This window comes from Schaedlerella sp. (genome assembly GCF_056796775.1).
On sequence record NZ_JBQIKP010000040.1, the window covers coordinates 1 to 41,082 of the forward strand.

Genomic DNA, 41,082 nt, shown 5'->3' on the forward strand with positions numbered 1-41,082 from the left:
CAGTGTTTTAGCGACTTTCTAAATAGAAATTTTCTTGTTATGTTTGTACTCAAAATTTCTAGTGGATAAGCCTTTGGTTTAAATCAACTGTGAATAGTAACGAAAAATTATTCAGATTCTGCGATTCTGCTTGACATTATCCCCAGAAATGGTACTATTAAAAATGAAATATTATCTCAAAAAACGACAGAGGAGGAGTAAAAGAACCATGAAGAAACAAAAATACGGATTCAGGCAGAAGCTGGGAATCGTTCTGGCGGCAGGAATGATTATCAGTAATGTGAATTTTGCTGTGTTGTCTGTGTCCGCAACGGATTTAGCGGATGACCCGAATGGTCCAGCGCAGGAAAATACTATGCCCATAGATCCTGAAGTACAGGAAGTATTGAATGCGGTTAACAGCTTGCCTTCACTTGAAGTGGTTAAAGGCAAGTCATTCGAAGATCAGATTACCATTCGGGACGAAGTAGAAATTATCGCTACAGCAGTAGCGGACTTGAATGCAAAAAAGAAATATTTGCCTGAAAGTGCTAGAGAGACAGTAGATACATTGCAGGAGTATTTTACTACATTAGCAGAAACAGGCATAAATCCTATTGAAGACGATGGACAGCCAGCAGAGTTAGTTGCAGATAAAAAAACTTCTATTGTAAATACTGTATCTGATTATCTGGCAGAAGAAATCAAAAAAATTGCCGCAGGAACTCGTACAAGCACTGAGATTGATGTGTTTAATCTTATCTATACCGGTTCCAATGCTGATGATGTGTCTCTCCTTTTTGAGGAAATAAAAGCCAAAAGTAATGAAATGTTTCAATCGTTGTTGATCACATATCAAAACGATTTATACTGGTTTGACAAGTCGTATAAGGACGCTACTACTCAGGGGGGATTTTCCTTTTCTGGTAACTATAGTATAACTGATACAGCAGTAACAGGATCTGCGGTTTTCAGGTTTGTAGTTTCACCGGAGTATCGAGTAAGCGCTGACAATCTTTACACTTTAGATACTACAAAAATCAATTCCGCTAACACCGCTTTAGCAAAAGCGCAGGCGATTGTAGATGCCAATGCCGGCAAGTCAGACTATGAAAAGCTGCTTGCATATAAGAATGCAATCTGCGAAATGACAAGTTATAATCATGATGCCGCCTCAGACAGTTACAGCGGTACAAACGAACCATGGCAGATGGTTTCTGTATTTGAAGGCAAACCAGTCGTCTGCGAAGGTTATTCCAAAGCGTTCCAGTACCTTTGTGACCTGTCTACTTTTAAGAATGCAAAATGCTATACTGTCACAGGCCAAATGGCTGGCGGAACTGGCGCAGGTGGACATATGTGGAATATTGTTTCCATCGGCAGCAACAATTATCTGGTTGATGTGACCAACTGTGATGAAGGTTCGATCGGTGCTCCGGACAAACTGTTCATGGCAATTCCTTCCAGCGGCGCCTGGAATGGAACATATGCATTTGCTTTGTCTCGTACTATCAGCTATGTATATGATCCCAGTCAGATCTCATACTACGGTGAAAGCATCTTAAAGCTGTCAACCACTCCTTACGATCCCACCAAGGACCCGGTTGTAGATGATCCCACCGATAAGCCCGGTACGGACAATCCTGACGATAACAAGCCCAACAAGCCAAATCGGCCGAGCAAACCAACCACGCCGAGTAAGCCCAGCAGCAAGCCCGGAAGCAGCAGTTCCGGCAGCGCCTCAGGCAATCAGACCGGAACTAATACAAGCACTCAGACAACGCCGACAACAGTCTGGGCAGTTGAGACAAGCCCCTCCGACCAGAACAATTACCGTCTGGAGGTGCGCAGCGCGATTGAAGTTCCTGCCGAGCTTGCAGGCAACGATACGCTGAATACGCCGCAGAAAATTGAAAGTCAGATTCGGAGCAGCCTCACAGCCAAAGGCATTTCCAATGACAATATCAGGGTTTATGATGTTGCTCTGCAGGTTTATGCAAATGGCACATGGCAGGATGTAAGCGCGGAGAATTTCCCGGCAGAGGGTGTTACGGTTACCGTACCTTATCCGTCAGGAACCGACAGTACATATAACTTTGTTGCAAGCCATTTGTTCACAAAGAGTATGAACGGCTTCCCCGCAGGACATATTGAGACATTCCCGGAAAGCGGTGTGATCACGAAATCATCCGCAGGTATTTCCTTTACCGTACACGGGCTGTCACCTATTTCTGTTGGATGGAGCAAGGCAGCTGCCGGCACATCCACGAATGTAAGCCCGAAAACCGGGGATCAGAGTACGATCCTGCTGTATATGGTTTTGATGATCTTTGCTGCCGCAGTGATTGGAACTGTATATGTAAAACAGATTCGTGTGAAAAAGAAATAAATATATAATTTAGAATCGTAAGAAGATGAAAAAGCAGCCTGGACAAGTCGAATTGTCAGAGGCTGCTTTTTTATATTGTTATTGGCTAAACCACATATAAAGTCTTAACCTTCCGAATCGTGGCATAGACACTGTATTAACTTATATTTTGTCAAACCCCAGCACAAATTCAAGGTAGTCCTCAAACTCACCTTTTTTCAAGTTAGAATAGCTTTCTTTTATCCGTTGCCAGATATCTGTAACTGCTTTATCCGCAAGAAGTCTTTCCAATCCGCTTTTGACATGCATTGTCAAAAATACTACCAGTGGTTCCAGTATATAGTAATCTTCATAATCTTTCAGTTTCTTCAGAATCGGCAGAATTCTATCCGCGTCACACATATCATAAAGCCCATGAAAATAATGATCTATCTGCTTGTAATTATCAGGGTCTATTCGTGTCAAGGCCACACTCACTGCCATAATCCTGGAAACATTTTCTTGGGGAAGGCTTTCCATATCCATATTCAGCCGCTGAAAATATGCCGCCTGAATTGTTAAATATTCATTCAGCTTTTTAATATCCAAAACCAGGAGCATAAACATATCAGCAATCGCTTCTTGATATATCCTCTTCACTCCGCTGGTAATCTGTTCTACATCACTAAAAAGATCACGTGCCTTGTTATATGGGATCTGAAATTCAAGGCTGTAATCTATGCTATATTGATAAATCACTACCTGAAAATCAGCGGAAATTTTTCCAGCGCTTTATTAGGCAGCAAAAATTCGTCCTTATGTTCAAGCCTGTATAAAAAAAGCTTTTGACGGCTTGCATATATTTCTCTGGATCTTACCGCAGACAGATCAACAGAATTATTGTACTCCTGAAAATCATGAATCCCAACTATATCCATGCAGTCAAAATTCATCCATGTCATAAACATAGATTCTTTTATAATCGCCTGCTCCGAAACATTTGCCACTCTTTTATAAAGCTTTACTATATATCCTTTCGGAAGCTCCGTCTTTTCTGGCCACGGCATTTTTTCACTTCCCTTTCTTTGATGTATTAAAACAGGGGAATCGTACTAAAAAAATTGCGCCAATATTATCTCTTCCATGATTGCGTCATAGCTCCTGGCTTCCTCACGGGTTACTTTTCCGCCGGGTCTCTCCGTCTGCTCATTCCTATCCCAAAAGGCGCTTTTGGGTGTTTCAGCAAAACAAAAAGATTTTCGATACTCCCGTGTAGTCTTGTCAGCCTTTGAGAATAGTATTCCTTGCTCCATCTTCATTATCACTCCTTTTTTATTTTCAAAACACTTGTCTAAATGCATATCAGCGCAATGATAGAAATCGCCCACAGCACTATCGATCCACACCATAGCAGCATTGATTTCTTAGGAAAACCGCATTCATTCTGCGGGCGACATAAAACAATGTCCAATAATGCGCCCAATGTAGTCATAGACGCTACCAGAAACAGGTTAATTCCTAGAAAATCCTTTATCGTACGTCCTTCCAGTCCGTTGAGGTTCACATTTACAAGAGCAAACACGGCTATAAATATTGCCATATACTGTATAAAATCCCTCTGGATATCCTGGAGGAACGAACCGTTAATCCTTACATCGCAGGTTCTTCCATCTGGATACCTAAAATATATATCCCCTATATCTGCCATATTATTTAAAACAGTATATACCTCTTCCTTCGTGTATTCTTTGTCTCCTAACCCGGACAAGCCGGAACCAAAATTTTGCCAAAATGCGCAAGATTTCGTTGTTAAGCGCCTAACTGCTGCAGATAATGAAGTAGTATAAATTCGTCATTCTTATTTTTTCCAAAAAAATCGTATATATCATGTAAAATCTTTACATAATACACATTCTTTCCAAAATCAAACTTCTTTTCGCTCTGGCCATCCTCTGTGTCAGATAATTCCAGCTCTTCTCTTAATTCTCTTTCGGCTTCCTGATTCATCATCTTTTGTTTACCCTTCTGGTTATATCCTATTCAAGGCGGACAGCATCCTTGCCTATCCGCCTTTATATAGTGTCCAATTTCCATAACTTATCTTCCACTATCACCTTATTAATCTTTGCCGTCGTGATTGAAATGATTTTGGCGTGATGCCACTGATGCCATTAAAGAAGCCACTAATTATGGTTTTTACACTAACACTCTTTCGCTGCTTTGTCAATACACCGCCCGGATTTTAAGGGCCTTTTTTTATTTTTACGTAACCATACAGCGCAGTGCACGATCCAGAAGCGAACAGTAACATTTTTGCTCTTTACCACAATACCTTATGGCCGCTCCGCTTCCAAAGCGACAGCTTCTACCGCCCCCGCCTGCTCTTCCGGCTGCTTCCAGGCGCCATATAAAAATACGGCCGGGACGACGATCCCCAGCAGATAGGAGATGTTAAAACCTGTTCTTACTATATTATATAGGATACCCACCACACAGACTGCCATGACGATTATGCCTGCGGTCAGCAACGTTTTGCGGGTTCTTGCCAGTAGGCCAAACGCCCCGATGACTACATAGAGCAGCGCGCCGAAGATTGCGGTCAGATACATGCTGACAGGTACGCCTTCGATGCCGAGCGCGGCTGCCTTTGCGTTTAAGTCGGCGCTCCCCGCAAACATAAGTAGAGCCGTGACCAGTGATATTCCGTTTATTATGAGCATCACGATTGCCGCAATCCTTAATACAATATTTTTTTCTTTTATTCTGTCTATCATCACTTTCCCTCCTCATTTACTGGTCCATCTTTCCGAAATAGAACAGCACCTTTCCTTTGATCTCTTCTGTTTTGACTGCTCCGAAGTGTCTGGAATCTTCTGAATTTTCCCGGTTGTCGCCGATGACAAATACTTCCTTGTCCCCCAGCCGCAGAGGGTACTCGATGCCGCTGTCCGGGACAATGGTCTTGCCTGCCGCAGATTCGATGACGCATTCCCGGCCGTTCACATAGAGACTGCCGTCCTGGATGCTGACCGTGTCCCCGGCTACCGCAGCCACACGCTTGATAAAGATCCCGTCCTCCTGTCTGTCGAGAACGACCACATCCCCTTTTGCAATGTCCTTTTCCAGCCGGTAGTAAACTGCCCTGTCTCCATCATGCAGCGTCGGATACATGGACATGCCGTCCACCGTTCCGATTCCCCATATGAATTGGAACGCAAGAAAAATGACCGCAATAATAGAAATAAATTCTATCAGCGTCTGAATCATCACGCGGATGATTCTTTTGCGTTTTTTCTTTCGTGAAGGCGGATCCACGTCCTCGAGTACCCTCTGTTTGATTTCATCCATATCCATGACCAATACCTCTTCCGATGGATTTTATACACAGAAAACCTGCCATCGGCAGGTTTCCGCTATCATTCATTTTCAGGCATAAAATGCCGTTCCATCATTTTCACCTCTGTTCGAAATAGCAGGCTGTCCGCTGTTGTTCCGAAGGATCATCCATTTCTCTCTGCTTCTACCGCCGCGTCTGCATACAGATCAGACAGCTGGTCTTCCAGATCCTTTTCTTCTTCCTTCCGTTTACGGTTTTTCATGAAGAAATAAACTGCAACGCCGGCTAATACAAGCAGCGCTGGGAGATCCCACCAGCAAAAGCCAAGTATTGTATGTTCTAAAATATATGACATTTCCGTTTCCTCCTTCTGCTGTCAGCCTTTTCATACCCCTGCGGCTTTTTCAGCCGCAGAGTTTAATCCGTCTATTTCTTTTTCCAGATCTTTTTCAAAATCTTTATCACGTTTCTTCTGGTTGTGCCCATGCACAAGGCCCATGACTACCATAAGCAGCGCAGTAATGGCTGCAGGAGCGGTCCAGAAGCATACACCAAACGTATCGTGTACAAAACTGTATAACTGCATATAATTGTCTCCTTTTATAAAATGCCCCTCTTTGTCTTTTCAACTTCCAGTTCTTCCCGCAGCGCGAAAATCTTCTTCTGACGTTTTTTCGCATTGCTCGTGTAGCAGATCATCAGAATGCCCGCCAGGAACATTTCCAGGAAATGGAAGATACAGCAAATGTGCTCATTTTCCAGCAGGTTGTTTGCCAAAGGTACGTCCGGGTCAGCAGCGTCTACCATCTCCTGAACCTCTGCTACCGTGTCCGTAAGATCCTGTACTGTCGGCGCCGCAAGCGGGGTGACCGGAGTCACTACGTTTGTCAATGCCGGCGGCGGTGTAACCGGTGCTGGCGGCGCCATAAAAGGTGTCGGAGCGGCTACCGGGACCGGAGTTGCCGGGGTCGGGGTGTCAGGGGTTGCAGGGGTATCCGGCGTATCCGGCGTGTCTGGTGTATCCGGCGTGTCTGGGGTATCTGGTGTATCCGGGGTATCTGGTGTATCCGGAGTATCGGGGGTGTCCGGCGTATCTGGAGTGTCCGGCGTGTCCGGGGTATCTGGTGTATCCGGAGTGTCCGGGGTATCTGGTGTATCCGGAGTATCTGGGTCATCCTCGGGCTCTGCATTTACAACCAGTGTTCCTAATATTCCGGTTACTACATTATAGTTGCTTTCTTTTGCGGTTCCGTCCCATGCAATTTCATAGGTATTGGTAGCGCTTCCTACCTCGGTGATGGTTCCTGTATTTCTTACTGTAATGGTTTCCCCGTTTACAAGCCCTGCTACTGTATTACGTTCATTCGTCAGCGGTGTTCCATCGTAGGTCTTGCTTCCGCCTTCGGTAGAAACCGTAATGGTTGCAGGCGTGATCACTACTGTCTGAGAACCTGTAATGTCCTCATAATTTGGGCGTGTAATTCGATAATTTACTGTTACAGTACCAGATGTAACATCGGTATATGCATTGTCTGTATCGTAGGTTACTGTTGCATCGTCGGGAACGTCTACTGTAATTCCGTGCGGACGTCCATCGTATGCTCCTGTATATCCTCTTGACTCTACGGAATATGGTGCCGCAACTACCGTCAGTTTTCCTAATGTTTCATTTACCACCTTATAGTTGTTTGCCTTTGCAGTTCCGTCCCATGCTATTTTATAAGTGTTATCTGTTTCACCTACATCTGTAATGGAACCTGTCGTGTTAACTGTCGCTGTTTCGTCATTTACCAATCCTGTCAGCACTGTGCCCTCTGAATAAGTAAGCGCTTCACCGTCATAAGCCTTTGACATGCTTCCGGTTACAACCGTAAGCCGAGCCGGAGTAATCGTCAGAAAGCCATCTTCGACAATTACAAATTCATAATCGTAATTCTTTTCATCAGGCCCTGATACACTGAAATTTTCAGAGTTCAGATTCATCAGATATGTTCCTGTGTCTGTACCGCTCGAAGCATATTTCTCCGCCGGATATTCTATGAACACATTGGGCTGAATTTCAGCGCCATTTAGGGAGAAGCTATACTCAAAATCCGTTTCAGACTGTGGGAGTCCAGTATAAGTTCTGGTGTCCTGTTTCCCTTTTATCTCTACAATTACTTTGCCTTGTGGTTTCGTTACTTCTAACTCTCCCAAAGTCTCTTCCAGCTTATAATTATCTTTATTTACTCCTCCCCAATCAATGGTGTAGCTATTGGTGGTTATACCGACATTCGTAATCGTTCCGGCGGTCTTAATCTTTACTTTTTTATCCTCTCCGTTTACGAATCCGCTGACAACATAATTCTCATTCGTGAGTGGAGTACCGTCATATACCTTGGATTTTCCCTCTGTCTTAATTTTGAGTGGTGCCGGTGTAATTTTTAACCAGCCATCCTCAGCTATTTCAAATTCAAAATCGTAATTATTTTCATCTAACCCTGACACTTTAAATTCACGAGCATCCAAATTCATAGAATATGTTCCAACATCACTTCCTCTTGCGATATATTCTTTTATCGGATACTCTATCTGAACCTTTGGATTAATTTGCTTATCTCCCAAGAAGAATTTATACTCGACATCTTTTTCTACTTGCGATTCACCATTATAAACTTTTGTAGCTTTTTTTCCAAACACCTTTACTGTTACAGATTGTTCCGGTTTTGTAACTTCCAGTGTTCCCAGTTCATTCACAATTTGATAATTGTTTTCCTTTACGCCATTCCAATTAATGGTATAGTCGTTTAAGACATTCCCTACGTCTGTGATGCTTCCTATCGGAGTGACTTTAACCTTCTGCCCATCGCTTTCTACAAAGCCTGTTGCTTCACAGCCATTTTCCGTAAGCGGGGTTCCGTCATAGGACTTTTTTGCGCCCTTTGTTTTTATCGTTACAGGCCTTGGACTGATTGTTAAAGTACCGGGTGTAAATTCTTTTACCTCAAACTCATAGTTGCTTGCTTCAATAGATTCAATCTGAAATTTACTCGTATCTATTGAGGGCTGCGGATATGTTCCGGCATCTATCCCAGTAACTGTTACCAGTTCTTCACCATTTTTTAACACGACCCCGATTGAACCAGTAATTTCTTTTCCGTCTAAATACAAGCGGAGGTGTGCTACATCCTTGGCAGTATGTGGTTCACCATCATACACAACCGTTTCATCTTTTCCTATAATTTCTACCTGAACTTTTCCTTTCGTGATTGTCACTGTGCCTTTTTCTGTCACAGGCTTATATCCTTCAACAGTTGCTTTTACGTATACGGATTTTCCCTCTACTACATCCTTATACTCAATTATTTGATCGCTCCATTTTTCTCCGTCTGTAGAAAATTTATATTTTACTTTTTCAGAGTCTAATTTCTCTCCACCCGTAGAGCTCACCTGATATTCTACAGTATGATACTCACCATCATACGTCCCGGTGTATGACTTAACATTCAATTGGAGGCTGTCTTTTTCTTCTATTGTAAATTTACCGGCTTCGAATTTAAGCTCATAGTTTTTAGTCTTAAATTTGTCGTTTTCTTCAAGTTCAAGGTTACCTTGTCCAATCGGGTATGTTCCAACCTGCTCTCCGCCTTCACGAGAAAGCTTTCCTTTAACCTTTGCCGTCTCGCCATTTACAGCTTTTCCGACTTCATATTTTAACTCTGGATCTTGTTCTCCATATTTCTTAGAAATGTCCTTCGCTTTTACTAAAATCTCTCTTGGTGTTACTTCTAAATAAAGCTGTTCTATATCGACCTCAACATCATATTTCTCGCAATCAGAATCAGTAAAGTTTATGTCAAAATCATCTTCTGTCCATTTTGTATCTATTCTTCCAACATCAGTAATCTCCATTCTCCTACTAGAATCCTTAGGTGAAACATGAATTCCCAAACTGCTTAAGTCCTTATTTTCTCCATTAAGAATACACTGTGTTGTATCAACTTGAGCTGAATTTGTAGATAATGGCGTTCCATCATAAACCTTACTTTCGGACTTACCTCTAATCTTTATAACTAGTTCATCTTTTTCGTTTGCCTTTCCTTTTTTTGCACTCTTCATAAGCGCAGGCTTATCTTCTTCTCCATCTTCACTGATATTCTCTTTTTCAGTATTTTTCGGCTCTCCCTCTGTCTCATTCACGTCTGAGCTTTCCGTCTCTTCTGCTTTCGACTTCGCCTCTTCTTTCTCTACCGGCGTCTCTATCTTCTCCGGCACTTCCGGCTTCACTGCTTCCTCCGGCTTCGTCTCTTCTATCCCCGGAGCATCCGCCTTATTCTCCTCAACTGCAGGTGTTTCAACCGGCGCTTCAACTGGTTTTGCATAGAATGACACATTCACCGTCGTATTAGAGTTGATATTCCCCAACGTATACTGTGTACTGTTTTCATCTCCAAAGTCAGCACTGAGATTCCCATCCGTTGCCGTTACACTCCCGATTGCAAATCCCTCATATGCCGTTACTGTAAATGACAGATAGCCTCCCTTTTTTACTGTGCCGTCTCCAAATCCACTCACACTTCCCTGCGAACCATCCCAGTTAAATGCCACTCCGTAAATCTCTTCCTGATTTACATTTTCTTCAACCAAAGGATTCTGATCCGGATTCTCTCCCGCCGCCCCATTCACGTCAGCCTGAGTCGTTTCCTCAACTGTAGGATCCGGTGTCGTTGTTGTTTCTGCCGGAGTCACATCCTCAACTTCTTCAACCATAACACCCCCATCGCCTTCAACAGGCATCGCATCATCCACATTCACCGAAGCCGTTCCTTCCCCGGAAGCGGAACCCAACCCGCCGGGGGCCCCATCCTGAGATGCTCCATCCATTGCCATCTCCTCAACTGCCCCTGCTTCATTCGCGTACAGTGATGTACTCAGCGAATAAACTGCATTCGAGGCAACCAGTGTAACTGCAAGCAGCAGCGCCAGCCATTGTTTTGATCTTCTCATATTACTCTTTCCTTCCTTTCCGCATCGACCAAGCTCTGTTTTGTAGCTGTGAACCTAAGAGTTTCTTATATGAAAAACGCATGTGATTTTTAGCGTGTTATTTATAAAGACGGCAGAAATTGGAAAAAAGGCTCACCTTTTTTCCAATTTTTTGAAAAAATTTTTTACTATCCGATAATTCTGTGTTATACTTTTGCACTAAGTAAAAGTGATATCATTTTTCCGTACGGAAATTTACAGAAGCAGTCCCCATTGCCGAAGGGGTTGTTCATGTAAATGCGGATATTTCTTTAAACTTTATAAGGGAGGTTTGTTTACCATGAAAAAATTGAGCAGCCTGAAAATCGTTCAACTGTCAGTGTTTACGGTACTTACGCTGGCGTGCATTTACTTTTTGACGCAGGATGAAGTGAAGCAATTCGTATTTTCCTCCGGCCCGGCTACGGTTCTGTTTGCTCTGATCTGGGTTCTGCTGGTGCTGGACTACCTGTTCCTGCTGCTGGATTTTGACTATCTCAAGTCCAGCAAGCAAAGCTACCACGGGCTTTATGAAGCTGCTTACGCCGACTCCGTATCTGGTCTCCCCAACCGTTTCAGCTGTGATGTTCTGATTGAAAAATATGTAGATTCCAAGCTGCCGGAACACATCGGATGCATGATGATTGACCTGACAAACCTGTCGGACGTCAACTCCAGCTACGGCCACGCCCAGGGAAATGAACTTTTAAAGCAGTTTTCCATTATCCTGACTTCCTCCGCACATTCGACCGGATTTGTCGGCAGGAACGGAGGAAATAAATTTCTTGCTTTGTTTGAGGAATGCGGCCCCGAGAAACTAAATCATTTCCTGGATGATGTCACCAGAAAGGCAGAAGAGCATAACTGCAGGCTGAACGCCGCCCCTTTGAAGTTCCGTGCCGGATCCGCCCTGAACAGTGAGGAACATCTGGACAGTATCACGGATCTGATCTCGCTTGCCAACCAACGGATTTATCAGAATACGGATCGCCGGTAGGAGGAACATTTTATGGCTGAGTTAGATTATGATTACCTCTCCTCCCTGGTGAAGAAGATCCAGGATGGAGATACCGATGCGTTTGCGGAGCTTTATACAGCTACATACCAGAAGCAGTACTGGTTTGCCTGCCGGTTTGTAAAGGACCAATACCTGGCCCAGGACATCCTGCAGGAACTTTATATCCTTGTATTGAAGCACATTAAGCTACTTAAGAATCCGGAGCTTTTTACCTCCTGGCTAAACCAGATCAATTTCCGCCTGTGCTTTGACATGAACGAGAAGAACAGCCGCAATCGAAATGAGCTGTGTCTGGATGAGGCTTCCCAGGCGCTTTCGGGCTCTTCGGCAGAATCAGAAAGCCCTCTGGATACTTACAGCCAGAACCTGGAGCTCTTTGAGCAGGTCAAGGCCCTGCCGAAGCGGGAATCACAGGCTATTTTGATGAAATATTATCACAGTATGAGCCTTGACGAGATCGCATTTGCCATGGACTGCAGCAAAAGCTCCGTCAAGCGCTATCTCACCAAGGGCTATGAAAAGCTCCGCAGATTTCTTGGAGATTTTGAGGGAGGAGGTGTTCATCAATGAAAAAGAGGAATACAAGTCCTGATCCGATGCATACGCTCGACCATCATGCCGCAAACGGACTGCTCAACAACATCTATGCAGCATGTGATCTGTCGCCCAGTACGGTTCCTGTGGAAGTGCTGGAAGGGTGGTCCAATTATAAAAAGTCAAAGTTCCGGATCGTCCGCATGATCACCTATGTGATCCTGGTGATATTGATCCTGCTCCCGGTCATGTTCTTTCAGCCGGCTGTTTCTGTTGAGAGAACCGATGTAGATTATACCGCAAGCGCCTCCTATCAGGTGGAAGTCAAAGGCTTCCTTCCTACAAGAGATATTTCCGCCCGGATCAACGGAAATTCGATTCCCATGAGCCGATCGGAGACGGGAGGTTATCTGCTGCATGTATCGGAAAACGGAACCCTGACCGTGGAAGTGACTTCCGTAAATGGGCAGATCGTCTCGAAGGAATATGAGGTGGCTTACATTGATACGGAAAAGCCTGCGCTTGTGCGCTCTTACAGTGAGAACGGCATCGTGTATCTGGTGCTGAGAGATCCTTATTCGGGGATTGATTATGAAGGGATCACCGCAGTCGGTTCCGATGGGAAGGAAATCGAGACGGAGTCGGCGGATGAGAAGGAGGGGATCATTTCCTACACGATCCCAAAGGATCCCATCACCGTTTCCATTCCTGATAAGGCGGGAAATGTACTGAGCCTTCTGGTATCTCCGGTAGAATCTTAAAGGAAAAAAGCTGCCTCTCGGCAGCTTTTTTCCCCTATATCCTTTATTCTTTATTCTTCCACTGTCACTTTTACCTTTTTCAGCTTCCAGATATCCTTCACATACTCTTCGATCGTCCTGTCGGATGTAAACTTGCCGCAGCACGCAGTGTTCATCATGGCCATGCGTGACCATCTGTGCTCGTCGCGGTATGCTTCCTCCACACGCTTCTGCGCTTCCGCATATGCCCGGAAATCCTTCAGAATGAAGTACATATCCGCCCGCGGTGTGCACTGCGTATTGAGCAGTGAGTTGTACAGGTTCTTGTACATGTTGTGGTCGCCGTGAGCGTAGGTGCCGTCCATGAGCTGGTCGATCACGCGCTTTAATTCCCAATCACTGAAATAGATATCAATCGGGTTGTAGCCGCCGTGGTTCTCGTAACGGATGACCTCTTCGGACCGCATACCGAAGATAAACGCATTCTCGATGCCCACTTCTTCCACGATCTCTACGTTGGCTCCGTCCATGGTTCCCAGAGTCGGAGCGCCGTTGAGCATGAACTTCATGTTTCCGGTACCGGACGCTTCCTTGGATGCAGTGGAGATCTGTTCGCTGACATCCGCTGCCGCAAAGATCATCTCCGCATTGGATACCCGGTAATCCTCAATGAATACCACCTTGATCTTGCCGTTGATGCTCCGGTCATTGTTGATGACCTCTGCCACGGAGTTGATCAGTTTGATCGTTTCCTTTGCGCGCTCATATCCTGCCGCCGCCTTTGCGCCGAAGATAAATGTCCTTGGATAGAAAGACATCTCCGGATGCTCCTTGATCTGGTTATACAGGTACATCACATGGAGGATGTTCAGAAGCTGGCGTTTATACTCATGCAGCCGCTTCACCTGCACGTCGAAGATAGAGTGCGGATCCACGTCGATCCCGTTGTGCTCTTTGATATATTTTGCCAGACGGACCTTGTTCTGGTACTTGATATTCATAAATTCCCGTCTTGCCTGTTCGTCGTTGATCAATGGCTTCAGCCTTGCGATCTGAGACAGATCCGTAATCCAGCTGTCCCCGATCCGGCCGGTGATCCAGTCCGCAAGGAGCGGATTGCCGTGAGCCAGGAAACGTCTCTGGGTGATTCCGTTGGTCTTGTTGTTGAACTTCTCCGGCATCATCTCGTAAAAATCCTTCAGCTCCTGGTTCTTCAGGATATCGGTATGGAGCTCTGCCACACCATTTACAGAGAATCCGGAAATAATAGCCATGTTCGCCATGCGTACCTGGCCGTCCCAGAGAATCGCCATCTTTTTCAATTTCTCATCATTTCCCGGATATTTTGCGCGTACTTCCTCTACGAAGCGGCGGTCGATCTCCTGGATGATCTGGTAAATACGCGGAAGCAGTCTGGAAAACAGGTCAATGGGCCATTTTTCCAACGCTTCTGCCATGATCGTGTGGTTGGTATACGCACAGGTCTTGCTTGTGATCTCCCATGCCTCTTCCCAGTTCAGGTGCTCCTCGTCGATCAAAAGGTGCATCAGCTCCGGAACCGCGATGGTCGGATGGGTATCGTTCATCTGGATGACCACCTTCTCCGGAAGCTTGCTCAGGTCGTCGCCGTGCTCTCTCTTGAACTTCGCGATCAAAGCCTGCAGACTTGCGGAAATGAAGAAATACTGCTGTTTCAGACGCAGTTCTTTTCCCGCATAATGGTTGTCGTTGGGGTACAGGACCTCCACGATATTCTTTGCCAGGTTCTCCTGCTCTACCGCCTTGTGATAATCGCCCCGGTCAAAGGAAGCAAGCTGGAAATCTGTGATCGCCTCCGCATCCCAGATGCGCAGGGTATTGACTACGTGGTTGCCATAACCGACGATGGGCATATCATAAGGCACGGCGCGTACAGACTCAAATCCCTCCTGGATAAATTTGTCCCTTCCGGTCTGGGGATCCTTCTCAAAACGGACGGTTCCGCCGAAACGGACTTCCTTCGCGTATTCCGGACGGCGCAGTTCAAATGGATAGCCTTCCTTGAGCCAGTTGTCCGGCGCCTCTACCTGGTAGCCGTCGCGGATCTTCTGCTTGAACATACCGTAGCGGTAACGGATACCGCACCCATAAGCGGGATAATTCAAGGTTGCCAGAGAATCCAGGAAGCATGCCGCCAGCCTTCCGAGTCCGCCGTTTCCAAGCGCCGGATCCGGCTCCTGGTCTTCGATAACGTTGAGATCCAGGCCCATTTCCTCCAGCGCTTCCTTCACCTCCGGATAGGAAGTCAGATTGATCAGGTTATTGCCCAGGGCACGCCCCATCAGAAACTCCATGGACATATAATACACCGTTTTTGCATCCTTGTTTGTCGCATATGCGTCCTGGGTCGCCAGCCAGTCGTCGATGACCTCTTCCTTCACCGCATAGCTGACCGCCTGGAAGATCTGCTGCTGGGATGCCTCCTCGATCTTCTTCCTGTAAAGTGTTTTTACATTATCCTTTACTGCTTCCTTAAATGCTTCCTTGTCAAATCTTTTTCTGCTCATTGGTCTGTTGTTACCTCCCTTATCAGTCTCTCTGATTTTCGTTTCTCTGTCTGCATTCTCCTTCTCACTTTTTCCGAATACCCATTCCAACATGGTCTGTCACCACCCTTTCTGAGTGCTCTGTCCGTATAAAAATATACCCGTGTACGCCAGGAACCGTAATACCCGGTGTACATCTCGCCAGGGCTGCCCTCTTGTGGCTTAGAATCTGCAGAACATTTTCCTGCTGATCCTTACATTTTCCGGACGCCGATTGTAACGTCCTCCCCGTTAATCTTCCAGGCCTTGACATATCCTTCCGGAGCCGCCTTCGAGACATCGTCCGCAAGTACGTCACTGCCGATAGATTCTGCGTGTTTTGCAAATATTGCTTCTGCTTTTTCACTTCCTTCGTAGGTCACCCGGATCTTATCCATCACCTCAAAGTCCGCTTCTTTTCTCATGGTCTGAAGCTTACTGATGATCTCCCGGACGAATCCTTCCTCCAACAGCTCTTCCGTCAGGTTGGTATCCAGTACGACCGTGATCCCGCTGTCATTTTCCGATACGAAGCCCGGCACCTGCGCGGTCTCGATCAGCAGGTCTTCCCGGAACAGGGTGATCTCCTGTCCGTCCACATCCAGCTTTAAGGATCCCTCGGCATTGATCTCATCCATAGCGGTATTACCGTCCAGATTGTCCAGCGCCTTCCGGATGCCTCCTAACATTTTACCATACTTTGGCCCGATTGTCTTTAATTGGGGCTTAAAATTATAAGAAGTAAAGTCCCTTACATCCTGGGTAAACTTTATGTTCTTTACATTGAGCTCATCCGCCGCGATCTCCTGATAGTATTCCGGCAGCTCAAATTCCGCCTTTACAAACATCTGACCGATGGGCTGGCGGTTCTTGATATTGGAAGTATTGCGGCACGCGCGCCCCATAACAACCAGCTTCAGCACATGCTCCATGTTGCTTTCCAGTTCGGAATCGATCAATGCCTCATCCGCCTTCGGGAAATCACACAGATGCACGCTCTCCGGCGCCTCCGGATTGATGCCGCATACCAGGTTTTGGTAGATCTGCTCCGTCATGAAGGGGATCAGCGGCGCGGCTGCCTTTGCCACGGTCACGAGCGCGGTATACAATGTCATATAAGCATTGACCTTATCCTGCTCCATGCCCTTTGCCCAGAAACGTTCCCGGCTCCTGCGCACATACCAGTTGCTCATATCATCTACAAATTCCTGCAGCGCGCGGGCGCTTTCCGGAATCCGGTAATTCTCCAGATCATGATCCACCGTCTTCACAAGCGTATTCAGCTTGGAGAGAAGCCATTTGTCCATCACCGCAAGCGTGTCATAGCCCGGAACGCTGATCTCCCCGGTCACTTCCCGGGACAGGCCGTGCTCATAGGGATTGAAGCCGTCGATGTTGGCATACAATACATAAAACGCGTAGGTGTTCCAAAGGGTTCCCATGAACTTGCGCTGCCCTTCCATGACAGCCTTTCCATGGAAACGGTTGGGCAGCCAGGGCGCGCTGTTCACGTAGAAATACCAGCGGATCGCGTCAGCGCCGTACTTCTCCAGAGCGTCAAACGGGTCTACCGCATTTCCCTTGGACTTGCTCATCTTCTGGCCCTTTTCATCCTGAACGTGGCCCAGGACGATGACATTTTCATAAGGCGCTTTGTTGAAGATCAGCGTGGAGATCGCCAGCAGGGAATAGAACCACCCGCGGGTCTGGTCCACGGCCTCGGAAATGAACTGGGCCGGGAACTGCTGCTCGAAGATCTCTTTATTTTCAAATGGATAGTGGTGCTGCGCAAACGGCATGGACCCGCTGTCGAACCAGCAGTCGATCACCTCCGGCACACGATGCATCTCTTTGCCGCAGCGCGGACATTTTATCGTAACCTCGTCGATATACGGGCGGTGCAGCTCGATGTCGTCCGGACAATGATCGGACATCGATTTCAGCTCTTCGATGCTTCCGATCGAATGCATGTGTCCGCATTCGCACTCCCAGATGTTTAAGGGAGTCCCCCAGTAACGGTTGCGGCTGATGCCCCAGTCCTGGACATTTTCCAGCCAGTCCCCGAAGCGGCCCTTTCCGATGCTCTCCGGGATCCAGTTGATGGTATTGTTGTTGGCGATCAGGTCGTCCTTGACCGCTGTCATTTTGATGAACCAGGATTCCCGCGCGTAGTAGATCAGCGGGGTGTCGCAGCGCCAGCAGTGGGGATAGCTGTGCTCAAACTTGGGCGCGTCGAACAGAAGCCCTCTTGCGTCCAGCTCCTTGAGCACCTCCGGGTCTGCCTTTTTCACAAATAATCCGGCAAACGGGGTGGATTCCGCCATATTTCCCTTTTCGTCTACAAGCTGCACGAACGGCATGTCATACTTCCGGCAGACATTGGCATCGTCCTCGCCGAAGGCGGGAGCGATATGCACCACGCCGGTACCGTCTGTCAGCGTCACATATTCGTCGCAGGTGACATAAAATGCTTTCTTATGCTGGCCTTTGATGCCGTCCGCCGCGCACTGGTAGAGCGGCTCGTACTCTTTGTATTCCAGATCCTTTCCCACATAGGTCTCCAGCATCTCATAGGCCGGCTTTCCGTCCTTTGCCAGCGGTCCTAATACCGTATCCAGCAGGGCCTCCGCCATATAATAGGTATAGCCGTCCACGCAGGATACCTTTGCGTAAGTCTCCTTGGGATTGATACAGAGTCCCAGGTTGGAGGGCAGGGTCCACGGCGTGGTGGTCCATGCCAGGAAATAAGCGTCCTCGTCCTTCACCTTAAAGCGGACGATGGCGGAGCGCTCCTTGATATCCTTGTAGCCCTGGGCTACCTCCTGCGCGGAGAGCGGGGTTCCGCAGCGGGGACAGTAGGGCACAATCTTGAAGCCCTTGTACAGAAGGCCCTTGTCCCAGATCTGCTTTAGCGCCCACCATTCGGACTCGATAAAGTCATTGTGATAGGTCACATAGGGATCATCCATATCCGCCCAGAATCCGACGGTGCCGGAGAAATCCTCCCACATACCTTTGTATTTCCAGACGCTTTCTTTACATTTGTCAATAAATGGCTCCAGACCGTATTCCTCAATCTGGTCCTTGCCGTCCAGGCCCAAAGCCCGCTCCACCTCCAGCTCCACCGGAAGGCCGTGGGTGTCCCAGCCCGCCTTCCTCGGAACCTCATATCCCTTCATAGTACGGTAGCGGGGGATCATATCCTTGATAACACGTGTCAGCACGTGCCCAATGTGGGGCTTGCCGTTGGCCGTCGGCGGCCCGTCATAAAACGTATACATGGGCTTGCCTTCCCGCCCCTTCATGCTCTTGCGGAAAATATCATTGTCAGCCCAAAACTTCTCGACTTCTTTTTCACGCTCTACGAAATTCATATCCGTAGAAACTTTCTTATACATTGCTTCCCTTCCTTTCTCTCATTATATAAATGAGTTTCGCCTGCGAAACTCGCGCCTGCGGCGGCCGCGTCGCGGCATCTGTCCTGTATGACGCACAGCACTCTCTCCGGAGGTCTTTGTTCTATCGGAAAATTCATAGAAACTGCCTATAGAACAAAAATGCTCCCGTCCTGTAATAGGACGGAAGCGTATGCTCCGTTGATACCACCTGTTACAACATCTGTTCAGATCCGGTGTCCTTTTTGACGGGGAAAACAGTGAAAATGCTGTTTCCTGTAAAACACGGTGTTCTGACCTCTTTGTCATTTATACCCAAAGGGCATCCCTTAATACATGCCCCTGTGGGGCAGGCGGACTTCGTCCGGTAAGGTATGGATTCCGGTAACGGCGGATACCGTCAGCACCTACTGTCCGGCGGGGTTCGTATACCGACTGGGAACTATGCCGGGGTTCGGTTGCTGCAACTCGGGAGTGATCTTCAGAAAGACCTTACTTGTACCGGGCTCTCACCATCTCCGGCTCGCTTGAAGCTTCAGAGTTCTTCCTACTGTCTCCGTCATGGTCTTTTTGTATTCTCAGTTTTTTACCACAGAGATATTATAAGTAGAAGAGGCGGATTAGTCAAGAGGTTTTCTTATTTTTCCGGTTCCGTCTTTTTCTCTCCTGTGTCCTCTTCCGTCTGCTCATGCCTGCACACACGATCACAACCAGCAGCACTGCCACTCCGCCCGCAATGATCATCTGTCTTGTGGAAAGCCCGCCCAGTTTTTTCGGGGCAGTTTCTTTGCTTTTCCTCTTGCTGCCGTCCGCAGGCGTCCACTCTATTTCCGATCCCTCTCCAAAATAGGACTGATTCAAAACCACTGCCGCATGCCCGGCCTCCTGGCCTGCATAGGTATAAACGATCGTTCCGGCCCTTTCGCTGCCGGACCCGGCATCATTCTCTTTGTTCCCGGCTGTTCCTGACGCCGGATCTTCTCCGTCCTGACCGGAGGATACATCGTCCGGATTCTCCCCGGTTCCGGATAAGCCCTGATTGCCGGAGGCATCTCCGCTCTCTCCTGCTTCCGGCCGCGTCCCGTCTGTCCCTGGCTGTGCGCCATCCGCGCCGGCCGGAGCAACTCCGTCCGTTCCCGGCCGCACGCCTTCCGCAGAAGCCGGAACCGCTCCGTCTGCCGAAGCCGGTGCTCCCTCTGCGCCTGGCTGAGAACCATCTGCCGTTCCCTCGGCCCCAGGCTGAGAACCATCCGCTGCTCCCTCGGCTCCCGGCTGCGCTCCATCCGCCGGCGCGCCTGCCGGAGTCCCGTCCGTTCCTTCCTGCCCCGGCTGCTCTCCCTCTGCCGGAGTCTCCGCCGGAGGAGCCGGCGGCGCGGTCAGCACCTCGATCCACCGGTCAAAGGAAACCTCTTCTGTCTCCGCCTCTCCTTCTGCCGTGGAAATCTGACATTCCAGCTGCGTAAAATCAACCCCCGCGGGGAGGACCACATATGCCCCCTCATCCTGAAAGGTCTCAATATCACCGGACGTCTCCTTGTCCGCAATGGTCACCTTGGTAAAATTGCCGAACGCGTAATCCAGCATAGCCCGGGTGTCCTCATAGGCCTGTACCCCGTAATCTGCCATCACCACCGCCGCCAGGCGCATCTGCCCGTTATCGGCCATGGTCACCAGCGTTGTTCCCGACTGGTCCGTATATCCGGTCTTCCCGCCCCGGCAAAATTCGTAATAATATTCATTCTCCGGCCAGAGCATCTTGTGATTCTGCCAGCAGGTCCGGGGCTCATTTTTCAGACTGGTGGGCGCAATGGTATATTCCAGCGAACCCATCAGATGCTGGAACGGTTCATACTGATAAACTGCCGCTGCAATCCGCGCCATATCATGAGCCGTTGTAAAATGCTGATCGTCATGCAGACCGTTGGCATTGACCCAATGAGAACCCGTACATCCCAGTTCGACAGCCCGCTCATTCATCCGGTCAATGAAGGTCTGGTAAGTCCCGCCCATCTTGATCCCCATATTCTCCGCCACCGCGTAGGAGACTTCATTTGCCGAAGCAAGCAGGACCGCATGCAGCGCGTCATTGAGGCTGAGCTGCTCACCCACAAGCATTCCGACACTGGCATCCCCCGGCTCCAGAAAGCTGATGCTGTCCTCCGAGAACGTCACCGTATCGTCGGGTTCCCCCGTCTCCAGCGCTACCAGCGTAGTCAAAAGCTTCGTGATGCTGGCAGGAAAATGCTGTTCCTCCGCCGCCTTTGCGTAGAGAACCGCACCGCTCTCCATATCCATTACAATGGCCGACGCCGCATGGACCTTCGGCCCTTCCGGCCATCCGGGCAGATTATTGGAGTCAGGTACGATCTCATAAATCGCGTTTTTTCTGGCTTCTTCCTCCGCAGCCAGCTCCTCGGGCGTCTTTTCCGGCTGGGGTGCTTCCGCGCCTTCCGCCGCGGGAGTCTCCTGCCCTTCCTCTGCACAACTCTCTAATCCGGGACATGCCGCAAGAAGTAATGCCGCCATTGCCCCTGCCAGGATCTTTTTTCCTATCATACAGAACCTCCATACTTCATGTAAGAAAAGCCTGCTGTCGGCTGCTTTTCCGCATACGATGATACACAACGATATCCAGCCCCTTTTCGATTACCTCCGGCAAAGGGCTGGATATTTTCTCCAACTGCTGCACTGATTCCCGCCGGGTACAGGCCATTCCATACCGAGCAGCATTTTATTTTTCTCTCATCATACTCTGTATCTCAATCTCAGTCTCGCCCATCCCGATGATGTCGTCCCTCTGGAGCAGTACGGGCTGGGTCACCCGCTTGCCGTTGAGGTAGGTTCCGTTCCGGGACCCCATGTCCTTCAGGTAGAGCTTACCCTCCTTCTGGATGATTGCGCAGTGCAGCTTTGACACCCTCGGGTCGTCTCCAATGGACAGAAACTTTTCAAGCTGCGGGACACTGTGTCCCCTTCCAATCCCGAGATTTTCATAAAAAATAAACGTGAATTTCTGCCAGGTGGTCAGATTCTCCAAAGCCAGCTTCCAGAGCTTCTTCTCGGAAGACCGCCTCCCTCCCGGCTCTTCGCCCGGCCGGTTCCGGCCTTCCTCCGCATGAGCGCCTTCCCGTGGCCGCCTGCCCTGTCCTACAATGAGCGGGCCTTCTTCCTGTTCCGGCTCCCTCTGCTCATCATACTCCTCACTCATATGGCGGGGCGCTTCCTCAGCTTCCTCATCGTATCCGTCATCATAGTCATCTTCTTCATCGTCGTCCTCATACTTCTCCCCGTCGTCCTGACGGCTCTTCACCAGAGCTGTGATGATGATAATAATCAAAATCACCGCGACAGCGATCAATATTCCCATTATAACCAGATACTGCATATGTATTCACTCCTTTGTATATCGACAGCCTTCAAACAGTGCCACTGCCTAAAATACATTTTTTCATTTGTATTTTCTATAATTACAGGCCGCGCCCTTATCAGGCGTGACATGTAACTCTATGGTACTATATTTTTTCGATTCAGGCAAGCATGTAATGGGAAAAAAGGACAGGAAAAGCCGCCGGAGAGGTGTTCCCATGTCTCCGGCGGTTCTGATCCTCAGATATCAATTGCATCTTCGCGTTCCGACCGCACGGCATTTACCGTACCAGACTCCGCGCGGCAGTGCCGTATAACGCAGTTCCTAAATCAGAATATATTTTAGGACAAACAGCACCGCAAGCACATACATCAGCAGGCTGATCTTCTTCTCCTTCGCGCGGCCTGTCAGCAGGTTGATCACCACATAGGAGATCACTCCCATTGCGATCCCTTCGGAAATGCTGTACATGAACGGCATTGCGATCATGCTGATATAACAGGGAAGCGCCTCGGTATAATCCGCAAAATCGATTTTCGTAATGGACGTGATCATCAAAAATCCAACCACGATCAATGCCGGAGCCGTCGCAAAGGACGGAATCGCCAGAAAGATCGGAGACAGGAACAGCGCCAATCCGAACAGCGCGGCCGATACCACTGCCGTAAGTCCGGTCCGTCCTCCCTCGGCAACACCGGAAGCGCTCTCTACAAAAGTCGTTGTTGTAGAAGTTCCGAATACCGCGCCCAAGGAAGTTCCCACCGCGTCAGACATCAGAGCGCCCTTAATCTTCGGAAGCTTTCCGTCCTCATCCAGCATATCCGCCTTGGATGCCACACCGATCAGCGTTCCCAGCGTATCAAACATATCCACAAATAGAAACGCAAACATAATGGTCAGGAAATTCAGGGACAGTATCCCGCTGAAATCCATTTTAAAGAAGGTCGGCGCCATGCTCGGGATTCCGAAGCCTGAGCTGAAATCCGGCAGCACACTGAACATGCCCAGCTCCGGATCCGGACGATACAGGCCCACCAGCTCGCAGATGATTCCCAAAATCCATGTGCCCAGGATTCCCCACAGGATGTTGCCTTTTACATTTTTCACAACCAGGACAGCCGTCAGCAGGATGCCGATGAGAGCCAGCAGGACCGTGATCCCTTCTGCCTGAAATGTTCCTGCCTCAATGGAGCCCTTGAAAGAATACACGGATACCAATGTTGCGCTGTCCACCACGATCTTCGCGTTCTGCAGCCCGATAAACGCAATGAAGAGGCCGATACCTACGGATACCGCATGCTTCAGGTTCATGGGGATCGCATTGAAAATAGCCTCCCGCACGTTGGTCAGTGACAGCAAAATGAAAATAAGACCTTCCACAAATACTGCCGCCAAAGCCATCTGCCAGGTATATCCCATCTGCAGGACTACTGTATACGCAAAATACGCGTTCAGCCCCATGCCGGGTGCCAGTACGAACGGATAATTCGCAAAGGCCGCCATCAACAGAGTTGCCACAAGGGATGCCAAAGCTGTCGCCGTGAATACGGCCCCCGCGTCCATTCCGGACGCGCTCAGGATATTGGGATTGACCGCCAGGATATATGCCATCGTCATAAATGTCGTAACGCCCGCAATGAACTCCGTCTTTACATCCGTATGATTCTCCGACAAGTGAAAGACCTTTTCCAAAAAGCCCTGATTATTATTGTTCTCCATAGTTCATTCCTCCTGTTCTTTCGTGTCTTGTGATCTAGTACAACGAATAATAAATAACTAGCCATATCACTTGTCTGATTTTCCAGCTACTGCGTTAGATTTTCTAGCCGTAGCCACCGCTACGCCGTCGAAAATCTGCCTTGTATCTGAAAAATCATCCTGCGCGATATAGCCAGATACTTATTATTCGTTGTACTAGTCGAATCAGCTCCTTAAAGCTCCTCCATTTTCGAAACTCTCCCACCCCCCATTAAAAACTTCATGCATAACCTTATCTGAAAAAATGTAACGGTTCTGAACAGTCGGCCGCAGGCCCGTCCGCTGTTTGGGATCGTTATAATAAAAACAAAAACTACCGCCGTTCTTCCAAAGCTTCATATCTGTCCGACCTGGTTTTCCTGCAACACGAACTGCATACCCAAATCCGTTCACGATATGAAAACTTATAGTTAACTATTACGGTAGTTAGTAGAAACATCCGACCAATCTCGGATATATATAAGCTCTCAAATACTTATGCATTAAATTTTTATTCTTTTTATTTTCTGTTAATAATATCTTACCATAACCCACAATTTTATGTCAATCTAATTTTTATTTTTGTGCATATTCAACAACATCATAAAACCGGCCATGCAGTCTCATCCATGCATGGCCGGTCATCTTAGAACTTCCTACAACCTCTTACAATCTCTTCAACAATGCTTCTCTTTCTTCTTCATATCCTGGTTTTCCGAGCAGCGCGAACATGTTCCGCTTATAACTCTCCACGCCCGGCTGGTTGAACGGATTCACGCCGAGTAAGTATCCGCTCACGCCGCAGGCGAACTCAAAGAAGTAGAACAACTGTCCCAGATAAAATGCGTTCTGCTCCGGAATCTTCACCATGAGGTTCGGAACATTGCCGTCTGTGTGGGCAAGAATGGTTCCGTTCATGGCGCTCTTATTTATAAAATCAACGGTCTTTCCTTTCAGATAATTGAGGCCGTCCAGATCAACCGGTTCCTCGTTCATCACGATCTCCGCCCTGGATTTTTCCACATTTAATACGGTCTCAAACAGGATTCTGTTGCCGTCCTGAATAAACTGTCCCATGGAGTGCAGGTCTGTTGTCAGGTCAACAGATGCCGGGAAGATTCCCTTCTGGTCCTTGCCCTCGCTCTCTCCATAGAGCTGTTTCCACCACTCAGATACATAATGCAGGCTTGGCTCATAGTTCGCCAGAACTTCTACGGTTTTTCCTTTACGAAGGAGGATGTTGCGGACTGCCGCATACTGCATTGCATCATTTTCCGCGAAATCATTTTCCAAAGCGGCCTTTCTTCCTGCTGCCGCGCCTTCCATCAGCTCGTTGATGTCCACACCGCTGACCGCGATGGGGAGCAGGCCGACTGCCGTCAGTACGGAAAAACGTCCGCCGACGTCGTCCGGCACGACAAAGGACTCATACCCCTCTTCTGTGGCAAGATTCTTCAAAGCTCCTCTTGCTTTATCGGTGGTAGCATATATTCTCTTTGAAGCCTCTTCCTTTCCATATTTCTTTTCCAGAATCTCTTTAAATACGCGGAAGGCGATCGCCGGCTCTGTCGTTGTTCCCGACTTGGATATCATATTGATGGAGAAATCTCTGTCTCCCACAACTTCGATCAGGTCACTGATGTAGGTGCTGCTGATACTGTTTCCAACGAAATAGATCTCCGGAGATTTTCTGACGTCTTTGGAAACGATATTTGCAAAGGAATGTCCCAAAAATTCGATCGCAGCCCTTGCCCCAAGGTAGGAACCGCCGATCCCGATCACCAGAAGCACTTCGGAATCCTCACGGATCTTGTCCGCCGCTTTCTGAATACGGGCAAATTCTTCTTTGTCGTAGTCTACCGGGAGATCGACCCAGCCTACGAAATCATTCCCCGCGCCGCTCTTGGATACAAGCTTGTCCTTCGCCTGTGCCGCGAGCTCGCTCATATACTGCATCTCGTGTTCCTGAATAAAACCTGTTGCCTTTGAGTAATCAAATGTCACTTTGTTAGCCATCGTTAACCTTCCTTTCTGCTTCTGTACTCTTAAGGTTTCCTGACCGCGGCCTGTGGAAATGCGCGGGGGAGGAATCCATTGGTACTTGCTGTACATATTTTACCAAATCTGGCTGTTTTATGCAAGAAATTCTTCCAGTATCTGGCGGATGGCTTCCTCCTTTAAGGTGGATTCCTCGCGGTCCGATAATTCCGGATTTCCTTTCATGGTACGGCGGATGACCTGCCTTGCGGCATCGCCCTTTTTGCGGTTTTTATGTCTTGACCTGTCATAATCTCTCAGGTCCTCCCCGTCTCCATAGGACGCGTCAAGCTCCGAATATTCTGCTGACTGTCGGGACAGCCCCCCATTTGCACGGATCATATCGGGGTGTCCGGCAGGGCGGGCTGCTTCCTCCGGTAAGGGTGGGCCCTCCAGGACTTCCTCGTATTCTGTAGTGTCCTCGATCATTCTCTGCACCACATCCTGGAATCTGCCGGGGATCCGTTTCATCTGGGAGGTGCCCGAAGCCCCGGAGACGTTCACCCCCTTTCCGGCAGCCGCTCCATATGCAGGTGACGGGCTGCCCCCTTTCGACGCGGCGCCTCCATTGGCGGAAGCGGGCTGGCTTTTTTGTGCCGCGGTTCCATAAACGGAAGCGGATTGGCCGTTCTGTGCCGCGGTTCCATAGCTGGATACGGACCGGCCGTTCTGTGCCGCGGTTCCATAGCTGGATACGGACCGGCTGTTCTGTGCCGCGGTTCCATAGCTGGATACGGACCGGCCGTTCTGTGCCGCCCCTTCATAGGCAAAGGCGGGCTGTTCTTCCGGCTCGGGATCTTCATACTCGGAAGCGTCCTCCGGCCTCAGCGGGGTTATATTTCCGTATGCCGGAGCTTCTTCCTCCTCAGACCCCATTTCTTCTTCATAGATCCCGGCGACGCGGGCCAGCTCCTCTGCGCTCCCGTAGAGGGGAGCCGTGTCTCCGGATACGCCTGTACGGGCCCTGCGGGGCTCACCTTCGATACTGATGGACAAACCCTGCGCCTCCTGAGCTTCCCTGGACTTTGCAGGCTGCTTTGCGTGAGCTTCGGCACGTTCGGACGCGGTCCGGCCTCCAACGGAATTTTTTTTTCCTTTTAAAAATCCGGTTCCTGTGGCAGCTTCTTTTCCGTCATCGGAATCCCGGCCATTTGCGCGGAGGGCCTGGGAGGTCTCCGGCTGGATGATATTAATCTGGTCCTTCTCCGACTGGCGGGCTTTGCGGCGGCGCATGGCGCAGACATTTTCCAGATAATCCACCATGTAGTTTTTGGCCGCCTCAATCTTGTACTGCTCGTCCGAAATCTGGCTGATAACAAACAGAAGGACCATTTCCGCCGCCCCAAGACTGATATAACGATACACCTGCTCACAAAACCCATTTTCCAAGTACCAGACGATCCCTCCAAAAGCCGCCAGAATCCCGGAAAACCAGATCGACTGCACTTCAATCTGTCTCCATGTATGGATCCGCAACAGGAATCCTCTGTATTCATATATGTATTTCTCCACAAATGCTTCCGCATTTTCTACCCGGTCGTGCAGCATCAGCGCGTGCTCGTATTTCGCCCGCACCAGCTTTATCAGTTTGTGTGTACTCTTGGACATATTGCCCGCCGCCCTGACCAGACGGCGAAGAGTAATCTGGTTGACTGCCTTTGACAGCACCCCGACGGCGCCCACCGCTATCATCAAATAGTAAACGATGTTGGTGTCCGTCACTACCTCATTAAACATAACGAAGCCCTCCTCTATTCATTTATATATAGTACACATCCGTACACCCCGGGTACTTCTTTCCTCAGCAGGCACCGCAGCTGCTGAACTTGGCTGGCCGGAATCGCGGCGATATCTGCGCGGGACAATTTCCTGTTCCGGAAAATGCGCCTGCAAAGCATCCTGTGATCAATGGCCGTTCGGCCCTTTCATCAGAATGACGCCTGCTTCCGTCCGCCGGTCTGTGCCTTTTGGGAAATATGCATCCAATCACATGCCGGTTTGTGTTTGACCCTATTATAGCGCTGTTTTTGCCGTCCTGCCTTAAAAAACGTTCTACATAATTCTACATTTGCGGGATGAAACAAAAAAATACTCCTTGATTCTCAAATTAAGAAAAACGCCCGTAAATCAGGCGTTTTCTAATCAACTTTAATGTTTCGAAACGGGATTCTTAACCTGAGAATCCGGGCCATTCTCAACTTCATGTTCCTCCCGGATGCTGTCGGAACGTGTCGAACGAATTTTTGAAAAAAGGGCTGGACAGCTTTCCAGCAATCCAGTAAAGGCCAGGGCCTCACGCCCCGGCCTGTTTTTTCAAATATAAGAGTTACACTACTGCCTCAATAATCGTCCGTTCTCCGATCCGAATTTTCCGTACTCCCGTCTTTTTCTTTTTATTAAAATTAAAGCTGAGCATATATCCCGTCGTAAGATGGTAATCCTCCAGATAGCGGAGCAGCTGATCCTCTCCCCGCCTGTTATACTCCTCACCATGCCAGATTTTTAATTCACAGACAAATTGCTCTCCGCAGTAATCAATAATCACATCTGTCCTGCGCCTGTTCCTCGTCTGTGCCTCGATATAATAATTGCCCGCGCCATTGATGATCGGTTTCAGGTAAAGCAAAAAGAAACGGCGTCCGTTCTCTTCTATAAAACGTTCCTCTGCATCTGAATATATATCTGTAAATGTCTCTGTAAATCTGACCAATACCTGCTCCATATCCAACCGTCCATCGCGGATAAACATATTTCTGTCCTTATCCATGGACGCGGACTTATACATAGCGCTGTCCAGCAATTCTTCTGAAATAAAAAGATTATACAGCTGTGTCTCAAAAATCCGGTTAGCGATTACAATGTTTTCATGCTCTTCCTTTATAAAGCCAAACATAATCCCCAGATGAAATACATGATTATAAGCACTGTAACTGATCTTTTCCCCTTTAAATAAAATGGCATAAACCGCCTGTCTTAGTTCGGGAAAATCATTCAGCTTTTTCACCAGATCATCAAACAGTGTGTTCGATTCCGCCAACAGTTTTTTAACAGCCTTTGTCACCCCGTCTTTTGTCCACACAGCCGCTAAATCCGGGAACCCCTCTTTCCCCAAAAGATTTTCATCCAAAATCTGACAAAGCCTGGATACCAGAAATGGATATCCGGAGGTGTAGTCATATATCAGCCCGGATATCTTCATAATGTCCATTCCGGTATGATGGTCATGCTCATAGTCTGTAAGCATTCCGGCAATGTCCTGGATTGAGAAATTCATATCTACCAGAAATTCAGCCGCAATGTTCCACGGACTATTATATTGATGCTCCTCCATAGGACGAACCTTTAATTTTAAATTGTTTATGTCGTATACTCCGGCCAATACAACAGAATGGAACGTGGGCTCTGTTTTTCTTGACAGAAACTTTCGTCGGAGCATCCCCAGAAATGAAAGAAATATTTTCTGATTCCCTGCCTGATCCACTTCATCAATCATGATGACAACTGGTTTCTCTGACTGACCGCATAGTTCTGATATCAAGTCGGATAAGTCCTCCAAATTGACGGCGTTATCCGACTGCACCCGGCGCAGTTCTTCTTTTAAAGATTCAGAAATCCCATCTGTCATACGTTCATTATATCTCAGAAAACGATATAAAAGACGGCAAAAACGCTGGCAAAAGGAGGCAGCGTTCTCATACACAGCATCTTCGATTCCTTCAAAGCTGATCAAAAAAACAATATATTCTCCCGACAGCTTCTCAGCCAGCCGATTTAGAGTCGTTGTTTTGCCATATTGACGCGCCCTGTTGACAGCAAAATATTCTCCGCGGTCCACCATCCCCTTTATCTCTTCCAGGCGTCCGTCTATGTTGACCATATAATGCTCGTCCGGGAAGCACAGACCAGTTGTATTAAAATGCTTGCACATATTTTTACATTCCTTCCATAATTAATATCTCTTTTGATTTTAAGGAAATCATTTCCCGAACAAATCACTATGAATTTCAGTACACGACAATATCACGCCTCATCTTTTCAGCTCCTGAAGCGTTTCCCCCACATCAGAGTAATGTTTTGCTCCGGGATTGCACCTATATTATATGCAATCTGCAACGCAAAATCAACTCAATAGAATTGAAAATCATGCCAAACCTTACTTCATCGTCTCCACAATCCCCTTCATCGTTTCCATGGAAACCCTTCCTCTCAAAGTATACTCCACCCCATCCGCCACAAAAACCGCACTTTTTTCCAGCACAGCATTGCCCGTGTCTCCGTTTTCCAGTGTACGCTCCACGAGATTGACCCTATAGCCCTGCCCGGACGTATAGCTCTCCGCAAACCGATACATTCCAAGATACTCCCAGTCCCAGCCGCGATTCAGCTGCTCTTCGCTGAGGATCAGCCTCACAGTCAATGAAATGGGCGACAGGAACACATTTCCGCTTTCATAAGCATATCTGTTTTCCTCTTCCAGAAACTGATATCTGCCGGTATCTCCCAAAATATAATTCTCCACCGTGATCATCGCAAAATCGCTTCCGTCCGTCATGATATGCCCCTGCATGTATGGATTGTTTGCAGACAATTCCGTATCCAGCAGATGGATTCCCAATTCCTCCTGGATCTTTCTGTAATCCTTATAATCTTTTTGAATCATTCCATATTCATCCGGAACGCCCGTCAGCTCACCCTGCCCGGCGGAATCCGGCTGTTCTGCGGGCGCAGGCGCTGCAGGCTGTTCCGCAGATGCAAATGCTGCTGGCTGTCCCTCTGGTATATGAATCTCTACGACCCGCATGGGATCCAATTCAGGCAAGACCTCTCCATTAACCGAATGCGTGATCAGCATACGATATCCGGCTGCGGCGCCGGTTCCTCCCAGGATTACCGCTGCCGCAAAAACCACAGCCCATTTCAGTACCCCGTCCCTTCGCCGGGAAACTGCTTTCTTTCTAATCCGACTTTTCATTTCCTCGCTTAGTACGATACACTCCAGTTCCCTGTCAATCGTGTCCTTCATATTAATATTCATATCCGGCCTCCTCTAAAATGATTTTCAATCTGTCCCGCGCCCTCTTTAAGCGCTGCAATACGGCATTTTCTTTTTTACCGATCACTGCCGCGATCTCATGCACAGACAAGTCTTGGTAATAATACAGCATGATAACCTGCCTGTCATTTGCATTCAGTTTCATGATCGCCCGTGACACACTGTCCTTCTCCAAAAACGCATCGATCGGATCATCATGCGCTTTTTCCTGATCATCCCTCAGGTCATTTCGGGCAATCTGAAACCAACGGCTTCTCATCATATTTTTACAGCAGTTGACCGCAATGCGGATCAGCCACGTCTTTTCACTTGATCTATGTTCAAACGCATCATAACATTTCATAGCCTTGATAAAGGTCTCCTGAGCGGCATCCTCCGCAAGCTGATAGTCCTTCAGATATAAAAAACACATACGCAGGATGGCGTCGCCATACTCGTTCATCAGTCTCTCTAAATTTTGATCTGCCGGCATTTTTTCTCTCCTTTCATCCCTTAGACACACCAGAATTAATCGATATTACATCTATATAATTTTATTATACTCACGGCCGACGAAATCTGCCGTGAGTATTGCGTTAGCCGCAACCGCACAGCGACATGTTTCTTCATGCGTTTGTGCACATCATTTGATATTGAGCAGCAGATTTATCTTGCGCTCAATATCATTAAATATATAATACAAAAATCCTGTCTATACTGATAGCCTACGCTAATATAAACAGGATTTTTAGCACTAAAATATTAAATTGTTAAATAAAAACATTTTTGAGAATCATAATGTCGATACAGAACCACTACCTACTAAATTTCTCGTATCTGGCAAATAGTCATTGTTTGTAATCCGCACTTTATAGGTTCCACCATTATCTAGTCCCGTAATTGTTCCTGATTGTGAATTACCTACAGAAAATTGAAGATTTCTCGAATACCAACCCACAATAGAAACGGTATATAGATGTCCTGTATATCCGTTTACTGGGACTCCATACAAATCTGCCACATAGGCATTTGCAGTCACGAGTACTCTATCACTATGTACGGTAAAGTCCGAAGTTGTAAGTGAATAGCGGATGCAAAAAGAAAAACTCTTATCTACACCACGGGAACTTGTATCCCAGCGAACATATTCCCCTGTTTCTGGATTCTCATAATCCTCACCCACATATACAATATCTTCTCCATTCACAATCAGATATGTTCTGTCATCCTGTTCTACCTCATTTTCCTGAGCAGAAACTGTCATAGAAAATGAGAATAACATAACCATGCTTAACAACATCCCTACAATTCTTTTGTCTTCTTATTCATTCTTTCTCCTCCTTCGTTTTTGGATATACAGCATTTCTAAAGCTATATTTTTGCTCCTATATATTTTAGACACATTAAACAGAAAAAATATGACATGAAAAATATTTTTTATACAAATAATTTTGGTATACTTATTTTATGCACATTCCTTAACTTCTTCCTCTTATTTCATTGGAATTCCATCCCCCCTCAAGCCAAGGTCATATCTTTGGTGACCCGTGTTCTTCTGACGCCTAAATCCTTCTTTCCGGCCACACGAAAATGGAATGAGCCATTTCATGCGCAATCGTGGAACGTATTCTTTCTGAACTCATATTACCATTTATAATTGTATAAGGCCTTCCATTGATCAACCACAACTAAAAGAAGAGCACAAGAAACTGATACTTGACGAATATCAGCATCATTTTCCCAGCATTAGTAAGATCACAAAATATCTATTATTACATAGCCGCTTACAGAAATGCACGGAGTTACAAAGTAGTGTACCTAACCCAGATAAACGTGTACGCTCCACGAGATTGACCCTATAGCCCCGCCCGGACGTATAGCTCTCTGCAAGCCGTTACATTCCAATATACACCCAATCCCAGCCGCGATTCAGCTACTCTTCGCTGAGGATCAGCCTCACAGTCAATGAAATAAACGACAGGAACACATTTCCGCTTTCATAAGCATATCTGTTTTCCTCTTCCAGAAGCTGATATCTGCCGGTATCTCACAAAATATAATTCTCCACCGTAATCACAGCAAAATCATTTCCGTCCGTCATGATATGCCCCTGCATGTATGGATTGTTTGCAGACAGTTCCGTATCCAGCAGATGGATTCCCAGTTCCTCCTGGATCTTTCTGTAATTCTTGTAATCTTTTTGAATCATTCCATATTCATCCGAAACGCCCGTCAGCTCGCCCTGCCCGGCGGAATCCGGCTGTTCCGCAGATGCAGAGGAAAACGATTTCTATTACACCCTTGTCGCATTTTAAAAGACCCCCGCCATTTCTGACAGATGTCTTTACTAACTTTCAAATTGTTGTATCACTGCTGATATATTTCATGCATCACCCCTCTGCGGCAAAGCAATGCTCCATAACAAACGTATATGGCTTCTTCAAAAGCTCTGCACCTTTCTGCACAGAGATCTCATTTTCACTCACTGCGCGGAATACCAACTGCATAAAAAGAACAGGTTCTTCCCTTTCCGTTCTTTCCGGTTCATTCTTCTTCCAGCCAGCCCGCCCGGCCCTGATGTAAAAATCCTTCTCCACACTGTCATTGATGATTCCGCAAATGTTTGCGCGTTTGACCAAAAGATACATGGAAATTCCATACTCCCTGCAGACCAAAGTCATATCCTTGGTGATACGCGTTCTTCTGACGCCTAATTCCCTCTTCGCGTCTCTTTCCGGAAGCAAAAAGGCGCCGCTTATTGCAGTTGCAGTTTCCTCAGCCTGTCTCTCAGCCATATTTTCCGGCCACGCAAAAATGAAATGTGCCATCTCATGCGCAATCGTGGAACGTATTCTTTCTGAACTCATATTACCATTTATAATAATATAAGGCCTTCCATTGATCAAACCATTCATCCCTGAAAACGCGTCACTGTCCATCTCTGTCACATAAACAAGAATCCCTTTATTTTCCAATAATTCAACCAGACCTCTGACAGGACCAAATTCAGCAATTTGAAGATATCTGCGCATTGCCAATGCATCCTTCTCAATATCACCGGATAGTTCTAAACCATGACACAGCGGCGCATCCGGCAAAATTTCTCCGCCCAGTATCTCCACAACCGAATAAAAGCGGTTCATGTATTCTTCCACGGACTCTCTGATATAATCCTGCTGCTTTAACGACAGCTTAGCCGCTTTCCGAAATTCTCCATGGACAAATTCAAGCTTGTCATCTCTACTGCTCAAGAAATCCGTGACCTTCACGCCCAAAACTTCGGCCAGTTTTTTTATGGTATCCATACCAGGCCTTCTTTCGCCATTTTCATAGTAGCTGACAGACATGGGAGAAATGCCGGCTAAAGAGGCAAGTTCTTTCCTGGACATATTATTTTTCAATCTGTAATACTTTAAATTTTTGCAGAACATATCACCGCCTCCTTCTGTTTATATTTTATCACTTTTTTTCGAAAAATAAACACCTATTTAAAAAATTATAGAAAATTTTCTACCTGAACGGTTAAATGATAAAAAAGATGATGTTACCGAAAGAGTTTTGTTTTTCAGCTTGTCCGCTTGCTAAAGTTCTGCTATAATTCGGTGATGTATACCCCAAGGGCACCCCGTTACGGCCATCCGGCCGTTTTACAAAATATAGAACATGCCGCAGCAAAGGAGGTCATTTATGTGGGCAGAGGGCAAAGTACGGATCGTAGATATTGCGAATGAGGTGGGCGTCAGCACCGCCACCGTCTCCAATGTGATCCATGGAAAAACGAAAAAAATTTCCGCCCAGACGGTCAAGCGGGTACAGGAAAAGCTGGAGGAACGCGGCTATATCCCCAATATGGCCGCTACGCTCCTGGCGCAGAACAACTCCCGGATCATCGGCGTGGTCATCAATGATCATGAAAAGTATGAAGGCCGGGCGCTGACAGACCCGTTTATTGCATCCTCGATCAACTACTTAGCGGACGAGCTCGAAAAAAATGATTACTTCATGATGCTCAAAAAAACCACCGATCTACTGGGAACCGTTAAATTTGCGTCTATGTGGAATATGGCAGGTATGGTGATCCTGGGCTTCTGCGACCATGAGTATCAGGAACTCCGCAGCCGCATCCACATCCCCTTCGTCGTTTATGACGGCTACTTTGAAAACAGGGGAAGGATTTGCAATCTTCAGCTTGACGACCGGGACGGCGGACGTCAGGTGGGCGAATATCTCCATCGTTTGGGGCATCGAAAGGTTCTCTGCGTCTCGGATAATCAGGAATGTATGGATCAGCAGCGTTATGAGGGTCTGTGCAGCGGCTTGGGGTTTCAGGCAGATTTCATGAAGATTCCCATGCAAAAGGAAATGCGGGATCGTTATTACCGGGAGCATTTTTCTAAGCTTTGCGGTTTCACCGCCATTTTTGCCGTGTCGGATTTCTACGCCGTCGATCTGATTCGCTTTTTACAAAGCTCCGGCATTCAAATTCCCGACGATATTTCTATCATTGGTTTTGATGACAGTGATCTCTGCGGACAGGTCGTTCCATCCCTGACCTCTGTCCGGCAGGACTATAAGCTGCGGGCGCAGATGGCAATCCGTTTGCTGAACCAGATGAAGGAGCAGCCCGAATATACCAAAAATTTTACCATCCCCGTCAAATTGATCGAACGGAACAGCAGCAAGGGGGTATGATGGCTGTTCACGGTGCCCTGCATCTCGCCGCAAGGCATCCGGCCAATAAAGCCACGGTTTCAGGTTATGTCATTAACCCAAAAGGTTACGCGATTAACCCATTGAAAACACCCGCCCTCCCAGATATACTCAAGGAAAAGGCGGGTGATGATTTATGAAAAAAGAATCCTTTCTGGCAAGTGTAGTTGGAATCGCTGTCCCGATAGGGCTTCAATCTATGCTGCAGTCCTCTTTCTCTATGATCGACCAACTGATGGTCGGACAGCTGGGAAGTACGGCGGTGGCCGCAGTGGAGGTCGCGGGACGTCCTGCGTTTATTTATTCCGTTGTGCTTGGAGCGGTGGCTGCCATTGCCGGGATCATGATTTCCCAATACCTGGGTATGGAAAACAGAGAAATGGCGGACCGCAGCCTGACGGTCAATCTGACTGCGGCCATAGCTCTGGCCTTGCTGTTTACCGCGCTGTGCGCTCTGTTTCCGGGACAGATCGTGGGACTCTACATCAAGGATGACCCGGCGCTCCTCAACGCTGGACAAAATTATCTGACCTGCATCCTTTGGACATATCTCCCTATGGGCATATCCTCAATCCTGGCCGTTATGGTCCGCTGCCTGGGCCGGGCTGTCTGGCCCCTTGCCGCCGGAATCATTTCAGCGGTTGTGAATACCGGGCTGAACTATGTTCTGATATTCGGGCACTTCGGGCTTCCGGCGTTTGGCGTCAGAGGCGCGGCAGCGGCCAGCGTGATCTCTCAGGCTGTCAATATGCTGCTGATGCTGGCCGTTTTCTGCCTGGTCCGCCTGCGGGAGCAAAAGGATTTTCGGTTTTCCCTCTCTCTTGGAGCAGACGGTTACCGGCAATACCTTATAATGCTGCTTCCTATCCTGGTCACAGAACTGCTTTGGAGCCTGGGGCAGAATGTGAACACCTTTATCTATGGACATTTAAAACCGGGAGACCTGGCCGCCATGTCCATGACCGGCCCGATCCAGGGGTTATTCATCGGGGCGTTGAGCGGCGTTTCCCAGGCTGCGGGAATCCTGATCGGCAAACGGCTGGGCGCGGACAAATACGAGGAAGCGTATCAGGAATCGAAAAAACTGGTGTGCTACGGAATCGCAGGCTCGCTCATTTTGTCGGCACTGCTGATCGGCCTGAGAGGGGTCTATGTGACGTTTTATCATGTCGAGCCCCATGTGCGGGACACCGCGGCCAGACTGCTGCTTGCCTTTTCTGCCCTGGCCCCTATGAAGGTCGCCAATATGATCCTGGGCGGCGGAGTGGTGCGCAGCGGCGGAAAGACCACCTACATCATGGTGATCGACATTGTGGGCACCTGGCTGGCAGGCGTACCCTTAGGGCTGATTACCGCGTTCCTGTTCCATCTGCCTGTGGAATGGGTTTATTTCATCCTGTCCCAGGAGGAATTGCTCCGGCTTGGTATGACCCTGATCGTATTCAAACGGAGACGATGGATGCACAGGCTGTCCCCAGAGGCATCCCCTTATGGAAAATCGGCCGCTTCATAATATTTCGTTTCCCATATCCGCTTGCTTCCATCACCACAGGATGAAATACTTTTTACATGGAGGTGTCGAAAGCATGGGAATGTATCTGAATCCATTCGACGGCCTGTCCGGGACTATCGCCCGGCTTCTGGGCGGCGTCGAAGTCAGCGTAGATACCAATGGGTTCTCCAATGATCTGATCACGTCCGCAACCGGAATGATGTACTGACGCTGCTGATCCATCTGGGCTATCTTTCTTATGACCCTGTATGATTGAAAAAGTACGTTTCGAATGAGCGGACTTGATCCAGCCTCTCTCACCCCAGCCCCAGCACAACCCCGATCAGCCGCACCACGCCTGCCGCCCCCCAGGCGATCAGGCACTGCCCCAGCACGACCCCGACGGCCCACTTCGCGCCCAGCTCCCGCTTCACCGACGCAATCGCCGCCACGCAAGGCGTATACAGCAGGCAGAACACCAGGAGGCTTGCCGCCGCAAGGGGCGTCAGCACAGCGGCGATCGCTTCCGTGGACCCAAACAGCACGGACAATGTCGCCACCACGCTTTCCTTCGCCATAAATCCCGTGATCAGCGCGGTTGAGATCCTCCAGTCCCCAATTCCCAGCGGCCGCAGAAACGGCACCAGCAGACCCGCAGCAGCGGCCAGCATGCTGTCGTGGGAATTATCTACAATATTCAATCCAAAATCAAAGGTCTGCAAAAACCAGATCACAATGGTCGCAATAAAGATCACCGTAAATGCCCTCTGCAGGAAATCCTTTGCCTTATCCCACAGCAGATGCCCCACATTTTTCATGCCCGGCATCCGGTAATTGGGCAGCTCCATCACAAAAGGCACCGCCTCCCCTTTGAAGATCGTTTTCTTCAACACCAGCGCCGACAGAACCCCAAGCAGGATACCCAGCACATACAGCCCGATCATCACCAGCGCCGCATGCTCCGGGAAAAAGACCGCCGTAAAAAATCCATAGATCGGCAGCTTTGCCGAGCAGCTCATAAATGGGGTCAATAAGATCGTCATCTTCCGGTCCCGCTCCGATGGCAGCGTCCTGGTAGCCATAACCCCGGGCACCGTACAGCCGAATCCCACCAGCATGGGGACGATGCTCCGCCCGGAGAGCCCCATTTTCCGCAGCAGCTTGTCCATCACAAAGGCCACCCTGGCGATGTAGCCGCTGTCCTCCATCATGGAAAGGAAGAAGAACAAGATCACGATGATCGGCAGGAAACTGAGTACGCTGCCCACCCCGTTGAAAATGCCGTCGATAATAAGGGAATGCAGCACCTCGTTCACATCTGCCGCCGCCATGGCCTGATCCGCCATGCCCGCAAGCCAGGTGATCCCCTGGTCCAGCAGATCCTGCAGCCATGCGCCGATCACGTTGAAGGTGAGCCAGAACACCAGCCCCATGATCCCGATAAATACCGGGAGCGCCGTGTATTTTCCCGTCAGCACTTTATCAAGCTTCGCGCTCCGGGCGTGCTCCTTGCTCTCCCGGGGCTTGATCACCGTCGCGTCGCAGACCTCTTTGATAAAAGAGAATCGCATATCCGCAATGGCCGCCGCCCGGTCCATGCCGCTCTCCTTCTCCATCTGGCAGATGATATGCTCCAGCATCTCCTTCTCATTCTGGTCCAGCCCCAGGCTTTCCTGGATCTGAACGTCCCCTTCCGCCAGCTTGCTTGCCGCGAACCGGACCGGGATCTCCGCCTGTCTGGCATGGTCCTCGATCAAATGCATGATCCCATGGAGGCATCTGTGGACCGCCCCGCCCTGCTTGTCCTCCCGGCAAAAATCAATCCTGCCCGGACGTTCCTGATATTTTGCCACATGAAGGGCGTGGTTCACCAGTTCGTCCGTCCCTTCATTCTTGACCGCCGACACCGGCACCACCGAGATCCCCAGCATGGCCTCCATCTCATTGATCCGGATGGCGCCGCCGTTTCCCCGGACCTCATCCATCATATTCAGGGCAAGCACAATGGGAATGTCCAGCTCCATGAGCTGCATGGTCAGGTACAGATTCCTCTCGATGTTGGTGGCATCCACAATATTGATGATCCCCTTGGGATGCTCTTTTAACACAAATTCCCGGGTCACCATCTCCTCGCCGGAATAGGGCGACATGGAATAGATCCCCGGCAGATCCGTGATCAGTGTGTTGCTGTGTCCCTTGATCACTCCGTCCTTCCGGTCCACCGTGACTCCCGGAAAATTGCCCACATGCTGATTGGAGCCTGTAAGCTGGTTAAAAAGCGTGGTCTTCCCGCAGTTCTGGTTGCCCGCCAGGGCAAAGGTCAGAAGCGTACTGTCCGGCAGCGGATGCTCCGTCCCCTTCTCATGAAATCGTCCGCCCTCCCCCAGGCCCGGGTGCTCGATACGCCGCTTCTTGCGGACACTCTCCCCGGACTCCGGCTCCTGGTCCCGGACATCCTCGATCCCAATTTTTTCCGCGTCCGCCAGACGCAGCGTCAGCTCATACCCGTGGATCATAAATTCCATCGGGTCGCCCAGAGGAGCATATTTGATCAATACGATCTCCGTCCCCGGAATGACCCCCATATCCAAAAAATGCTGTCTCAGCGCACCCTCGCCGCCTACCGTGGAGATGGTCGCTTTTTTTCCGATTGGTAATTCCCTCAGTGTCATCATCTCATCCGTCCTTCTCTCTGTTCGGTATGTATCAGAACGATATTCAGTATACCACACCCGAAACGGGGTGTAAAGAAAGCCATCGGACACAGATCTACCTCTCCAGCAAAAAATCAATCAAATATTTATGGATGATCCCGTCCCTGCCAAGCGTCACTTTATCCATGGAAACCACATATTTCGGATAATTATCCTCAATCGCCCGATATACTCCGAATTCCCGTTCGACCACCGCCTCATCCGCCAGGTAATAGGCCGCCTGGACATAGATCTTCTCCTGTCCCCGCTGGGCAATAAAATCCACCTCGCCGCGGTATGTCTTGCCCACATAGACCTTATATCCCCTTGTGATCAGCTCATTGTAGCAAATGGTGTTATATGCTCTAATTGACTTCTTAATCACGAGATTTCTCATGGTTAGTGAAGGACACATTTAGAGCATTTTTCATACAAGGAGGGCTATGCCATGATGAAAACAAAAATCACCCCGTTATATGAGAGACTTTCCCGTGACGATGAGCTTTTGGGCGAGAGCAATTCCATCAGCAACCAAGACGGGATTTGTCAAGGATATTTTCTCCCACAAGTTCGCAAATCGTTACTATTCACAGTCATTTCACTCACATGCGCAAAAACAGTCGGCAAAGCCGTCTGCCGATGCTTCGCATCTTGATTTTTTGCTTATGTGGGTGAAGTGACTGATTCCAGTCAGATAAAAACTGTCAATCGGCTTCTTACAAGCTTCGCTTGAAGAATCCGACTGCCATTTTTTATCAGACTGTGAATAGTAACCGCAAATCAAAAAAATAATGCCTTGGCACTTCTGTTCCTCTCTAAAATCAGGAGTGCCAAGACATTAAAATACACTGCTTTATAGCCGTTTATAGATATACGAAAGATTGCGGTGCTTGACGGATACCGTAATCAGACAAAGCCTTGGGCTTTTCGTAAATCACTACATTTTTTAATTTATATGCAATGGCTTTATCTTTTCCTGAATAGTAGGAAAACTTAACCACTACCGGCTAAAGCCGGTAGGTTCGGTTTGCTGCTGAAGCAGCCTAAAGTTGTCGCCACTTTACTTATTTCCCTTTTTACTTAACTTATCTCAAAG

Annotated in this window: 33 protein-coding genes and 1 riboswitch; of the genes, 9 read left to right on the forward strand and 24 right to left on the reverse strand. The window is 48.3% G+C overall.

Annotated elements, in window-relative coordinates:
- The first annotated feature begins 208 nt into the window (after positions 1 to 208).
- A complete protein-coding gene (locus ACTOY7_RS16045; RefSeq protein WP_482672255.1) occupies positions 209 to 2,368 on the forward strand; it encodes a transglutaminase domain-containing protein in 2,160 nt (719 codons plus the stop codon).
- 141 nt (positions 2,369 to 2,509) lie between these two features.
- Here the strand turns inward: ACTOY7_RS16045 and ACTOY7_RS16050 are convergent, their stop codons facing one another.
- The 9 genes from ACTOY7_RS16050 to ACTOY7_RS16090 all read right to left on the reverse strand — a co-directional run bounded on the left by ACTOY7_RS16050 (position 2,510) and on the right by ACTOY7_RS16090 (position 10,649).
- Positions 2,510 to 3,085 (reverse strand): hypothetical protein, encoded by a 576-nt coding sequence (locus tag ACTOY7_RS16050; protein WP_482672254.1) that lies wholly within the window; start codon positions 3,083 to 3,085, stop codon positions 2,510 to 2,512.
- Entirely contained in the window at positions 3,085 to 3,393 is a 309-nt protein-coding gene (locus ACTOY7_RS16055) for a hypothetical protein (protein ID WP_482672711.1), read from the reverse strand. The genes ACTOY7_RS16050 and ACTOY7_RS16055 overlap by 1 nt, the downstream gene beginning before the upstream one ends.
- Positions 3,394 to 3,438: 45 nt before the next feature.
- Complete coding sequence (locus ACTOY7_RS16060; protein WP_482672253.1) at positions 3,439 to 3,735, reverse strand: hypothetical protein; 297 nt, start codon at positions 3,733 to 3,735, stop codon at positions 3,439 to 3,441.
- Between the two features lie 400 nt (positions 3,736 to 4,135).
- On the reverse strand, positions 4,136 to 4,336 hold the full coding sequence (locus ACTOY7_RS16065; protein ID WP_482672252.1) for a hypothetical protein: 201 nt from the start codon (positions 4,334 to 4,336) through the stop codon (positions 4,136 to 4,138).
- 323 nt (positions 4,337 to 4,659) lie between these two features.
- Positions 4,660 to 5,100 (reverse strand): hypothetical protein, encoded by a 441-nt coding sequence (locus ACTOY7_RS16070; protein ID WP_482672251.1) that lies wholly within the window; start codon positions 5,098 to 5,100, stop codon positions 4,660 to 4,662.
- Positions 5,101 to 5,116: 16 nt separating this feature from the next.
- Positions 5,117 to 5,680 (reverse strand): signal peptidase I, encoded by a 564-nt coding sequence (gene lepB / locus ACTOY7_RS16075; RefSeq protein ID WP_160280933.1) that lies wholly within the window; start codon positions 5,678 to 5,680, stop codon positions 5,117 to 5,119.
- A 146-nt stretch (positions 5,681 to 5,826) separates the two neighbouring features.
- On the reverse strand, positions 5,827 to 6,018 hold the full coding sequence (locus ACTOY7_RS16080; RefSeq protein WP_160280932.1) for a DUF4184 family protein: 192 nt from the start codon (positions 6,016 to 6,018) through the stop codon (positions 5,827 to 5,829).
- 30 nt (positions 6,019 to 6,048) lie between these two features.
- The gene (locus ACTOY7_RS16085; RefSeq protein WP_482672250.1) at positions 6,049 to 6,249 is read right to left on the reverse strand and encodes a hypothetical protein; all 201 of its coding nucleotides are present in this window, start codon (positions 6,247 to 6,249) and stop codon (positions 6,049 to 6,051) included.
- 14 nt (positions 6,250 to 6,263) lie between these two features.
- Entirely contained in the window at positions 6,264 to 10,649 is a 4,386-nt protein-coding gene (locus ACTOY7_RS16090; protein WP_482672249.1) for an MBG domain-containing protein, read from the reverse strand.
- A 319-nt stretch (positions 10,650 to 10,968) separates the two neighbouring features.
- On the opposite strand from ACTOY7_RS16090, the gene ACTOY7_RS16095 reads away from it, so the two are divergent.
- From ACTOY7_RS16095 to ACTOY7_RS16105, 3 genes are read left to right on the forward strand one after another with little or no spacing between them, the layout of a single operon-like run.
- Positions 10,969 to 11,664 (forward strand): GGDEF domain-containing protein, encoded by a 696-nt coding sequence (locus tag ACTOY7_RS16095; protein WP_482672248.1) that lies wholly within the window; start codon positions 10,969 to 10,971, stop codon positions 11,662 to 11,664.
- Between the two features lie 12 nt (positions 11,665 to 11,676).
- On the forward strand, positions 11,677 to 12,255 hold the full coding sequence (locus ACTOY7_RS16100) for an RNA polymerase sigma factor (protein ID WP_482672247.1): 579 nt from the start codon (positions 11,677 to 11,679) through the stop codon (positions 12,253 to 12,255).
- The gene (locus tag ACTOY7_RS16105) at positions 12,252 to 12,980 is read left to right on the forward strand and encodes a hypothetical protein (RefSeq protein ID WP_482672246.1); all 729 of its coding nucleotides are present in this window, start codon (positions 12,252 to 12,254) and stop codon (positions 12,978 to 12,980) included. Before ACTOY7_RS16100 ends, ACTOY7_RS16105 begins: the two co-directional genes overlap by 4 nt.
- A gap of 50 nt (positions 12,981 to 13,030) precedes the next feature.
- Here ACTOY7_RS16105 and ACTOY7_RS16110 read toward each other — a convergent pair whose 3' ends face one another.
- From ACTOY7_RS16110 to ACTOY7_RS16170, 13 genes are all read right to left on the reverse strand, one after another.
- Complete coding sequence (locus ACTOY7_RS16110) at positions 13,031 to 15,505, reverse strand: glycogen/starch/alpha-glucan phosphorylase (protein ID WP_160280917.1); 2,475 nt, start codon at positions 15,503 to 15,505, stop codon at positions 13,031 to 13,033.
- A 233-nt stretch (positions 15,506 to 15,738) separates the two neighbouring features.
- Positions 15,739 to 18,921: an isoleucine--tRNA ligase gene (ileS, locus tag ACTOY7_RS16115; RefSeq protein ID WP_482671275.1), complete on the reverse strand. Its 3,183-nt coding sequence runs from the start codon at positions 18,919 to 18,921 to the stop codon at positions 15,739 to 15,741.
- 621 nt (positions 18,922 to 19,542) lie between these two features.
- Entirely contained in the window at positions 19,543 to 21,474 is a 1,932-nt protein-coding gene (locus tag ACTOY7_RS16120) for a D-alanyl-D-alanine carboxypeptidase family protein (RefSeq protein WP_482671276.1), read from the reverse strand.
- Positions 21,475 to 21,649: 175 nt separating this feature from the next.
- Positions 21,650 to 22,303, reverse strand: a complete 654-nt coding sequence (locus tag ACTOY7_RS16125) for an FHA domain-containing protein (RefSeq protein WP_160280914.1) — start codon at positions 22,301 to 22,303, stop codon at positions 21,650 to 21,652.
- A 306-nt stretch (positions 22,304 to 22,609) separates the two neighbouring features.
- Positions 22,610 to 24,004 (reverse strand): NCS2 family permease, encoded by a 1,395-nt coding sequence (locus tag ACTOY7_RS16130; protein ID WP_160280913.1) that lies wholly within the window; start codon positions 24,002 to 24,004, stop codon positions 22,610 to 22,612.
- 426 nt (positions 24,005 to 24,430) lie between these two features.
- Positions 24,431 to 24,526, reverse strand: a riboswitch (purine riboswitch).
- A 162-nt stretch (positions 24,527 to 24,688) separates the two neighbouring features.
- Complete coding sequence (locus ACTOY7_RS16135; protein WP_160280912.1) at positions 24,689 to 26,038, reverse strand: glucose-6-phosphate isomerase; 1,350 nt, start codon at positions 26,036 to 26,038, stop codon at positions 24,689 to 24,691.
- A 117-nt stretch (positions 26,039 to 26,155) separates the two neighbouring features.
- Positions 26,156 to 27,796, reverse strand: coding sequence for a hypothetical protein (locus ACTOY7_RS16140; protein WP_482671277.1), 1,641 nt, complete (start codon positions 27,794 to 27,796; stop codon positions 26,156 to 26,158).
- A gap of 589 nt (positions 27,797 to 28,385) precedes the next feature.
- Complete coding sequence (locus ACTOY7_RS16145) at positions 28,386 to 29,987, reverse strand: AAA-like domain-containing protein (protein WP_160280910.1); 1,602 nt, start codon at positions 29,985 to 29,987, stop codon at positions 28,386 to 28,388.
- A gap of 225 nt (positions 29,988 to 30,212) precedes the next feature.
- Positions 30,213 to 31,094, reverse strand: a complete 882-nt coding sequence (locus ACTOY7_RS16150; protein ID WP_160280909.1) for a hypothetical protein — start codon at positions 31,092 to 31,094, stop codon at positions 30,213 to 30,215.
- Positions 31,084 to 31,584 (reverse strand): sigma-70 family RNA polymerase sigma factor, encoded by a 501-nt coding sequence (locus ACTOY7_RS16155; protein ID WP_160280908.1) that lies wholly within the window; start codon positions 31,582 to 31,584, stop codon positions 31,084 to 31,086. The genes ACTOY7_RS16150 and ACTOY7_RS16155 overlap by 11 nt, the downstream gene beginning before the upstream one ends.
- Positions 31,585 to 31,884: 300 nt before the next feature.
- Positions 31,885 to 32,379 carry a hypothetical protein gene (locus tag ACTOY7_RS16160; RefSeq protein ID WP_160280907.1) on the reverse strand — a complete coding sequence of 165 codons (495 nt, stop codon included), beginning with the start codon at positions 32,377 to 32,379 and terminating at the stop codon, positions 31,885 to 31,887.
- Between the two features lie 759 nt (positions 32,380 to 33,138).
- Complete coding sequence (locus tag ACTOY7_RS16165; protein WP_160280906.1) at positions 33,139 to 33,300, reverse strand: hypothetical protein; 162 nt, start codon at positions 33,298 to 33,300, stop codon at positions 33,139 to 33,141.
- A gap of 181 nt (positions 33,301 to 33,481) precedes the next feature.
- Positions 33,482 to 34,522 carry a helix-turn-helix domain-containing protein gene (locus ACTOY7_RS16170; RefSeq protein WP_160280905.1) on the reverse strand — a complete coding sequence of 347 codons (1,041 nt, stop codon included), beginning with the start codon at positions 34,520 to 34,522 and terminating at the stop codon, positions 33,482 to 33,484.
- Positions 34,523 to 34,778: 256 nt separating this feature from the next.
- Between ACTOY7_RS16170 and ACTOY7_RS16175 the strand changes: the two genes are divergently transcribed.
- The 4 genes from ACTOY7_RS16175 (at position 34,779) to ACTOY7_RS16190 (ending at position 37,522) form a co-directional block, all read left to right on the forward strand.
- The gene (locus ACTOY7_RS16175) at positions 34,779 to 35,783 is read left to right on the forward strand and encodes a LacI family DNA-binding transcriptional regulator (RefSeq protein WP_482671278.1); all 1,005 of its coding nucleotides are present in this window, start codon (positions 34,779 to 34,781) and stop codon (positions 35,781 to 35,783) included.
- Positions 35,780 to 35,941, forward strand: coding sequence for a hypothetical protein (locus ACTOY7_RS16180; RefSeq protein WP_302141754.1), 162 nt, complete (start codon positions 35,780 to 35,782; stop codon positions 35,939 to 35,941). The genes ACTOY7_RS16175 and ACTOY7_RS16180 overlap by 4 nt, the downstream gene beginning before the upstream one ends.
- Positions 35,938 to 37,314: an MATE family efflux transporter gene (locus tag ACTOY7_RS16185; RefSeq protein WP_482671279.1), complete on the forward strand. Its 1,377-nt coding sequence runs from the start codon at positions 35,938 to 35,940 to the stop codon at positions 37,312 to 37,314. The genes ACTOY7_RS16180 and ACTOY7_RS16185 overlap by 4 nt, the downstream gene beginning before the upstream one ends.
- A 73-nt stretch (positions 37,315 to 37,387) precedes the next feature.
- Positions 37,388 to 37,522 carry a hypothetical protein gene (locus ACTOY7_RS16190; RefSeq protein ID WP_300886296.1) on the forward strand — a complete coding sequence of 45 codons (135 nt, stop codon included), beginning with the start codon at positions 37,388 to 37,390 and terminating at the stop codon, positions 37,520 to 37,522.
- Positions 37,523 to 37,610: 88 nt separating this feature from the next.
- Here the strand turns inward: ACTOY7_RS16190 and feoB are convergent, their stop codons facing one another.
- Both feoB and ACTOY7_RS16200 read right to left on the reverse strand, forming a co-directional pair.
- Positions 37,611 to 39,965 carry a ferrous iron transport protein B gene (feoB, locus tag ACTOY7_RS16195; protein WP_482671281.1) on the reverse strand — a complete coding sequence of 785 codons (2,355 nt, stop codon included), beginning with the start codon at positions 39,963 to 39,965 and terminating at the stop codon, positions 37,611 to 37,613.
- 97 nt (positions 39,966 to 40,062) lie between these two features.
- On the reverse strand, positions 40,063 to 40,371 hold the full coding sequence (locus ACTOY7_RS16200) for an ATP-binding protein (RefSeq protein WP_482671280.1): 309 nt from the start codon (positions 40,369 to 40,371) through the stop codon (positions 40,063 to 40,065).
- 63 nt (positions 40,372 to 40,434) lie between these two features.
- Here ACTOY7_RS16200 and ACTOY7_RS16205 point away from each other — a divergent pair, with 63 nt between their 5' ends.
- Positions 40,435 to 40,641 carry a recombinase family protein gene (locus ACTOY7_RS16205; RefSeq protein ID WP_300886304.1) on the forward strand — a complete coding sequence of 69 codons (207 nt, stop codon included), beginning with the start codon at positions 40,435 to 40,437 and terminating at the stop codon, positions 40,639 to 40,641.
- Positions 40,642 to 41,082 lie beyond the last annotated feature (441 nt).

Bases quoted from the DNA above. Each gene is read 5' to 3' on its own strand.
- ACTOY7_RS16130 (WP_160280913.1), bottom strand. From the start codon at position 24,004: ATGGAGAACAATAATAATCAGGGCTTTTTGGAAAAGGTCTTTCACTTG.
- ACTOY7_RS16090 (WP_482672249.1), bottom strand. From the start codon at position 10,649: ATGAGAAGATCAAAACAATGGCTGGCGCTGCTGCTTGCAGTTACACTG.
- ACTOY7_RS16180 (WP_302141754.1), top strand. From the start codon at position 35,780: ATGATGGCTGTTCACGGTGCCCTGCATCTCGCCGCAAGGCATCCGGCC.
- ACTOY7_RS16205 (WP_300886304.1), top strand. From the start codon at position 40,435: ATGATGAAAACAAAAATCACCCCGTTATATGAGAGACTTTCCCGTGAC.
- ACTOY7_RS16080 (WP_160280932.1), bottom strand. From the start codon at position 6,018: ATGTCATATATTTTAGAACATACAATACTTGGCTTTTGCTGGTGGGAT.
- ACTOY7_RS16175 (WP_482671278.1), top strand. From the start codon at position 34,779: ATGTGGGCAGAGGGCAAAGTACGGATCGTAGATATTGCGAATGAGGTG.
- ACTOY7_RS16140 (WP_482671277.1), bottom strand. From the start codon at position 27,796: ATGTTTAATGAGGTAGTGACGGACACCAACATCGTTTACTATTTGATG.
- ACTOY7_RS16150 (WP_160280909.1), bottom strand. From the start codon at position 31,094: ATGAATATTAATATGAAGGACACGATTGACAGGGAACTGGAGTGTATC.
- ACTOY7_RS16145 (WP_160280910.1), bottom strand. From the start codon at position 29,987: ATGTGCAAGCATTTTAATACAACTGGTCTGTGCTTCCCGGACGAGCAT.
- ACTOY7_RS16070 (WP_482672251.1), bottom strand. From the start codon at position 5,100: ATGATAGACAGAATAAAAGAAAAAAATATTGTATTAAGGATTGCGGCA.
- ACTOY7_RS16170 (WP_160280905.1), bottom strand. From the start codon at position 34,522: ATGTTCTGCAAAAATTTAAAGTATTACAGATTGAAAAATAATATGTCC.
- ACTOY7_RS16100 (WP_482672247.1), top strand. From the start codon at position 11,677: ATGGCTGAGTTAGATTATGATTACCTCTCCTCCCTGGTGAAGAAGATC.
- ACTOY7_RS16135 (WP_160280912.1), bottom strand. From the start codon at position 26,038: ATGGCTAACAAAGTGACATTTGATTACTCAAAGGCAACAGGTTTTATT.
- ACTOY7_RS16190 (WP_300886296.1), top strand. From the start codon at position 37,388: ATGGGAATGTATCTGAATCCATTCGACGGCCTGTCCGGGACTATCGCC.
- ACTOY7_RS16055 (WP_482672711.1), bottom strand. From the start codon at position 3,393: ATGCCGTGGCCAGAAAAGACGGAGCTTCCGAAAGGATATATAGTAAAG.
- ACTOY7_RS16095 (WP_482672248.1), top strand. From the start codon at position 10,969: ATGAAAAAATTGAGCAGCCTGAAAATCGTTCAACTGTCAGTGTTTACG.
- ACTOY7_RS16065 (WP_482672252.1), bottom strand. From the start codon at position 4,336: ATGATGAATCAGGAAGCCGAAAGAGAATTAAGAGAAGAGCTGGAATTA.
- ACTOY7_RS16060 (WP_482672253.1), bottom strand. From the start codon at position 3,735: ATGGTGTGGATCGATAGTGCTGTGGGCGATTTCTATCATTGCGCTGAT.
- ACTOY7_RS16185 (WP_482671279.1), top strand. From the start codon at position 35,938: ATGAAAAAAGAATCCTTTCTGGCAAGTGTAGTTGGAATCGCTGTCCCG.
- ileS (WP_482671275.1), bottom strand. From the start codon at position 18,921: ATGTATAAGAAAGTTTCTACGGATATGAATTTCGTAGAGCGTGAAAAA.
- lepB (WP_160280933.1), bottom strand. From the start codon at position 5,680: ATGGATATGGATGAAATCAAACAGAGGGTACTCGAGGACGTGGATCCG.
- ACTOY7_RS16045 (WP_482672255.1), top strand. From the start codon at position 209: ATGAAGAAACAAAAATACGGATTCAGGCAGAAGCTGGGAATCGTTCTG.
- ACTOY7_RS16105 (WP_482672246.1), top strand. From the start codon at position 12,252: ATGAAAAAGAGGAATACAAGTCCTGATCCGATGCATACGCTCGACCAT.
- ACTOY7_RS16155 (WP_160280908.1), bottom strand. From the start codon at position 31,584: ATGCCGGCAGATCAAAATTTAGAGAGACTGATGAACGAGTATGGCGAC.
- ACTOY7_RS16110 (WP_160280917.1), bottom strand. From the start codon at position 15,505: ATGAGCAGAAAAAGATTTGACAAGGAAGCATTTAAGGAAGCAGTAAAG.
- ACTOY7_RS16120 (WP_482671276.1), bottom strand. From the start codon at position 21,474: ATGATAGGAAAAAAGATCCTGGCAGGGGCAATGGCGGCATTACTTCTT.
- ACTOY7_RS16160 (WP_160280907.1), bottom strand. From the start codon at position 32,379: ATGGTTATGTTATTCTCATTTTCTATGACAGTTTCTGCTCAGGAAAAT.
- ACTOY7_RS16125 (WP_160280914.1), bottom strand. From the start codon at position 22,303: ATGCAGTATCTGGTTATAATGGGAATATTGATCGCTGTCGCGGTGATT.
- ACTOY7_RS16165 (WP_160280906.1), bottom strand. From the start codon at position 33,300: ATGATTCAAAAAGATTACAAGAATTACAGAAAGATCCAGGAGGAACTG.
- feoB (WP_482671281.1), bottom strand. From the start codon at position 39,965: ATGACACTGAGGGAATTACCAATCGGAAAAAAAGCGACCATCTCCACG.
- ACTOY7_RS16085 (WP_482672250.1), bottom strand. From the start codon at position 6,249: ATGCAGTTATACAGTTTTGTACACGATACGTTTGGTGTATGCTTCTGG.